The organism is Mesorhizobium sp. WSM4846 (genome assembly GCF_055811415.1).
Map to the genome: position 1 here is coordinate 1 of NZ_JBVVPZ010000047.1, position 52446 is coordinate 52446.

The 52446-nt window shown below is 63.0% G+C and carries 46 protein-coding genes, 5 pseudogenes and 1 riboswitch; of the genes and pseudogenes, 34 read left to right on the forward strand and 17 right to left on the reverse strand.

All coding sequences use genetic code 11. The features are described from left to right. Positions 1-135: 135 nt before the first annotated feature. Positions 136-969 carry an AraC family transcriptional regulator gene (locus AC0L15_RS27855; RefSeq protein WP_287249807.1) on the reverse strand — a complete coding sequence of 278 codons (834 nt, stop codon included), beginning with the start codon at positions 967-969 and terminating at the stop codon, positions 136-138. A gap of 265 nt (positions 970-1234) precedes the next feature. Then, a riboswitch (cobalamin riboswitch) is annotated at positions 1235-1438 on the forward strand. Between the two features lie 87 nt (positions 1439-1525). Between AC0L15_RS27855 and AC0L15_RS27860 the strand changes: the two genes are divergently transcribed. The 4 genes from AC0L15_RS27860 to AC0L15_RS27875 all read left to right on the forward strand — a co-directional run bounded on the left by AC0L15_RS27860 (position 1526) and on the right by AC0L15_RS27875 (position 7445). Then, positions 1526-2338, forward strand: a complete 813-nt coding sequence (locus tag AC0L15_RS27860; RefSeq protein ID WP_287249805.1) for an ABC transporter ATP-binding protein — start codon at positions 1526-1528, stop codon at positions 2336-2338. Continuing rightward, positions 2335-3282, forward strand: a complete 948-nt coding sequence (locus tag AC0L15_RS27865) for an ABC transporter substrate-binding protein (protein WP_287249802.1) — start codon at positions 2335-2337, stop codon at positions 3280-3282. Before AC0L15_RS27860 ends, AC0L15_RS27865 begins: the two co-directional genes overlap by 4 nt. A 29-nt stretch (positions 3283-3311) precedes the next feature. Beyond that, positions 3312-4328, forward strand: coding sequence for a FecCD family ABC transporter permease (locus tag AC0L15_RS27870; RefSeq protein WP_287068338.1), 1017 nt, complete (start codon positions 3312-3314; stop codon positions 4326-4328). Positions 4329-4757: 429 nt separating this feature from the next. Next, positions 4758-7445 (forward strand): EAL domain-containing protein, encoded by a 2688-nt coding sequence (locus AC0L15_RS27875; protein WP_473497711.1) that lies wholly within the window; start codon positions 4758-4760, stop codon positions 7443-7445. 69 nt (positions 7446-7514) lie between these two features. On the opposite strand, the gene AC0L15_RS27880 is transcribed toward AC0L15_RS27875, so the two are convergent. Next, positions 7515-8000, reverse strand: a complete 486-nt coding sequence (locus AC0L15_RS27880; protein WP_473497713.1) for a CAP domain-containing protein — start codon at positions 7998-8000, stop codon at positions 7515-7517. Between the two features lie 227 nt (positions 8001-8227). Beyond that, positions 8228-8791 (reverse strand): TetR/AcrR family transcriptional regulator, encoded by a 564-nt coding sequence (locus tag AC0L15_RS27885; protein ID WP_287249812.1) that lies wholly within the window; start codon positions 8789-8791, stop codon positions 8228-8230. Positions 8792-8901: 110 nt separating this feature from the next. On the opposite strand from AC0L15_RS27885, the gene AC0L15_RS27890 reads away from it, so the two are divergent. Both AC0L15_RS27890 and AC0L15_RS27895 read left to right on the forward strand, forming a co-directional pair. Further along, the gene (locus tag AC0L15_RS27890; protein ID WP_287249798.1) at positions 8902-9690 is read left to right on the forward strand and encodes an SDR family NAD(P)-dependent oxidoreductase; all 789 of its coding nucleotides are present in this window, start codon (positions 8902-8904) and stop codon (positions 9688-9690) included. Positions 9691-9750: 60 nt separating this feature from the next. Then, the gene (locus AC0L15_RS27895; protein WP_473497716.1) at positions 9751-10821 is read left to right on the forward strand and encodes an alkene reductase; all 1071 of its coding nucleotides are present in this window, start codon (positions 9751-9753) and stop codon (positions 10819-10821) included. A 182-nt stretch (positions 10822-11003) separates the two neighbouring features. Here AC0L15_RS27895 and AC0L15_RS27900 read toward each other — a convergent pair whose 3' ends face one another. Together AC0L15_RS27900 and AC0L15_RS27905 are read right to left on the reverse strand one after the other, a co-directional pair. Further along, complete coding sequence (locus AC0L15_RS27900; protein ID WP_287249794.1) at positions 11004-11219, reverse strand: hypothetical protein; 216 nt, start codon at positions 11217-11219, stop codon at positions 11004-11006. Positions 11220-11293: 74 nt separating this feature from the next. Further along, a complete protein-coding gene (locus AC0L15_RS27905) occupies positions 11294-11641 on the reverse strand; it encodes a winged helix-turn-helix transcriptional regulator (RefSeq protein WP_287249792.1) in 348 nt (115 codons plus the stop codon). Between the two features lie 111 nt (positions 11642-11752). On the opposite strand from AC0L15_RS27905, the gene AC0L15_RS27910 reads away from it, so the two are divergent. After that, on the forward strand, positions 11753-12457 hold the full coding sequence (locus AC0L15_RS27910) for a glutathione S-transferase family protein (RefSeq protein ID WP_287249791.1): 705 nt from the start codon (positions 11753-11755) through the stop codon (positions 12455-12457). Positions 12458-12628: 171 nt separating this feature from the next. Beyond that, positions 12629-13456, forward strand: a complete 828-nt coding sequence (locus tag AC0L15_RS27915; RefSeq protein ID WP_287249790.1) for a DUF2189 domain-containing protein — start codon at positions 12629-12631, stop codon at positions 13454-13456. 296 nt (positions 13457-13752) lie between these two features. Here AC0L15_RS27915 and AC0L15_RS27920 read toward each other — a convergent pair whose 3' ends face one another. Beyond that, complete coding sequence (locus AC0L15_RS27920) at positions 13753-15711, reverse strand: TadE/TadG family type IV pilus assembly protein (protein ID WP_473497719.1); 1959 nt, start codon at positions 15709-15711, stop codon at positions 13753-13755. A 39-nt stretch (positions 15712-15750) separates the two neighbouring features. On the opposite strand from AC0L15_RS27920, the gene AC0L15_RS27925 reads away from it, so the two are divergent. From AC0L15_RS27925 to AC0L15_RS27940, 4 genes are all read left to right on the forward strand, one after another. Further along, a complete protein-coding gene (locus AC0L15_RS27925; protein WP_287249784.1) occupies positions 15751-15975 on the forward strand; it encodes a hypothetical protein in 225 nt (74 codons plus the stop codon). 105 nt (positions 15976-16080) lie between these two features. Beyond that, positions 16081-16941, forward strand: coding sequence for a TIGR01459 family HAD-type hydrolase (locus tag AC0L15_RS27930; protein WP_287249783.1), 861 nt, complete (start codon positions 16081-16083; stop codon positions 16939-16941). A gap of 43 nt (positions 16942-16984) precedes the next feature. Further along, complete coding sequence (locus AC0L15_RS27935; RefSeq protein WP_287249782.1) at positions 16985-17968, forward strand: bifunctional riboflavin kinase/FAD synthetase; 984 nt, start codon at positions 16985-16987, stop codon at positions 17966-17968. A gap of 232 nt (positions 17969-18200) precedes the next feature. Then, complete coding sequence (locus tag AC0L15_RS27940) at positions 18201-19013, forward strand: MipA/OmpV family protein (protein ID WP_287249781.1); 813 nt, start codon at positions 18201-18203, stop codon at positions 19011-19013. A gap of 35 nt (positions 19014-19048) precedes the next feature. On the opposite strand, the pseudogene AC0L15_RS27945 reads toward AC0L15_RS27940, so the two are convergent. Beyond that, positions 19049-19183: pseudogene (locus AC0L15_RS27945) on the reverse strand (antitoxin Xre/MbcA/ParS toxin-binding domain-containing protein); the annotation flags it as partial. Positions 19184-19377: 194 nt separating this feature from the next. After that, entirely contained in the window at positions 19378-19563 is a 186-nt protein-coding gene (locus AC0L15_RS27950; RefSeq protein WP_287249780.1) for a hypothetical protein, read from the reverse strand. 55 nt (positions 19564-19618) lie between these two features. Here AC0L15_RS27950 and ileS point away from each other — a divergent pair, with 55 nt between their 5' ends. Both ileS and AC0L15_RS27960 read left to right on the forward strand, forming a co-directional pair. Continuing rightward, on the forward strand, positions 19619-22603 hold the full coding sequence (gene ileS / locus AC0L15_RS27955; RefSeq protein WP_473497722.1) for an isoleucine--tRNA ligase: 2985 nt from the start codon (positions 19619-19621) through the stop codon (positions 22601-22603). A gap of 309 nt (positions 22604-22912) precedes the next feature. Next, on the forward strand, positions 22913-23587 hold the full coding sequence (locus tag AC0L15_RS27960) for a hypothetical protein (RefSeq protein ID WP_128248352.1): 675 nt from the start codon (positions 22913-22915) through the stop codon (positions 23585-23587). 10 nt (positions 23588-23597) lie between these two features. Here AC0L15_RS27960 and AC0L15_RS27965 read toward each other — a convergent pair whose 3' ends face one another. After that, complete coding sequence (locus AC0L15_RS27965; protein WP_128248353.1) at positions 23598-24050, reverse strand: nucleoside deaminase; 453 nt, start codon at positions 24048-24050, stop codon at positions 23598-23600. Between the two features lie 178 nt (positions 24051-24228). Between AC0L15_RS27965 and AC0L15_RS27970 the strand changes: the two genes are divergently transcribed. The 5 genes from AC0L15_RS27970 to AC0L15_RS27990 all read left to right on the forward strand — a co-directional run bounded on the left by AC0L15_RS27970 (position 24229) and on the right by AC0L15_RS27990 (position 30974). Then, positions 24229-26364 (forward strand): pseudouridine synthase, encoded by a 2136-nt coding sequence (locus tag AC0L15_RS27970; protein WP_473497725.1) that lies wholly within the window; start codon positions 24229-24231, stop codon positions 26362-26364. Next, positions 26345-26899 (forward strand): 16S rRNA (guanine(966)-N(2))-methyltransferase RsmD, encoded by a 555-nt coding sequence (gene rsmD / locus AC0L15_RS27975; protein ID WP_287249772.1) that lies wholly within the window; start codon positions 26345-26347, stop codon positions 26897-26899. The genes AC0L15_RS27970 and rsmD overlap by 20 nt, the downstream gene beginning before the upstream one ends. A gap of 289 nt (positions 26900-27188) precedes the next feature. Then, positions 27189-28553 (forward strand): M16 family metallopeptidase, encoded by a 1365-nt coding sequence (locus tag AC0L15_RS27980; protein ID WP_473497727.1) that lies wholly within the window; start codon positions 27189-27191, stop codon positions 28551-28553. Positions 28554-28818: 265 nt separating this feature from the next. Next, positions 28819-30069: a M16 family metallopeptidase gene (locus AC0L15_RS27985; RefSeq protein WP_473497729.1), complete on the forward strand. Its 1251-nt coding sequence runs from the start codon at positions 28819-28821 to the stop codon at positions 30067-30069. Between the two features lie 20 nt (positions 30070-30089). After that, complete coding sequence (locus AC0L15_RS27990) at positions 30090-30974, forward strand: patatin-like phospholipase family protein (RefSeq protein WP_287249766.1); 885 nt, start codon at positions 30090-30092, stop codon at positions 30972-30974. Between the two features lie 205 nt (positions 30975-31179). Here the strand turns inward: AC0L15_RS27990 and AC0L15_RS27995 are convergent, their stop codons facing one another. After that, positions 31180-32331: a helix-turn-helix transcriptional regulator gene (locus tag AC0L15_RS27995; RefSeq protein WP_287249763.1), complete on the reverse strand. Its 1152-nt coding sequence runs from the start codon at positions 32329-32331 to the stop codon at positions 31180-31182. Between the two features lie 359 nt (positions 32332-32690). On the opposite strand from AC0L15_RS27995, the gene AC0L15_RS28000 reads away from it, so the two are divergent. Together AC0L15_RS28000 and AC0L15_RS28005 are read left to right on the forward strand one after the other, a co-directional pair. Next, a complete protein-coding gene (locus AC0L15_RS28000) occupies positions 32691-33044 on the forward strand; it encodes a hypothetical protein (RefSeq protein ID WP_287249760.1) in 354 nt (117 codons plus the stop codon). A 90-nt stretch (positions 33045-33134) separates the two neighbouring features. Next, positions 33135-33542, forward strand: a complete 408-nt coding sequence (locus AC0L15_RS28005; RefSeq protein ID WP_287249758.1) for a c-type cytochrome — start codon at positions 33135-33137, stop codon at positions 33540-33542. 129 nt (positions 33543-33671) lie between these two features. On the opposite strand, the gene AC0L15_RS28010 is transcribed toward AC0L15_RS28005, so the two are convergent. Both AC0L15_RS28010 and AC0L15_RS28015 read right to left on the reverse strand, forming a co-directional pair. Continuing rightward, positions 33672-34820: a CapA family protein gene (locus AC0L15_RS28010; protein ID WP_473497732.1), complete on the reverse strand. Its 1149-nt coding sequence runs from the start codon at positions 34818-34820 to the stop codon at positions 33672-33674. Positions 34821-35306: 486 nt separating this feature from the next. Beyond that, on the reverse strand, positions 35307-36173 hold the full coding sequence (locus AC0L15_RS28015; protein WP_473497733.1) for an MBL fold metallo-hydrolase: 867 nt from the start codon (positions 36171-36173) through the stop codon (positions 35307-35309). 159 nt (positions 36174-36332) lie between these two features. On the opposite strand from AC0L15_RS28015, the pseudogene AC0L15_RS28020 reads away from it, so the two are divergent. The 9 genes and pseudogenes from AC0L15_RS28020 (at position 36333) to AC0L15_RS28060 (ending at position 44372) form a co-directional block, all read left to right on the forward strand. After that, positions 36333-37242 (forward strand): annotated as a pseudogene (locus AC0L15_RS28020) (LysR family transcriptional regulator). Between the two features lie 222 nt (positions 37243-37464). Beyond that, on the forward strand, positions 37465-37644 hold the full coding sequence (locus AC0L15_RS28025; RefSeq protein WP_287249751.1) for a hypothetical protein: 180 nt from the start codon (positions 37465-37467) through the stop codon (positions 37642-37644). 135 nt (positions 37645-37779) lie between these two features. After that, positions 37780-39138, forward strand: coding sequence for a phosphatase PAP2 family protein (locus tag AC0L15_RS28030; RefSeq protein ID WP_473497735.1), 1359 nt, complete (start codon positions 37780-37782; stop codon positions 39136-39138). 62 nt (positions 39139-39200) lie between these two features. After that, positions 39201-39386 (forward strand): YciI family protein, encoded by a 186-nt coding sequence (locus AC0L15_RS28035; RefSeq protein WP_036264426.1) that lies wholly within the window; start codon positions 39201-39203, stop codon positions 39384-39386. Between the two features lie 207 nt (positions 39387-39593). After that, positions 39594-40865 (forward strand): amino acid ABC transporter substrate-binding protein, encoded by a 1272-nt coding sequence (locus AC0L15_RS28040; protein WP_128188196.1) that lies wholly within the window; start codon positions 39594-39596, stop codon positions 40863-40865. 181 nt (positions 40866-41046) lie between these two features. Then, positions 41047-41919, forward strand: a complete 873-nt coding sequence (locus AC0L15_RS28045) for a branched-chain amino acid ABC transporter permease (RefSeq protein ID WP_023802282.1) — start codon at positions 41047-41049, stop codon at positions 41917-41919. A gap of 13 nt (positions 41920-41932) precedes the next feature. Then, on the forward strand, positions 41933-42919 hold the full coding sequence (locus AC0L15_RS28050; RefSeq protein ID WP_473497737.1) for a branched-chain amino acid ABC transporter permease: 987 nt from the start codon (positions 41933-41935) through the stop codon (positions 42917-42919). Positions 42920-42921: 2 nt separating this feature from the next. Beyond that, on the forward strand, positions 42922-43662 hold the full coding sequence (locus tag AC0L15_RS28055) for an ABC transporter ATP-binding protein (protein WP_473497747.1): 741 nt from the start codon (positions 42922-42924) through the stop codon (positions 43660-43662). Further along, a complete protein-coding gene (locus AC0L15_RS28060; RefSeq protein ID WP_473497739.1) occupies positions 43659-44372 on the forward strand; it encodes an ABC transporter ATP-binding protein in 714 nt (237 codons plus the stop codon). Before AC0L15_RS28055 ends, AC0L15_RS28060 begins: the two co-directional genes overlap by 4 nt. A 130-nt stretch (positions 44373-44502) precedes the next feature. Here the strand turns inward: AC0L15_RS28060 and AC0L15_RS28065 are convergent. The 3 genes and pseudogenes from AC0L15_RS28065 to AC0L15_RS28075 all read right to left on the reverse strand — a co-directional run. Next, a pseudogene (locus AC0L15_RS28065) lies at positions 44503-44689 on the reverse strand (GntR family transcriptional regulator); the annotation flags it as partial. A 172-nt stretch (positions 44690-44861) separates the two neighbouring features. Next, complete coding sequence (locus AC0L15_RS28070) at positions 44862-45248, reverse strand: dihydrofolate reductase family protein (protein ID WP_473497749.1); 387 nt, start codon at positions 45246-45248, stop codon at positions 44862-44864. 3 nt (positions 45249-45251) lie between these two features. Next, entirely contained in the window at positions 45252-45404 is a 153-nt protein-coding gene (locus tag AC0L15_RS28075) for a hypothetical protein (protein ID WP_473497741.1), read from the reverse strand. 212 nt (positions 45405-45616) lie between these two features. Here AC0L15_RS28075 and AC0L15_RS28080 point away from each other — a divergent pair. Next, positions 45617-46515 (forward strand): annotated as a pseudogene (locus AC0L15_RS28080) (HNH endonuclease). Between the two features lie 14 nt (positions 46516-46529). After that, a pseudogene (locus AC0L15_RS28085) lies at positions 46530-46725 on the forward strand (patatin-like phospholipase family protein); the annotation flags it as partial. A gap of 262 nt (positions 46726-46987) precedes the next feature. Here the strand turns inward: AC0L15_RS28085 and AC0L15_RS28090 are convergent. Further along, positions 46988-48760 carry an adenylate/guanylate cyclase domain-containing protein gene (locus tag AC0L15_RS28090; RefSeq protein WP_287177710.1) on the reverse strand — a complete coding sequence of 591 codons (1773 nt, stop codon included), beginning with the start codon at positions 48758-48760 and terminating at the stop codon, positions 46988-46990. 343 nt (positions 48761-49103) lie between these two features. Here AC0L15_RS28090 and AC0L15_RS28095 point away from each other — a divergent pair, with 343 nt between their 5' ends. Then, positions 49104-49736, forward strand: coding sequence for a tyrosine-type recombinase/integrase (locus AC0L15_RS28095; protein ID WP_287177714.1), 633 nt, complete (start codon positions 49104-49106; stop codon positions 49734-49736). Between the two features lie 234 nt (positions 49737-49970). Here AC0L15_RS28095 and AC0L15_RS28100 read toward each other — a convergent pair whose 3' ends face one another. Further along, the gene (locus tag AC0L15_RS28100; RefSeq protein WP_473497743.1) at positions 49971-50408 is read right to left on the reverse strand and encodes a hypothetical protein; all 438 of its coding nucleotides are present in this window, start codon (positions 50406-50408) and stop codon (positions 49971-49973) included. A gap of 183 nt (positions 50409-50591) precedes the next feature. On the opposite strand from AC0L15_RS28100, the gene AC0L15_RS28105 reads away from it, so the two are divergent. After that, on the forward strand, positions 50592-52118 hold the full coding sequence (locus tag AC0L15_RS28105) for a winged helix-turn-helix domain-containing tetratricopeptide repeat protein (protein WP_473497745.1): 1527 nt from the start codon (positions 50592-50594) through the stop codon (positions 52116-52118). Positions 52119-52446 lie beyond the last annotated feature (328 nt).

Sequence of the window (52446 nt, forward strand, 5' to 3'; positions counted from 1 at the left end):
CCCCCCCCCCCCACGACAGGGGGAAAACTGTAACCCATGTATCCGGTTCAAAGTGTTACCCATCCATCAACTGGACAAGATAAGGCGGAGCGCCGCGACACTAGTCTCCAACACAAGTTGAAAACTGGGCCATTCTCACCCTTTGACCGGTATCCAGATTTCCAGCCCGCCATTGCCGCTGCGCGGATCGAATTCGGGACCGTAGCGCTCGAATTCGGGCGCGTCGGCAATCTTGTGCCCGGAGGCCGGCAGCCATTTGTTCCAGATCGTGTTGACCGTGCGGCGGATGGTCGAGATGTGGTCACGATGGGCGAACACGGCGTATTCCTGCTCCGGCACGCGTACGCGCGAAAACTCCTTCGGCAGGTCCGAAAAATCGGACACCTCGACGCCGGCGATATAGTCGAAATTGCCTGCATCGTCGCCGTTGACGCAGACGCCATAGGCGACGTCGCCGACCTCGCCTGGAATGTTGCCGATATAGGGGCCGAACCGCTGCCACTGCATCGGGATGCCGGCGCTGGTTTCGCAGCTGTAGCGCTCGCCGAGACCGGCGATGAGGAACGGCCGGCTGGTTTCGAAACGCGGCGGCTCGAGATTGGTGAGGAAGGACTGGTCCATCAGAATCGGCTCCACGAGATCGAGGTTTTTGAGTGAGCCTTGCGCGCGCACCAGTTCCGGCGTGGTGCCGAACTGGTCGCGGAAGGCGCGGGTGAAAGCCTCATGCGAGGCATAGCCGGCGTCGAGCGCGACCGAGAGAATGTCCGGTGCGCCGGCGGCGAGCCTGCGCGCCGCCTCGGTCAGGCGGCGAGAACGCAGGTAGCCCATCACCGAACGGCCGGTCGCCGCACCGAAAGCCCGCGTCACGTGAAAGCGCGACACGCCGCTGCTGTTGGCGACATCGTCGAGCGAGATGGCTTCCGGCAGATGGCTTTCGACGAACCACAGCGCTTTCTCGGTCGGGTTCATATGGCTCCTTGCTGTGGGACTGCGCATTGGCCAGGTCATGGTATCGCTTCCTGGTGGAGGCAGTTTGATCGAAATTGCGCACCGCGCAATGCGACGGTGGTCGGCAAGTCGAAGGCGTTGGGCGAAGGGCTTGACGGGAGCAGGCGTTGTCTTTTAAGTAGTAACGTTATTACATTACGAGATTCGGTATGCTCGTTCTGACAAGACCATTGCTCGCGGGGCACTCCGAACCCCGGAAACTTATTGCGCTGGGATTGGCGGAAAACTAGGGTGGCTGACTGATGGTCCCCAAGCCGAAAGGCGAGGGTGAAAAGGGAACACGGTGAGATCTTCGGATCGAGGCCGTGGCTGCCCCCGCAACTGTAAGCGGCGAGCAAAATCCGAAAATGCCACTGGCCGGCAAGGCTGGGAAGGCAGGATGGCGTAAGGACCCGCGAGCCAGGAGACCTGCCATCGCACGAGTTGACCGGACGGGGTGTGCCGGGAGGAGACGTGGACATCGGTCTTGTCGGCCGGTCCAGCTTCCTTCCGTCGCCATTGAGAAAGTGACGGTAAGTTGGACGCCTGCCAGCCTCTTCTTGAAGCGCGTGAACTGAGCGCCACGGCGAATGGCCAGCGCCTGGTCAGTGCGGTCAGCCTTTCGGTCGCGGCGGGAGACCGCCTCGCTATCATCGGTCCCAACGGCGCCGGCAAGACGACGCTGCTGCGCATGCTATGCGGCACGCTGCGTCCGAGCGCGGGAGATGTGAGATTTTCCGGACGCCGGCTGGAGACGTTTCCGGCCGCCGAGCGGGCGCTGCACATGGCAGTCGTCGGCCAGACCGATCAGCCCGATCCGCGGCTTGCCGTGATCGACTACGTCGGACTTGGGCGGGTCCCGCATGCCTGCTGGCGACGCAGGAGCGAGCAACGCGACGTCGTCGTCGAAGCGCTTCGCAGAACCGGCCTGCTGCCGCTGCTCGGCCGCACGATCGGCTCGGTGTCGGGTGGTGAGCGGCAACGCGCCCAGCTGGCGCGCGCCATCGCCCAGGAGCCAAAAATCCTGTTCCTCGATGAACCGACCAATCATCTCGATCCGCGCGCCCGCAGCGAACTTCTCGAACTCGTATCGCAGCTTGGCATGACCGTCGTGGCGGTGCTGCATGATCTGTCGCTGGTCACGCCATTTGCCACCAGGGTCGCGGTGATGAACGAGGCCCGCCTGCAGGCACTCGCCGGTCCGCGCGAGGCGCTGACCAAGCAGTTGATCCGCGAGATTTTCGGCGTCGACGTGCTTCGGCTGCGCCATCCGACCGAAGACCGCGAACTCACGGTGTTCGAAGTCCCGAACCGTGCCTCTTCTGATCTAACCAAGGAGCAACATCCGTGAAACGCCTCGCACTGTCTTTTGCCTCTCTGCTGCTTGCCCAGACAGCCTTCGCTTTCCCGGTAACAGTCGACAGCTGCGGCACGCCGCTGACGTTCGACGCCGCGCCAAAGCGTGCCGTCATCCAGGATATGAACATGGCCGAGATGGCCTTCGCGCTGGGGCTGCAACCGTCGATCGTCGGCCTGACCGGCATCACCGGATGGTACAAGGCCGGTCCGGAATTCAAGGCCAAGCAGGGCGCGATCCCGGAACTCGCGCCGAAATACCCGGCGCTCGAAAACCTGGTCGCGGTCGAGCCCGATTTCTTCTTCGCCGGCTGGTATTACGGCATGAAGCCGGGCGGCGAGGTAACGCCAGATACGCTGGCGCCGCACGGCGTCAAGACGCTGGTGCTGACGGAAAGCTGCGTCCATCTCGACAACAACCGCCCCGCCGCCTCGATGGACCTGCTCTACGGCGACATCGAAAAGCTGGGCAGGATTTTCGGCAAGCAAGCCAGGGCGGAAAAACTCGTTTCAGGCTGGAAAGCGCAACTCGCCGATATCACGGCAAAGGTCGGCGACCGCGAGCGGACGCGGGTGTTTCTCTACGACTCCGGCGAAGACAAACCCTTCACATCAGGCAAGTTCGCGATCCCCAGCGCCATGATCGCCGCTGCCGGCGGCGACAACATCATGGCCGACATGCAGACGAGCTGGGGCAACACGGACTGGGAAACGGTCGCTTCCCGCAATCCGCAGTTCCTGATCCTGCTCGACTACCAGGACGGCGGTGGTTACAGGAAACTGCTCGACTTCCTCAAAGTCCATCCGGCAATGAAGGAGACCGATGCGGTCAGGAACGAGCGCTTCGTCGCGCTGCGCTATGCCGAGCTGACGCCCGGACCTGCTAACATCGAGGCGATCGGCAAGATCGCCAGCGCGATGCACCCGGAAGCCTTCTGAGCTTGCGCCACAGGGCGTTCGAATTGGCCATGGCAGCAGGAGCGGCAGCAATCGCCGCTCTTGCTCTGCTGTCGATCGCCTATGGATCGACAGTCATAGCGTTGAGCGACGTGATTGCTGCGCTCGGACATGCGGCCGGGCTGGACGGAGACCTCGTGCCCGGCTCAGTCGGCAATATCCCGGTCGCCAAGATCCCGGTTGCCAAGATTGTCGTCGATCTCAGGCTGCCGCGCACCATCATGGCGATCTGTGTCGGCGCAGGGCTGGGCGTCATCGGCGCGCTGCTGCAGACGGTAACCCGAAACGATCTCGCCGATCCATTCCTGTTCGGGCTGTCCTCCGGTGCCGCGGCCGGCGCTGTTTCCGTCATCACCATTTTTGGCGACCGTTTCGGCATCTGGACGTTGCCGGTTGCCGCCTTCACCGGCGGCATTTTGGCCGCCGGCATCGTGCTTTTGCTGGTTTCGCGGGTGAGGGGGCAAGGCCCCGAACGGCTGATACTGGCCGGGCTTGCCGTCTCGTTCATGTTCATCGCCCTGACCAACTATCTCGTCTTCGCCGGAGACCAGCGCGCCGCTCACTCGGTTTTGTTCTGGACCATGGGCGGGCTCGGCCTGGCGCGATGGGACAATGTCGGGCTGGCTGCTCTTGGCGCGTGCACCATTCTTGCTTATGGCCTGTGGAACCATCGCAAGCTCGACGCCTTCCTGGCCGGCGAGAATGCTGCCGAAAGCCTCGGCGTGCCGGTTGTGCGGATGCGCAGGACGGCGTTTCTCGTCGCTGCCTTCTCCACGGCGATCCTGGTCTCGGTCGCAGGTGTCATCGGTTTCGTCGGGCTGATGATCCCGCATCTGTCCCGGCCCCTGGCCGGCCCGTTGCATCTGCGCCTGATTGCAAGCTGCGCCCTCTTCGGAGCGGTGCTGCTGCTGGCAAGCGACCTTCTGGCGCGCACGCTGCTGCCGCCGCAGGAACTGCCGATCGGCATCATCACCAGTTCGGTCGGCGCTTTCTTCGTGGTCACCATGCTCATTCGCAATCGTTCATGATGGGCTGCCATGCACACTTGCCGGCTTCTGGCACAATGCCCAGTCTTTGGACTGACCTCTGGGACCGGCGCAGCGCGCCGAACCGCCTGTCGAGATTTTCACCGGCAGGATCGGCCATCATGTGCGATGGGCCTGCACGAGATTGGCTCCCCCTTCTCCCCTTGTGGGAGAAGGTGGCCGCGAAGCGGCCGGATGAGGGGTGCTCCAGCTTGGAACCGACAGCACTCCGGCCAGCACCCCTCAACCGTCTCGGCGCTGCGCGCCGATCCACCTTCTCCCACAAGGGGAGAAGGCAAGAACTGCGCCATGCCCCCGGTCGGCATCGACCCGGTTCACCTGCCATTAGTATATCTGGATCACTATGCAGTCGCTTAGAGTGCAGCGAGCTTTCCTTGCTTTGCGCCAGGCGCCGACGCGGAGGAACTGTGCTTGGTCACGAAATCATCGAGGCAAGCCGCCCAGGCGCCCGAATCGACCGAGCTTGCCACGCTGGCGAAACTGGCGGGCTCCTCGTACGAGACGCTCGAGCGCGAACTCAGGGCTACGATCGCAACACTCGAGCAGCAGGCGCTGCGATTCGAGACGGCGATCGACAACATCTCGCAAGGCATCTGCTTTTTCGACGCCGCTGAACGGCTGATCCTGTGCAACCGCCGCTATGCGGAAATTTACCGCATTGCACCCGAGCATTTGCGCCCCGGCCGGACGCTGGGCGAAATCGTCGAACGCCGCATCGCTGCCGGGACATCCGCGATGGCCAGCGACGCTTATCTCGCATTTGCCCGGGCGGTCAATTCGGGCACGACTTTGAGAAACTGGACCGCCAATCTCACCGACGGCCGGACAATTCAGATCTGCCATCAGCCGATGCCTGACGGCGGATGGGTGGCCACGCATGAGGACATAACGGAACTCACCGCCAATCGCCTGATCGTCGACGAGCGCATCTCGCTGCAAACGCTGATCGACTGGGTGCCCGACTACCTGTGGGTGAAGGACACCGAAAGCCGCTTCGTCGTCGCCAACAGGGCCATTGCTTCCGACAGCGGCAAGGCCAAAACCAGTGACATGATCGGTTTGACCGATTCCGATCTTCATGCCCCCGACCTTGCGCAGAAGTTTCGCGCCATCGAGCAAGGCGTGCTGCGCAGCGGACAGCCGATGATCGATGAGGAAGAGTTCGTTGTCGATGCGTCAGGCGCCGGCAAATGGTTTTCGTCGACGAAGGTGCCGTTGCGCAATGTTCAAAACGATATCTTCGGTCTGGTCGGCATCGCCCACGACATCACCGCCCGCAAGCAAGCGGACACCCTTCGAGACGGGCAGGCGCAGATACTGGAAATGATCGCGACGAGCGCCCCGCTCGAAGATGTGCTCGACTGCCTCATGCGCCTCGCCGAGTCTCAGTTGACGGGAATATTCGGTTCCGTCCTGTTGCTCGACAAGGATGGCAGCCACTTGCGGCACGGCGCCGCGCCGAGCTTGGCAAAGGCCTATACGAGCGCCATCGAGGGGATCGCCGTCGGCCCCAAAATGGGATCCTGCGGAACCGCCGCCTACCGGCGCGAGCCGGTCATTGTCGCGGACATCATGCACGACCCCCTTTGGCAGGATCACTGCGAATTGGCGGCGGCCCATGGCTACCGTTCGTGCTGGTCGACCCCGATCCTGTCGCATCAAGGCGCTGTGCTGGGCGCCTTTGCCATGTACTCGACGACCGTGCGCGAGCCGACCGCGGCCGAGACCCGGCTCATCGATTTCACGACGCGTATTGCCGGGATCGCCATCGAGCGCAAGCTGGCCGAAGATCGGATCCACTTCATGGCCAACCATGATGTGCTGACCGGACTGCCCAATCGCGCTCTGCTCGAGGACCGGCTTTCGCAGGCGATCCTCTACGCGCAGCGATACGATCGCTGGGTGACGGTGGTGTTCATCGATCTGGACAATTTCAAACTCGTCAATGACACGCTTGGCCACAATGCCGGGGACGAGTTGTTGAAGACCGTAGCCGGCCGTATCGTCGAGCGCGTAAGGGCGACCGATACAGTCGTGCGGCTTGGTGGCGACGAATTCGTCGTCGTTCTGTTCGATCAACCGACGAATGTCGATCTCATCTCCGAGACCCTGCAAGCAATTCGGGCGGCGATTGCAGAGCCGGTTCAGCTCGGAGCACATCGGCTGAGGGCGACGGCCAGTATCGGCATCGCCAGCTACCCCAAGGATGGGGCCAACCCCGACACGCTGCTGGCCAATGCCGATGCAGCCATGTATCGCGCCAAGGAATTCGGCCGCGACAATTTCCAGTTCTACGCTCCCGAATTCAACACCAGAGCGCATGAGAAATTCGTGCTTCAGGAGGACTTGCGTAACGCCCTGGCCCGTTCGGAATTCACGCTGTTTTATCAGCCGCAGGTCGACCTTCGGTCGGGCCTCGTCTTTGCCGTCGAAGCGCTGCTTCGCTGGAATCATCCGACGCGGGGCATGATGGCACCGAACGCCTTCATTCCGACGGCCGAGGAGACAAGTCTGATCGTGCCGATCGGCGATTGGGTCCTGCACGAGGCCTGTCGGCAGAACAAGGCATGGCAGGATGCCGGCCTGCCGCCGATGACCGTCTGCGTGAATGTGTCGACGCGGCAATTTTGGGAAAAGAACCTGATCGGCCGTGTCGCCGATGCCCTGAAAGTCAGCGGTCTGGAGGCCAGATATCTCGAGCTGGAGGTGACCGAAAGCCTGATCATGCAGGATATCGACCTGGCGGTCGCAACGATGAATCAGCTGCAAAACCTGGGCGTTCAGATCTCGATCGACGATTTCGGAACAGGCTACTCCAGCCTCAGTGCGCTCAAGACCTTTCCAGTGGCGCGGCTGAAAATCGACAAGTCGTTCATCAACGATATCGCTGCTGACGAAAACGACCAGGCTGTCGCCAGCGCCGTAATATCATTGGGTCAAAATCTGAATCTGAGGGTCATTGCCGAGGGCGTCGAGACGGACGATCAGGTGGCCTTCCTGCGCAAGAACAACTGCGATGAAATGCAGGGCTATCATTTCAGCGAACCGGTTTCGGCCCCCGACATCGAGAAAATGCTCAGTGGCGAACCCTTGGATTGATGGGTCGATCATGATCTCCTCAGCGCACGCGGCATTGCCGACGGCGCGGATTGGCCTGTGCCCGAGTTGCTATTTGCCCAGGACAAGGCTCCAGTAGCGCCGCGAGCTGTCGCGGCCGTCCCGCACATAGGCCAGGCCGAAGCGGGTGAAGCGCGGGTCGAGCATGTTGCGGCGGTGGCCGGCCGAATGCATCCAGATGTCGAACAGCTTCTGCTGATCGAAACGGCCCTCGGCGATGTTTTCGGCGGCAGCACCGGCAATGCCGTTGCCCTTGACGCGCAAAGCAAATCCCTTGCCCCAGCCGGTCGAGTGGGTCATGCGGCCGCCGCGCGCCATATAGCCGGACTGCTGCAGGGCTGCCTGTTCGAGCTGACGGTCGGGGACAAGCGGTTCGAGCCCGGCTGAGGCGCGGATGCCCGCCAGCGTGCCGACAGCGGAGGCCGAGACCCCGGCGCCTTCGCCGGTGGGCAGCACAGTGGCACAAGCGGCAAGCCCGGCCAGCGCGGCAATGCCGGCAGCTCTAAGTAGCATTCGCCTGTTTGGCGTCGGGCGCATTTCGTCAGAGCGGGGTTCTAGGGATGGTTGATTGGCGGGGTCGGTGAGCGTCATGCCTGCCTGACATAGCGGCAATAGTGGCTTTTGCCGGGCAGGCGTTCAGAAATCTCGCTCGCTGCCCCCTTAGCCGTCCGCGAACCCCGCTGATGCGCGCTGCGGCGCGATATTCTCCAAGCTTGCCGCCCAACCACGCCGGTAGCCGCATTGCTCAAGGGCGCTCCTGGCGGCTATCTCGCAGACACCTGGCTGATCCCGGTATCGATCCAGGCACGCGTCTGTTCCAGAACTTCATCCGAAAGCGCGGGATCGTCGATAGCCCGGGCGAGGATCACTGCTCCCACCATCGCTGCCCAGCATCCGATCGCTGTACGGCGTCTGTCTGCCGGATCCAACTGCGGCAGCGTCTTGCCGATATGGTCGATCTGCGACCGAAGGCCTTCGGTCATGGCCGCGCGGGCAGCCGGGGTCTGATGGCGGATATCAGCAACAAGGCCCGCTGTCGGGCAACCACCGGCGGCATTGTCGCGATGCCGGGGCGAAAGATAGGCATCTGCATAGGCGCGAAGGTCGCCCCCTCCGCTTGAGTCTGCGGCGAGGACATGGGCAAGGGTTTGGGCGATCAGGTCGTCCTTCGAGCTGAAATGGCCATAGAAACCGCCATGGGTGAACCCGGCGGTTTTCATCACCTCCGCCACGCTGACCGCGTCAAACCCCTTGTCGCGAAACAGCCGGCTGGCAACATCCAGAATTCGGCGGCGGTTCTCCGCCATCTGTTCTCGACTGACCTTCATTTCAAAATTCTCCGCCGGCGCCGTTGACATTTACATGATGGGTATCATATTTAACGGCAATCATGATGACCGTCATGAATATAGAGTCCATCAGAGAAAAGAGCAATGCCATGACCACCATTCCGTCAGTCCTCATAACCGGCGCCTCCACCGGCATCGGAGCCGCCTATGCCGAGCGCTTCGCGCGCCGCGGGCACGACCTCGTGCTGGTTGCCCGTGACACGGCACGAATGGAGGCTCTGGCGGCCCGTCTGCATCAGGAAAACGGCGTGGCGATCGACATCATCCAGGCTGATCTTACGCAGCCTGCCGAGCTTGCAACGGTAGAGACGAGGCTGCGCGATGACGCCCGCATCGGGATCCTCGTCAACAATGCCGGAACGGCCATCGGCGGAAGCTTTATCGAGCAGAGCACCGATGACGTGGCGCGGCTGGTTGCGCTCAATACGACCGCGCTTCTGCGGCTTGCCAGCGCCATTGCCCCGCGTCTTGCGGCGGCCGGCGAAGGGGCGATCATCAACATCGGCTCGGTGGTCGGCCTGGCGCCGGAGTTCGGCATGACGGTCTACGGCGCAACCAAAGCCTTCGTGCTGTTTTTGTCGCAGGGACTCAGCCTCGAGCTCGCGCCGAAGGGTGTCTACGTCCAGGCCGTGCTTCCTGCCACGACGCGAACGGAGATCTGGGGACATGTCGGCGCCGACGTCAACACGCTTTCCAACGTGATGGAGGTCGACGATCTGGTGGATGCGGCGCTGGTCGGCTTCGACCGTCGCGAGCTGGTGACCATCCCGCCGCTACCCGATGCCGGGCAGTGGGACGCGCTTCAGGCCGCACGCCAGGCCATGCTTCCGAACTATCGGAACGAACATCCCGCCGAGCGGTACCGCACGGTCGCCTGAGCACCAACGATCCCGTTTCGATAGACGACCCGCCGCGGCGGGGACAAACAAAGGTGACCTATGACAAGCACAACGCTGTTTGAGCCCTATACTCTCGGCTCGCTGACCCTCTCCAATCGTATCGTCATGGCGCCGCTGACGCGCAATCGCGCTGGCCCGGGCTTCGTTCCAGGCGATCTCGCCGCGCAGTACTACGGCCAGCGCGCGTCGGCCGGCCTGCTGATTTCCGAGGCCACGCAGATCTCACAGCAGGGACAGGGCTACCAGGACACGCCCGGCATCTACGCCCAGGCGCAGATCGGCGGCTGGCGCAAGGTCACCGACGCCGTGCACGCCAAGGGCGGGCGGATTTTCCTGCAGCTCTGGCATGTCGGTCGCGTCTCGCACGTCGATCTGCAGGAGAACGGCGCCGCCCCCGTCGCGCCCTCGGCGATCCGGGCCGCGACCAAGACCTTCGTCGGCAACGGCTTTGTCGACGTTTCGGAGCCCCGCGCACTCGAGCTGGTTGAATTGCCGGGCATCGTGGAGGATTTCCGCAAAGCAGCTGCGAACGCCATCAAGGCCGGCTTCGATGGCGTCGAGATTCACGGCGCCAACGGCTATCTGCTGGACCAATTCGCCAAGGACGGCGCGAACCTCCGCACGGATGCTTATGGCGGATCGGTCGAGAACCGCGCCCGGCTGATGCTGGAGGTTGCGACTGCGGTGGTCGAGGAGATCGGCGCTGAGCGCACCGGCATCCGGATTTCGCCCATCTCGCCCGCCAACGGCGTCTCGAGCAGCGCTCCCCAGGCGCAGTTTGACTATATCGTCGATCAACTCGATGCTTTGGGCATCGTCTACATCCATGTCGTCGAGGGCGCCACGGGCGGATCGCGCGATGTCGCGCCGTTCGACTTCGGATCACTCCGCCGGCGCTTCAACAACACCTATATCGCCAATAACGGCTATGACCTCGAGCTCGCGGGGTCGCGGCTTGCCGACGGCAAGGCGGACCTGTTCGCCTTCGGGCGACCGTTCATCGCCAATCCCGATCTTGTGGAACGGCTGCAGACGCGCGCGCCGCTGGCCGTGTTCGATCAGGCGACGCTCTATGGCGGCGGCTCCGCCGGCTATCCGACTATCGCTTGATCGCCGCTTCAAGCCAGCCATGAGCCATCAGGGTGCCGCGCCCGCGCGGCCATCCCACGTCGACAGCAGCGCCGGCGCCTTCGCCGGTGGGCAGCACGGTGGCGGCAAGGCGGCCTGCCTGACATAAACGCAATCCTGGCTGGCAAATAGATCGGGCGTGGATTGTTCCAGGCCCGATCAAATCAGCGCTCGGGCAGTTCAGGCCCTCGGTATCCCCGGCAGGGGGCGACCAGCTCGTCGTCCGCCCCGTCTGCCTCCTCGAACAGACCGGCCCCGTCAGCATCCGTTTCCCGCGGCCGCGTCGAGACCAGATCCTTCAGAGAGCCACCGGCGCCGGCGATGCCGGCTTCCTTCAGGAGCGCGTCGATCAGGAACTTGTTGCCGGTGAACTTCAGCAACGGCCCGGACGGCAGATCCCACCCAAAGCAGTTGTACAACGTATAGTTGCAAGCGTCAGATTTTTCTCCACTGCTTATTCCGCCGCCACCAGCCTTGGCGCCGATGAGACCCGGCCCTCGGTATCTTCCCACCAGTCGCCCAAGGCGTCGATGAGCGGCACAAGCTTGAGACCCGCTGCCGTGAGATCATAGTCGACGCGTAGCGGATAGCCGGCATGCGCCGTTCGCCGCACGATCCCGGCTTCCTCCAGCTTGCGCAGTTCCAGCGCCAGAATGCGGTGCGACACGGTCGGGTTGTCACGCCTCAGGTCGCTGAAGCGCTTGGTCCCGTCCTTCAGATAGTAGAGCAGCAAGGTCGGCCAGCGACCGCTGAGCACACTCATGGCCTCTTCGATCGGGCAGCTTGAGACGACATCTTTCATGGCGGATCCTGGTTACAAAATAGTGCGTAATTTACATGGGACGACCAGTGTTTAGGGTCAAGCTTCGCTGCGCAGCGTGACCCCTGAACATGGAAGAGGACAAACAAACAAATGGAACCTATCCTCCTTTACGGCGTCCCGGCGGGAAGTTCGATGGGGCTCGTCGCTGCTTTTGAACGCTTCGGACAGCCCTACCGCCTGTGCCGCGTCGACATGCTCACTGAAATGAAGAACGACGCCTATGCCCGCATCAACGGCCGTCAGGAAACGCCGGTGATGATCACCGACGAAGGCAGAGTGCTCACCGAGACCATGGCGATTGCCGCTTGGCTCGAAGCCCGCGACACGCAACGTCGCATCAGCTTCGACCCGCGCTCGCCGGAAGCCGACCGGATGCATCAGCTGATGGCTTTCGTGAATACCGGGTTCACCGCCGCTTTCATCCCGCTCTGGGCCGCCTATGAAATGGAATCGGCCGAACCGGCGCTGCTGGCGACCTTGCGTGACTTTGGCCGCCAGGCCGTTGCCGAACGCCACGACCGGCTTGAGGCGATGATCGGCGACACCGACTTTCTGGTCGGCGACCGCCTGACGCTGGCCGACACCACGCTGATCGGCGTGGCACGTTGGGCGGAGTTCCACCAGGCGGTCGATGGGGCCGCCTATCCCAGGCTGGCAGCGCTGCGCAGCCGGATCGAAAGCGATCCCGACGTGCGATACGCGCAGGCCATCGAGGACGGCGAAACGCCGGCGGGTTCGGGTGCCTGCCTTGGCCACGTTCCGCTGGCCGAGGTGATTGAACGATCTGGTGTCTAGCACACGCCAGCGGCGCGGCACGAACACGGCCTCTGCCGTGCCGCGCTTGCTCAATCCCACCCGATTCGCGACAAGCACATCGAATTCGGCTATCATGGCATCGCTCTTGAAGTGGCAGCTACGGGCGGCCATCCTGGCAGTGGCCGCCCCCTTGAATACGGGAGAATGGGTATGGCCAGCTTTCATGTCATGTCGGACGCGCGTGGGATGCACGTGCAGCCCAGGGTGCGCCGCATCACCACGGCGGACCTGATCGATGTGCTGCGGCTCGGCGTCGAGGATTTTTGGGCAAAGCCATCGCATTACGTCTTCCTGTGCCTGATCTATCCGGTGGTCGGATTGATCCTGGCGCAGTGGACGACATCCGGCGCCTACGCCATCCAGCTGCTTTACCCGCTGATGTCCGGCTTCGCCCTGCTTGGACCGTTCGCCGCGATCGGCCTCTACGAGATCAGCCGCCGCCGCGAGCTCGGCATGGACACGTCCTGGTGGCACGCGCTCGAGGTGCGCCACTCGCCGGCGCTGCCGGCGATCGCGGTCATCGGCATCATGCTGGTGGCACTGTTCCTGCTCTGGCTGTTCACCGCGCAATCGATCTACTCCAGCCTGTTCGGCGCTCAGCCGCCTGCCTCGATCGGTGGCTTTGTGCGCGAGGTGCTGACAACGCCCAAAGGCTGGACGCTGATCCTGCTCGGCAATGCGGCCGGCTTCGTCTTCGCCGCGATCGTGCTGGCGACGACCGTCGTCGCTTTTCCGCTGCTGCTCGACCGTGATGTCGGCGCGGTCTCGGCGATCGAGACCTCGGCACGGGCCGTGATGACAAACCCGCTGCAGATGGCGCTGTGGGGCCTGATGGTCGCCGTGCTGCTGGTCATCGGCTCGATCCCGCTGTTTGCCGGGCTCGCCGTCGTCATGCCCGTGCTTGGCCATGCGACGTGGCATCTCTATCGCAGGCTGGTCGAACCGGAGCGGGCGCAGCCGGACCGGCGGCCGATGTAGGCTGGAGCGGCGTTAACAGCCGAAGAATGCAGCGGCCCAAACAAAGCTGTTCGGTCGCTATCCTTCCGCGCCCCCCTCTGGCCTGCCCCCTTGCCACAACTTGGCATCTCCCCACGAGGGGGAGATCGGCAGCTTCTGCGCCTCGCCTCTTCTGCGGCGTTGGAGATTGGCGAAAGCCGTGCCGACATCCGATCTCCCCCCTTGTGGGGGAGATGTCCGGCAGGACAGAGGGGGGCGCTGTTCCGCCAGCCTGTCATTTCCGGGCGCTTGCGCCCCTTCAGCCGACCCCACCCCCTTCAGCCGACGATGCGCAGGTTCGACAATTCGTTGGCGATTTCCCTGAAATTGTCCGACAGCGTCGCCCCGGTCGCGTTCCAGAACAGCTTGGCCGGCTTGGTCGGATCGGTGGGATCCTTGCGGAAGCGCGAGTCCGAGGAGCAGGCCTTCAGCGCGTCGAGTGCTTTCTTGTCACCGGCATCGGTGGTCGACAGGTCGAGCGCAACGGTCATGACGAGAACGTTCGATTTCTTCGCGTTGCCGCAAAGGGTCTGCATCTGCTCGTCCAGCGCGGCGGTGTAGTTGGCGCCCGTGTAGGTCGTCTTGCCGATGTCGGTGCTTGTGTTCATGAACAGCCGCGTCACGCTTCCAGACCCCGGATATGTCAGGCCGGTGTAACCGTAAGCGGCATAGGTCGACCTGTTATTGGCGTAGCCGCTGTCGCTGACGGCGCTGTAGGTATTGGCGCCGTCGGTCAGCACCATGACCACTTTGTCGTTGCCTCTTTCAGTGTTAGGCCGGCCCGCAGTGAAAGGTTCGTTGCTCGACACCGTCCGCCAGCCCCAGGCAAGGCCTTCCGGCACGTTGGTGTTGCCGTTCGGCGCCATGGCGTCGATGGCGTTGTCGATCTCCTCTTTCTGGGCAAGCTGAGTCACGTCTTTGAGCGGCGTGATCGGGTTGGTCGTGCAGGACGAATTTGGGCCGTCGCCCGAGGCAGCCGACTTCGAGCCGTAAGGCTTGACCAGGAAATATTTGCGCATGTCCGACTGCCGCTGCGAAGCGGTTGGGCTGTCGGTGTAAGGCCAGTCGGCCCACCAGTTGTTGCCGTAACCATAGTTCAGATAGATCACGTCGTTAGCGCCGTCGCGGTTGAAATCGAGCCAGAGCGTGCCGGCCTCGTCGGGCGCAAACATCGGCACGAACAGCGTGGCAGGTGTGGCGGTATCAGGCGTCGTGTCGTTGTTATACGGGTGCGGCCTCGCCTCCACGCAACCCTGCCAACTCGCATAGCGGCTGGTGGTGTAGATATATTCCGGGGTGGTCCAGTGGCCGCTGCTGCAGTTACCTTTCTTGTTATAGGTGTCGCAGATATACTGTTTCGTGTTAGGCACTTCTTCGCGGCCGGACTCGACGGTGATGTCGGCGTAGAGGCTGAAGCGGGTCAGTGGCTGATCCTCGGTGTCGCCCCAGCCGGTGCCGCGTTTGTACCAGACGCCGTTGAGCTTCTCGGCGTATCTGTCCGGATCGTTGGCGGCGGTCATCTTCGTCCAGTCGAAATCCTCATGCTGGATCGGGGAGATGCCATCCTGGTCCATCCAGCTGTCCTGGTCATGGGTGGGACCGACATTGACCGAAGCAGCGAACGGCACCAGGGAGAACTGCACCGGTTTGCTGACCTGCTTCATCTGCTGTGCCTGCAGCGCCAGCGTATCGACAAGCTGTTTGGCGGCAGTCTTCAGCAGGTCTATTCGCCTCGCGCCGGTGCCGGAACCGAGTTCGTTCATCGAGCCGGAATTGTCGAGCACCAGAGCGACTTCCAGCGTGTTCTTGAGACGGATTTCCGAGCAATCCGTGAAAGTTGTAGCGCCGCTGGTGGTCCCGCCGCCCAACAGCATGGCGGCGGCCGGCAGAAAATAGGGGTGATAGGTAAGGGCGCTGCAGAGCTTCAACGTGCCGCCACCCGCATTGCTGTTGGGCAGGGTGACCGTAAGCGACGTGTTGGCCGGATCGACGGGGCCGAGATTGGTTTCGAAGAAGGTCTTGGCGTAGGCCTTGGCGGCGTCGTCGGTTGCGCCGGAGACGACCTGCTGAGCGGTGGCGAGGCCGGCGGCGTCCAACGCGTTCAACGTGGCATGCTTCTGGCGCAGCAGTCCCGAGTAATCGACGCTGAGCGCCACTCCGCCCATAAGCGGCACCATCGTGATGACCGTCATCAGCGTATAATTGCCACGCCGGTCCCTACCGAATTTTCGGATCATTGCCTTCTGCACCCCGCCAGAACCCCTATTCGGCGAAAGATGCCATCAATCCTGAAACTTCCGATTGCTGAAAAACATCCAAGACCGGCATGCTTTTTCAAGCTCGTTAACCACGCCGCACTGCCGGCATTGCTGCGCGCGGTTGGACCGCCCGCCGAAGCCTTCGGAATGGGGGAAGCCTCGGCAAGAGCGGCTTGCGCGCTTGCCTTCGTCATTGCCAAGCCAATCCTGAAACCAGGGCATCCTGAACCATGGCAATCCTGAAAAATATGAAAGCTGGTGACAGGGTCAAGAGCTTCGGCTAATGCGAACCTGCCACGGCGGACCGTCGGCGGCGACGCTCGCAAACCATCATGATTTGGAAACGATATGGCGGACTCGCCCGATATCATCGGCTCGCTCGCGGATTTGTCGGGAGGCTATTGTGCCATCCTGTGCGATGTCTGGGGTGTGGTCCACAATGGCGAGCGGCACTTTCCGGCCGCGGCTCTGGCGCTGGCCACCGCACGCGAGGCGAAGATACCTGTTGTGCTGATCACCAATTCGCCGCGCCGCAGCGCCGATGTGGTGGCGCAGATGAATGCGATCGGCGTTCCCTCTGCCGCCTATGACCGTGTCGTCACCTCCGGTGACGTGACCCGCGACCTGATCATGGAGGGGCCGCGAAAGATCTTCCACATTGGCGCCGATCGCGATTTCACGCTCTATGACGGGCTTGATGTCGAGCTGGTCGAGGAGTTCGAGGCGTCCGGCGTGGTCTGCACCGGGCTGTTCGACGACGAGGTCGAGAAGCCGGAGGACTACGCCGATCTTCTGCGGCGGCTGCGCGCCAGGAACCTGCCCTTCATCTGCGCCAATCCCGATATCGTGGTCGAGCGCGGCGAGCGGATGATCTGGTGCGCCGGGGCCCTGGCCCGCGACTATGCCCAGCTCGGCGGGCGCACGCTGATCGCCGGAAAACCTTATGCCCCGGTCTATGGCGTCGCGATGAAGGAGATCGCCGACCTGCTCGGTCGCCCGGTCGAGCGCTCGGACGTGCTGGCTATCGGCGACGGCATGATGACCGACATCAAGGGTGCTGCCGACAATGGCTTCGACGTGCTCTACGTGTCGGGCGGCATCCATGCTCGCGACTACGGCGATCCGCTACAACCGGATCCGGCCAGGCTGATCGCCTTTCTGGAAAGGCATGGCTACCGGCCGATCGCGGTCATTCCGAGATTGCAGTAGGCTCGCTCGATGACGGAAGCCTCGAAATGACGCAAGCCCCGAAATGAAGGAAGCCTTCGAACGCGTTTCCGCAGTCTCGCCGCTGCCGGCCGATTTGCGGGGTGGCGTGGTGGCGATCGGCAATTTCGACGGCGTCCACCGCGGCCACCAGGCCGTGCTCGAGCGCGCGCTGGCCGAGGCACGCCGGCGCGGCGCGCCAGCGCTGGTGCTGACCTTCGAGCCGCATCCGAGAAAGGTGTTCCGGCCCGAGATACCGCTGTTCGTGCTGACACCGCCACCGATGAAGGCACGGCTGCTGTCGCATCTGGGCTTTGCCGCACTCGTCGAGCAGCCGTTCACTCGCGCCTTCGCCGCACTGTCGGCGGAAGCGTTCGTGACCGATGTGCTCGACAGGAACCTCGGCATCATTCACGCCGTGACCGGCTTCGACTTCCACTTCGGCAAGGACAGGCAAGGCGGTCCGGCCTATCTGATGGCGGCCGGGGAACGCCACGGCTTCGGCGTCACCCTGGTTGACGCGTTTCGCGACGAAGGCGCCGAGGTGGTGTCGTCGAGCCGAATCCGGGCGCTGCTGTGCGAAGGCGCGGTGGCCGAGGCCGGCGGCCTGCTCGGCTACCGCTTCACGGTCGAGAGCGAGGTGATCGGCGGCCAGCAGCTTGGCCGGACCCTAGGCTTTCCAACCGCCAATATGCGGCTTTCGCCGGAAGCCACTCTGAAGGAAGGGATTTACGCCGTCCGCTTCCGCCGCGCCGACGGCACGCTTCATGATGGTGTTGCCAGCTTCGGCCGCCGCCCGACCGTCGACGACAACGGCGCGCCGCTTCTGGAAACCTTCGTCTTCGACTTCTCCGGCGATCTCTACGGCGAGATATGCTCGGTGTCCTTCTTCGGTTTCCTGCGCGCCGAGGTGAAGTTCGACGGGCTCGACGCGCTGGTCGCGCAGATGAAACGCGACGTGGCCGAGGCGAGGGCGCTGCTTGCCGGCGTCAGCCCGCTGTCCGAGCTCGACGCGGCCATTGCTTTTTGAGCGAATTCGCCAGGCCGATCGCAGCGTCGCCTGACATTTGTCGTCACTTGGCATCTTGCCAATTTGGCGGGTATCGCCGAAGGTCATGCCCGTCCAGCGAGCAGCTTGCGCCGGATGCACGCCAAAAAAGTGAGTCAGCGTGTCTGGTTTAAATCAAAGTTTACTGAACCGGCGCCATGGCTCTTGGCAGGCAGGTTGTTCCCGCCGGTGTTTTCGTGCGTATGGAGTGACGATGCGTTCTATCAAGGTATTTCAGGTGGTCTTGGCCACCTTCGTGCTGGGTGCGCCCGGTGCCGCCGAAGCCGCCGATGGCGCCTTGGGGTGGCTGTCCGGCGACTGGTATCTGACAGTCGGCGCCACCGGCCTGGTCGCTCCCGATTTCGAAGGCAGCAAGAACTATATACTCAGCGCCCAGCCGATCATCTCGCTCGGCAAGGCCGGTCCTGCGGCCCGCTTCACCTCGCGCAACGACAACATCTCGCTGGGGTTGATCGACGAAGGCGGCTTCCGCGCCGGCCTGGCCGGAAAAATCCTGTTTTCGCGCGATGGCGACGACGCCGACGAGCTGAGAGGCCTCGACCCGGTGCGCTGGGGCGGCGAGGCCGGCGGCTTCTTCGAATTCTATCCTTTGGACTGGTTGCGCGCCCGCGCCGAATTGCGGCACGGCATTCGCGCCCATAACGGCTTCGTCGCCGACATCGCCGCCGACGCATTCTATGATGTGACGCCGGAGGTCAGGATTTCGGGCGGGCCGCGCGTTTCGTTCGCCTCGTCGGACTATTTCGACGCCTATTACGGCGTCGACGCCGAGGAAGCCTTAGCGTCGGGCCTCAGCCAGTACCGACCGGACGGTGGCGTGAAGTCGGCGGGCCTCGGCGGCGCGGTGACCTGGAAGGTGACCGAGCCGATGACGGCCAGCCTGTTCGGCGAATATTCGCGGCTGATGGGCCCGGCGGCCGATTCCAGCCTGGTCGAGGAGCGCGGCTCAAGGGATCAGTTCACGATTGGCGTCTCGACGACCTATCGCTTCGATTTCTCGATGTGATGTCGCAGGTTGTGTATTGCGCGCAGCCACATGGCTCAGGCGATTATGCCGTAGGCGATGCGGTTGAGTTCGTCTTCCACAAGCGTGGCACCTGCTTCCGATTGCAGGAGATCGATGGGCACTTGGTTGAGCACCCGACTTGGCTTGCGCAGCCACCGCTGCGCCTTTTCATGGTTGCCGAAACGCGATCCGCCATCGCTGAAATGCGTTCAAGTCGCAGCGCGGCCGGACTCAGTAGTTGTCAGTGTCACATTTCGTTCCTTCCGGTGCGCTAAACTGTGAAATGCAAACCGTAGATGTTGGTCTTCCAACACCATCTGACGATAAGCGTAGGCGCAATTGGTACACGCCCCTAGGGTAAGCATCAGAGTTCGGGCTTTTCAATGCGGCCGGCCTCGTCTAAAAGCCCGGTCATGACGCAGTCTCCTCGCGTGCCCGCGATTGCGATACGAATTACAAGCCCGGTGCTCCGGGCGGCCTGAGCGCCGCCGGAGCCGCCGGGAATTTTGCGCGCGGCCTCTCGCGCTTTTTCCAGATCATGATAGTTCAACGCCCGGGCTCTTTTGCCGGGCAATGCATATGGCAGACCAATGACCGATACGCCGATGACCGACACTGTTGAAACGATCGACTATTCCAAGACGCTTTATCTGCCGCAGACGGATTTTCCGATGCGCGCCGGCTTGCCCGAGAAGGAGCCGCTGCTGGTCAAGCGCTGGCAGGACATGGAGCTTTACCGCAAGCTGCGCGAAAACGCCGCCGGCCGCGAAAAATACGTGCTGCACGACGGCCCGCCCTACGCCAACGGCAGCATCCATATCGGACATGCGCTGAACAAGATCCTCAAGGACGTCATCACCCGCTCGTTCCAGATGCGCGGCTACGACTCGAACTACGTGCCCGGCTGGGATTGCCACGGCCTGCCGATCGAATGGAAGATCGAGGAGCAATACCGCGCCAAGGGCAAGAACAAGGACGAGGTGCCGGTCAACGAGTTCCGCAAGGAATGCCGCGAGTTCGCCGCACACTGGATCAAGGTGCAGGGCGGCGAGTTCCAGAGGCTCGGCGTCGTCGGCGACTTCGACAATCCCTATACGACGATGGCGTTCCATGCCGAGGCGCGCATCGCCGGCGAGCTGTTGAAATTCGCCATGTCGGGCCAACTGTATCGCGGCTCCAAGCCGGTGATGTGGAGCGTTGTCGAGCGCACCGCGCTGGCCGAGGCCGAGGTCGAGTACCAGGACTACGAGAGCGATACGATCTGGGCGAAGTTTCCGGTCGTCAGCCTCGCTCGTCAGGTCACCAACGTCGAAGATGGGCAGCCAGCCTTGGATCCGAGGCTGACGCAGACGTCACTGGACTTGCTGGAGGCCGATGTCGTTATCTGGACGACCACGCCATGGACCATCCCCGGCAACCGTGCCGTCAACTATTCGCCACGCATCAATTATGGCCTCTACGAGGTCACTGCGGCCGAGAATGCTTTCGGCCCGCAGCCTGGCGAAAGGCTGGTCTTTGCCGAAGCGCTGGCGGAAGAGGCTGCGACCAAAGCCAAGGTGACGATGGACCGCCTCCGTAGCATTTCGGCCGAAGAGCTTGGAAGCCTTACGCTTTCTCATCCCTTCAAAGGTTTGAATGGCGGCTATGAATTCGACGTCCCAATGCTCGCCGGCGAGCATGTCACCGACGAAGCCGGTACCGGTTTCGTCCACACGGCGCCGGGCCATGGCCGCGAGGATTTTGACGCCTGGATGGATGCAGCTTCGGATCTTCGCCAGCGCGGCATCGACACAGCGATCCCGTTCACCGTCGACGATGCCGGCTTCTTCACCAAGGATGCGCCAGGCTTCGGCGCGGACCGCGAGGGCGGTGCGGCGCGCGTCATCGACGACAACGGCAAGAAGGGCAATGCCAACCAGGCGGTCATCGACGAGCTGATCAAGCGCAATGCGCTGTTCGCGCGCGGGCGGCTGAAGCATTCCTATCCGCATTCGTGGCGGTCGAAGAAGCCGATCATCTTCCGCAACACGCCGCAATGGTTCGTCTTTATGGACAAGGAGCTCGGCGACGGCACGACGCTGCGCAGCCGTGCCCTGAAGGCGATCGACGACACCCGCTTCGTGCCGGCCGCCGGCCAGAACCGCATCCGCGCCATGATCGAGGAGCGCCCCGATTGGGTGCTGTCGCGCCAGCGCGCATGGGGCGTGCCGATCGCCGTCTTCGCCGATGCCGACGGCAACGTCCTGAACGACGAGGCGGTCAACCAGCGCATCATCGACGCCTTCGAAAAGGAAGGCGCGGACGCCTGGTTTGCGGCCGGCGCCAAGGAGCGTTTCCTCGGCAATCACGATGCCTCGAAATGGCAGCAGGTGATGGACATCCTCGACGTCTGGTTCGATTCCGGCTCGACCCATGTCTTCACCCTGGAGGATCGTCCGGATCTGAAATGGCCGGCCGACGTCTATCTCGAAGGTTCCGACCAGCATCGCGGCTGGTTCCACTCCTCGCTGCTCGAAAGCTGCGGCACCAGGGGCAGGGCGCCTTACGACACCGTCGTCACCCATGGGTTCACCATGGACGAGGAGGGGCGGAAAATGTCGAAGTCGCTCGGCAATACCGTCGTGCCGCAAGACGTCATCAAACAGTCGGGCGCCGATATCCTGCGGCTATGGGTGGTGACCACAGACTACTGGGAAGACCAGCGGCTCGGCAAGAACGTGCTGCAGACCAACATCGACGCCTACCGCAAGCTGCGCAACACCATCCGCTGGATGCTGGGCACGCTTGCCCATGACGATGGCGAGGACGTGCCGCTGGACAAGATGCCGGAGCTGGAGCGGCTGATGCTGCACCGGCTTTCCGAACTCGATGAAGTCGTGCGGGCGGGCTACGACGCCTTCGAGCTCAAGCGCATCACCCGCACGCTGCTCGACTTCATGGTGGTCGAGCTGTCGGCCTTCTATTTCGACATCCGCAAGGACGCGCTCTACTGCGAGGCGCCGTCCAGCGTGAAGCGCAAGGCGTCCGTGCAGGTGGTGCGCCATCTGTTCGACTGCCTGGTGAAATGGCTGGCGCCGATGCTGCCCTTCACCATGGAGGAGGCCTGGCTCGACCGTCATCCGGACGCCGTCTCGGTGCATCTCGACCAGTTTCCGCCAATCCCGGCCGACTGGAAGAACGAGGCGCTGGCGGAAAAATGGCGCAAGGTGCGGCAGGTTCGCCGCGTCATCACCGGCGCGCTGGAGATTGCGCGCGCCCAGAAGGTCATCGGCTCGTCGCTGGAAGCGGTGCCGGTCGTCACGCTCGATGATGCGGCGCTCGAAGCGGCGATATCAGATGTCGACATGGCCGAAATGGCGATCACCAGCGATCTGGTCATTGCGCATGGCAACGCGCCTTCTGGCGCCTTCACGCTGGACGACGTCAAGGGCGTCGCCGTGGTGGTCGAGAAGGCCGAGGACCGGGGTCTGCTCAAATGCGCGCGCTCATGGCGCTACACGGCCGATGTCGGGCAGGACAAGGAATTCCCCGACGTTTCGGCGCGGGACGCAGCGGTGCTGCATGAATTGAAGGCGCTTGGTCGACTTTAATGCATGTCGCCCAAAAGTGTGTAGCGGTTTTGGGACAACGACATGCACGGCTAGGATGCATGTCGCCCAAAAGTGTGTAGCGGTTTTGGGACAACGACATGCACGGCCAGGTCGCCATATCGGTGCACAAATGCCACTGCGGGCGGCTGATCGGCCTCCGCTCGTTGCCCTTAACGAGTGGTTGAGATAAACACGCGAAACTCCGGACGACAAATTGTCGCCGGATTTCCGTCGGAAGAGCATAGACGATGGGGACCGGACCTTTGGCCGGTGGCGATCGAGAGGCTGTCTAGAGTGGGACTTTTTGGCATGACCGAAAGAACTTGCGCGCGCGTTGCGCTGCTGGCGCCGCTTGTCGTATCCGGCTTGGCCCTGTCCGGCTGCATGGGCTCGCCGACCTACGGGACCGACAAGACCGCCTCCGCCCAGCTTGCCGGCGATCTCACCAGCGCTTTTTCAGTCATGCCGAAGAACAAGCAACGGATCGACTACAAGCCGCGCCCCGAACTGGTGAAGCCGGCGCCGGGACAGAAGCAACTGCCGCCGCCGCAGGACAGCGCCACGGCAAGCGCCGATTGGCCGGAATCGCCCGAGCAGCGCCGCGCTCGCCTGCGCGCCGAGGCCACGCTCAATCAGGACGATCCGTCCTATCAGGCGCAGATCGTCGATGACATCCAGACAGATCCGGTCGCGATCAAGTCTGCGATGGCGCAGTCGGCTTCCAGTCATCCGCCGGCCTGGACGCCAGCGGATTCGGACAAGGGCCGCGCCGCCGAGGTCAAGCGCCGCCTCGCCGAACAAAAGCAGGGTGACCCCAACACCCGCAAATATCTGAGCGAGCCGCCGGTGCAATATCGCGCCGCTGCCGCCACCGCGCCGGTCGACGACCTCGGCGAGGACGAATACAAGAAAGCACGCCGCCTCAAGCGGGAAGCGGCCGCCAAGAACAAGAGCGGCGGCATGTTCGATTGGCTGCCTTGGTAGGTTGCAGGTGCTACGGTTCGCGTCGCTCCCTGAAAAAATCCTTCAGAAGCAGCGCCGCTTCGCGCTCGGCCATGCCTGCATAAATGTCTGGCGCGTGGTGGCAGGTCGGTGAGGCGAAGAAGCGCACGCCGTTGACCACAGCGCCGCCCTTCTCGTCGGCGGCGCCGAAATAAAGCCGGCGCAGCCTGGCGAAGGAAATGGCGCCGGCGCACATGGCGCAGGGCTCCAGCGTCACATAGAGATCGTAGCCGGTGAGACGCTCGCTCGACAGCTTGCGGCAGGCCTCGCGGATCGCCAGCATCTCGGCATGGGCCGTAGGATCTGCAAGCTCGCGAGTGCGGTTGCCGGCACTGGCAACGATGGTATCGCCGCTAGCGATGACCGCGCCGACCGGCACTTCGCCGCGCATGGCGGCGGCTTCAGCCTCGTTCAGCGCCAGTGCCATGAAATCCGGCCGCTTCAAGCGGTTTCCATCCCTTATTATCTCCTCGCTACTCCGGCGTGATCCTGTTAACTAGCGCATGACCCTGAAAACTGGAATCGGTTTTCGGAAGGGATCATGCATCAAATCAAAGTCCTACAGCGTCCTTTGCGCGTCCGTACGGACGCGCGGCGCTGTAGTGCAAACGAGCAAAGACCACATGGACGACAAAAACAAGAAATTCCCGCGCCAAAAGGGTCCGGGCAAGACCGGCCCGAAACCGTCGGGCCCGCGTGGTCGTGATGCCGCTGCTGGCAAAGGCGGCAAGCCATCCTTCGGCGCGAAAAAACCTCACGCGCCGCGCGGTGACCGCCCAATGGCGGCTGACGGCGAGCGGCCGAAGCGCGACTTCAAGAGTGGCGATAGGCCGTTCAGCAAAGGACCACGGCCCGACGGCAAGCCCTATGAAAAGCGCGAGGGGCCGCGCAAGCCATACGCCCCGCGCGGCGACCGCCCGATGGCGGCTGACGGCGAGCGGCCGAAGCGTGACTTCAAAAGCGGCGACCGGCCGATCAGCAAGGGGCCGCGCCCTGACGGCAAGCCCTATGAGAAGCGTGAGGGGCCGCGCAAGCCATACGCCCCGCGTGGCGACCGGCCGATGGCGGCTGACGGCGAGCGGCCGAAGCGCGACTTCAAGAGTGGCGAGCGGCCGTTCAGCAAGGGGCCGCGCCCTGAAGGCAAGCCCTATGAAAAGCGCGAGGGGCCTCGAAAACCCTATGCGCCGCGCGGCGACCGGCCGGCGGCTGCCGAAGGCGAGCGCAGCGAAAGGCGCTTCGACCGTCCCAAGGGAGACTTCAGCGATCGCCCAAAACGCGACTTCGGCGATCGGCCCAAGCGCGATTTTGCCGGTGATCGGCCCCAAGGGGCATCGGGCGGCTTCAAGCCGCGCCCGCGTCCCGCCGAAGCGACGGAAGAGGCTGGTGAGCGCATTGCCAAGCGGCTGGCCCGCGCCGGTCTTGCCTCGCGTCGCGATGCCGAGGAACTGATCGCGGCCGGCCGCGTCAAGGTTAATGGAAGGGTGCTGTCCTCGCCGGCCTTCAATGTGATGCCTGGCGACATCATCCATCTCGACGGCATGGAGATCCCGCCGATCGAGCGCACCCGGCTGTTCCTGTTCCACAAGCCGGCCGGCGTCGTTACCACCAATCGTGATCCCGAGGGCCGCAAGACCGTCTTCGACGTGCTGCCGGCCGACCTGCCGCGGCTGATGACCATCGGCCGGCTCGACATCAACACCGAAGGCCTGCTGCTGCTCACCAATGACGGCGGGCTGGCGCGCGTGCTCGAACTGCCGGCGACCGGCTGGCTCAGGCGCTACCGCGTGCGCGTCCACGGCAAGGTCGAGGAAAGTGCGCTCGCCGGCTTGCGCGAAGGCATCGCCGTCGACGGCGTCTTCTATGGCGCCATCGAGGCGACGCTCGACCGTGAGCAAGGCACTAACGCCTGGCTGACGCTTGGCCTGCGCGAAGGCAAGAACCGCGAGGTCAGGAACATACTGGGCTCGCTTGGTCTCGACGTGACGCGACTGATCCGCATTTCCTACGGACCGTTCCAGCTCGACGACCTGCCCGAGGGCCATGTGCTGGAGATCAAGGGCCGGGTGCTGCGCGACCAGCTCGGCGAACGCCTGGTCGAGGAGTCCGGCGCCAATTTCGACGCTGACATCACCAAGCCGTTTTCCAACAGGCCGGTGCGGCGCGAAGCGGTGCGGGAAGAGGAACCTGAGCGGCCGAAATTCACCCGCGATGGCGAACGCCGTCCGATCGGCGAAGGCGGATTGATCAAGAACCGCAAGCGCCGCGAAGGCAGCCGCGACGAGGCGTTGGGCAAGCTGTCGACAAGTCCCGGCAGAAGCTTCGGGCCGGAAAAGAGCTTTGGTGAGCGCGGCCCTAGATCAGAACGCAGCGGGCCCGAACGCGGCGGCTTTGCCGATCGCGGCGCCAAATCTGAACGTAGCGGGCCGGGCGGCTTCGGCGGCAAACCGGGCGGCGGGAAAAAGTCCGAACGCGAGCAGCGCCCGATCGAGCCGCCGGGCCAGCGCAAGGCCAATGTCTGGATGGCGCCGGGTGCGCGGCCGATCGGCAAGGGCAGGGCGGACGCCGATGCCGCCAAGGCGGCCGAAGCCAAGGAACGCAAGGCCTCGTTCAAGCCGTCTTATGGCAAGCCCGCCAAACCCGGAGGCGCAAAGCCGTTCGGCAAGCCGCGTGGTGCCGAGGGTGGCGGTGCCAAAGGCGGCGACCGGCCGCGCAGCGGCCCCAAGGGATCCAGGGGAGGCAATGCGGATCGTCGGCGGTGAGTTTCGCGGGCGTCCGCTGGCAACGCCCCGCTCAAGCGCCATCCGCCCGACCACCGACCGCACCCGCGAGGCTGTCTTCAACGTGCTGGCGCATCGTTTCCCCGATAGGCTGGTCGGCGCGCGGGTGCTCGACCTGTTCGCCGGCACCGGCGCGTTCGGCCTCGAGGCGCTGTCGCGCGGCGCGTCTTATGGCGTCTTCATCGAAGAATCGGCGGAAGGGCGCGGCCTGATCCGCACCAATGTCGAGGCCTTCGGCCTCACCGGGCGTACCAAGATATTCCGTCGGGACGCTACGGCGCTGGGCGAGGCGGGCACGATGGCCGCGTTCGGCCTGGTGTTCGCCGATCCGCCCTATGGCAAGGGCCTGGGTGAGCCTGCCTTGCGCTCGGCCAAGGCCGGCGGCTGGCTCGTCCCCGGCGCGCTCTGCGTGGTCGAGGAGGCGGCAGCGGCGCCGTTCGAGGCAGGGCCGGGCTTTTCGGTTGTGGACGAGCGCAGCTATGGCGAGACCGTCATCCGCTTTATCGAGGTTGGATGAGTCGCGTCTTCCCTTCTCCCCTTGTGGGAGAAGGTGGCCGAGCTCTGCTCGGTCGGATGAGGGGTGTTGGAAGGATCTCTACCTTGAAGAGGCAAGTGCTTAAAATCGCTAGATATTTTTATGCCGCACTCCGTCCAGCACCCCTCATCCGTCTCGGCGCTGCGCGCCGATCCACCTTCTCCCACAAGGGGAGAAGGTTGGCGCAGCGCCTTCAAAATGACGAACAAATCAATTTGCCTGTGGCAACACCCCCGCCTATCGTCCCACCCCATGACAACCGGAGTCGTTGATGACATCTCAGGCTGACTGGCTGCGCGGAACGCTTTTTGCGCTGGCTGTCGTGATGACCGGCCCGGTTCTGGCCGACAACAAGCCGGACGACGGCAAGGTGACGAATTTCCTGCTCGACAACGGCATGGAGGTCGTTGTCATCCCCGATCGCCGCGCACCGATCGTCACTCATATGGTGTGGTACAAGATCGGCAGCGCCGATGAGCCGCCGGGCAAGTCCGGCATCGCCCATTTCTTCGAGCATCTGATGTTCAAGGCGACGACCAACCATGCGGCCGGCGCGTTCGACCGCGCCGTCTCCGCCATCGGCGGTTCGAACAACGCTTTCACCTCCTATGACTACACCGCCTTTTACGAGACGGTGGTGCCGCAGGCGCTCGAGCAGATGATGGATTTCGAGGCCGATCGCATGCGCAACCTCATCCTCAACGACGATGTCATCGCCACCGAGCGCGACGTCATCCTCGAGGAACGCCGCTCGCGCGTCGACAGCAATCCGCAGGCAGTGCTCGGCGAGGAGGTCGACGCCACGCTCTGGCAGAACCAGCCCTATCGCATTCCGGTGATCGGCTGGATGCAGGAGATGGAGAAGCTGAACCGCGCCGACGCCAAGGCTTTCTACGACAAATATTATACGCCCAACAACGCCGTGCTGGTGGTGGCCGGCGATGTCGAGCCGCAGGTGGTCAAGGCGCTGGCCGAAAAGACCTATGGCAAGATCGCGCGCGGTCCAGACCTGCCGCCGCGCATCCGTCCGGTCGAACCCGAGCAGAACACCAGGCGCACGGTGACGCTGACTGACGCGCGTGTCAGTGTGCCCAACTTTTCGACGCAATGGGTGGTTCCCTCCTATCACACTGCGAAGCCAGGCGAAGCGGAAGCGCTGGACCTGCTGGCGGAGATCCTCGGCGGCGGTAGCCGCAGCCGGCTCTACCAGCAGCTTGTCGTCAAGCAAGGCATCGCCGCCGAGGCCGGCACCTTCTTCCAGGGCACCATGCTCGATGCCACCAACTTCACCGTCTATGGGGCGCCGCGCGGCGACGCCAAGCTGGCCGATGTCCAGGCGGCGGTCGAGGTCGAGGTCGCCCGCATCGCCAAGGACGGGGTCACATCAGGCGAGCTGGAGAAGGCCAAGGATCGTTACGTGCGCTCGATGATCTTCGCCCGCGACAAGCAGGATTCGATGGCCAACATCTACGGCGCGACGCTCGCCACCGGCGGCAGCGTCAGGGACGTCGAGGAATGGCCGGGCCGCATTCGCAAGGTCACCGCCGACGAAGTCAGGGACGTTGCCGCGCGCTATCTCAATCTCAACCATTCGACATCAGGCTATCTCTTGCCGCAGACACAGGCGGGGAATTGATCTGATGAGGAACCAGCATAGCCGCGACTTCCCTTCTCCCCTTGTGGGAGAAGGTGGCCTCGCGAAGCGAGGTCGGATGAGGAGTGTTCCAGCTTGGCACCGACATCGTTCCGGCCAGCACCCCTCAACCGTCTTGGCGCTGCGCGCCAATCCACCTTCTCCCACAAGGGGAGAAGGGAGAGCCGCGCGTGTTGCCACCCCTTTAGTTACGCTGCTCCTCTCCCTCGTCTTCCTCGTCCTGCCGGCGCTTTCCGCTCGTGCGGCCATGAGCATCCAGGAGGTGACGTCGTCAAAGGGCATTACCGCCTGGCTGGTGGAGGACTATTCCGTGCCGCTGGTCGCCATCCGCTTCGTCTTCGACGGCGGCACGACGCAGGATCCCGCCGGGAAGGAAGGGCTTGCCAATCTGATGAGCGGCCTGTTCGACGAGGGCGCCGGCAATCTTGACAGCGAGGCTTTCCAGATAAAGCTGGACGACGTCGGCGCCGAGATGAGCTTCGAAGCGGCGCGCGACGGCACCTACGGCTCGATGCGCATGCTGGCCGAGCAGCGCGACGCGGCGTTCGACCTGTTGCGGCTGGCGGTTACAGAGCCGCGTTTCGACCAGGCGCCAATCGACCGCATCCGCGCGCAAGTGCTGTCCGGCATCATCGCCAACGAGCTTGACCCCGATACGCTCGCCCAGCGCAAATGGCTGGAGGCACTATACGGCACCCACCCCTATGCGCGACCCGACCAGGGCACCAGGCAAAGCATCGCCACGATTAAGCCGGCCGATCTCATCGCCTTTCACAAGGCGAACTTCGCCCGTGATGGCCTGCATGTGGCGGTGGTCGGCGCCATCGATGCCGAGACGTTGAAGAGAAAGCTCGATATTGTCTTCGGCGGCCTGCCGGAACATCAGGCGCTCGCGCCCGTCGCCGATGTCGATCCGAAACTGAACCAGCAGCTCGAGGTCAATTACGACCAGCCCCAGACGTCGCTGCAACTCGCTTATCCCGGCGTCAAGCGGAGTGCGCCGGATTTCTTCGCCGCGGTGCTGATGAACGAGATCCTCGGCGGCAGCGCCTTCACCTCGCGGCTGTTCGACGAGGTGCGCGAAAAACGCGGCCTGGCCTACAGCGCCAGCTCCGACCTGGTCGACCACCAGCACGCCAACGCCCTGGCCATCACTACGGCGACCCGCGCGGACCGGGCGGCCGAGACTTTGGCTGTCGTGCGCGAGGTGGTGAAGCGCATGGCCCAGGAAGGGCCGACCGAAGCGGAACTGGCGGCGACCAAGAAATACTTGATCGGCGCCTACGCCATCAACAATCTGAACTCCTCCGGCGCCATCGCCGCGACGCTGCTCGAGCTGCAGCTCGACAAGCTCGGCAGCGACTATATGCAGCGCCGCGCCGCCCTCATCGACGCGGTAACGCTGGATCAGGTCAAGGCGGCGGCGAAAAAGCTGCTTTCCGCCGAGCCGGCCATCATGGTCGTCGGGCCGAAGCACGGCGAGGCCAAGGAGGAATGAGCCCAAATGGGGGGCAGGGGATGAGCCCGAGCTTCGGCATCGCCTTCGGCGGCGGCGGCGCGCGCGGGCTGGCGCATATCCATGTCATCGAGGTGCTGGACGAGCTGGGTATAAGGCCGGTCGCCATATCAGGCTCATCGATCGGCGCCATCATGGGCGCCGGCATGGCTTCGGGCATGGCCGGCAGCGACATTCACGACTACATGCGCTCGATCCTTGGCCGCCGCGCCGAGGTGGCGGCGCGCATGTGGCGGGCGCGGCCAGGCACCTTTGCCGAGGCGCTGCAGGGCGGGCTGGGTGTCACCCAGTTCAATGTCGAGCGCATCCTCAAGGCATTCATGCCCGACGCCATACCCGAAAGCTTCGCCGATCTGAAAATACCGTTGAAGGTGACGGCAACGGATTTCTTCGGCCATAAGCTCGCCGTGCTGCGCGACGGCGACCTGCATTCAGCGCTTGCCGCCTCTGCGGCTATTCCCGCGGTATTCCGACCGGTGATGCGCGACGGCAGGCTGCTGATCGACGGCGGCATCTACAATCCGGTGCCGTTCGACCTCATCGAGGACGACGCCGACATCATCATCGCCGTCGACGTCGTCGGCGCGCCGGCCAAAGGCGGGCGCAAATACCCGACCTCCGTCGACCTGATGTTCGGCGCCACGCAATTGATGATGCAGTCGATCATCGCCGCCAAGCTGAGGCAATGCCAGCCGGACATACTGGTCAGGCCGGCGGTGTCGAAATACCGCGTGCTCGATTTCATGAAGATCGACGCCTTGATGGCCGAAACGGCTGATATCAAAGACGAGCTGAAGCGAGAGATCGAGAAGGCGGTGGAGGCGCGGGCCAAGGTCGACACGAGCAAGCGCCCCAAGCAGATTGGGGGCGTGGCGCGAAAAGTTTGACGCCTGGTGGCCTGAGCGCAGGCGCTGAACATTTGAAACATCTGCACTGCGACAGGCACCCAGAAGACTTTCCGCGGTATTCCGCCGGACCTGAACCGTTTGGCTGATCGCTTCCCGGTCGAGCACTGGACCCGGCCAAGCCGGAACTGATCAAGACGATCCGCGGCCTTGGAAACCTGTATCCAAGGCGGTGAACGAGTGCGGCTCAGGGACCGGGCTGCCCCGCGGGTGGAACGATCTGCATGATTAGGCGCATGAGATCGGCTTGGCGGGAGACGCCGGTCTTCTGGAAGATATTGTCGAGATGCGTCTTGGCGGTCGCGTTGGCAATGTGAAGGCTAGCGGCGGTCTCGGCCAAGGTGTGCCCGGCCACAAGGCTGGCGAGCACGCGGGTTTCGGCCAGCGTAAGCCCAAAGGCTCTCGCCAGCATTCCAGCGGCGTCATGCTCGTCCGGTGCATTGCCGATGAACACCGCGGCTACCGCCGCGGGTTCCATGCCGGCGCGCAGGTCGCCGCCGGCCATCGGCAGCACGCGGGCGAAGACCGGCGGCAGGCCGGATTCGCTAAGGAGTACGGCAAGTCCTGTCTTGCCGATGCAGGCCTCATCCTGAGCCGCAAGCATGATGGCGCTGTGAAGCTCCTTGGAAGCCAACGGGATCTTTGCTTGCAGAATGCCCCGGACATCCTGGATCGGGCCGCCGCTGCGCAGCATGTGCTTGGCCGAGCGGTTGGCGTGTAGGACGGCGCCACGTTCATTGGTGAGGACCACGGCGCATGTGAGCGCATCGAGCGCCTCGGCCATTCCTGCGCGCTCGACAGTGCCGATGTCCAGCATGTTGCTGATTATCACTGAACGGCGCACATGCGGCAGCAACAGTCTGCCAAGCTTGATTTCGCGCTCGGTGATAATGCCTTGCCGCTTGTGTCGGGCAACGGCGAAGCCGGCAAGGCGGGTAGGGGTGTGGATCAGGAAGAACGACATGACGTCGACCAGGCCTTGCGGCTTCAGGCATTCCTGAAAATACCGGGAGGTCTCCAGGTAGGTTTGAGGGATATGGCGTGAGACCACATGCGGCATATCGAGCGAAGGCCATGTCGAGAGATCCTCGAGCAGCCGGGCGTGGATCTCGGGGATATATTTCGCCTGTTGCTCCAGCCAGTATGGCTCTATTCCGACGGTCCTGTAGATCAGCAGCCGGTCGTTGGCGAGGTCGTCAAGCTGCAGGACCGCAGTCTGGGCGTCGAGCGCATCCCTGATTCCGGCAAGCGCGTGCTCCCATCGCTCCGGGTCGAGTGCGCAATCGTAGATCGAGCCGATCAGCTTCGACAGCTCATAATGCGACAATGCCTTCGCCATCGACGGCCCCTCGCATGTCGACAGCGCGTCCGATGCAGGCGGAAAGCCGCGCCCTCTCACAGGTGCTCTCGCTTCTCCAACTTTAGCGATCGCTTAAATTCCGATTATCTCCCCCAAACAGGGGATGCGCAAGCACCCGGGCGGTGAAATACTCGCGCCCCAGAAGATAAGGTCACACTTAACTGTGACAACCAGTGGGGTTCAGCGCGTTCCTGGCTAGCGGACCTTCGCCACTGTGATTCAGCCGGGGGGACTAATCAAGAATTCTGCCTGCGTGCGCCGACTATCACGGCGCGCGACCGCCTATTGCTGAAACTTAAGCCGGGTTCGACCCGGAAAATTCGGGATGGAGCAGCATTATGTACAGATACATTGCAGCACTTTGCATGGCGGCGATGCCCGCGCATGCCGGCGAGCTTGGGGCCATGAAGGCTGAAAGCATCGATCTCGCCGGCTTCCTTGGTGTCGTCTATTATACGCCTCAGGAGGACGGCTATCGGGTGGTCACCACAATCGCGCAGGGCGAAGCTGGCTTGCCCGTGCGTTTCGTGGCAACACTGACCGAGAACCAGATAGTCGCGGTCTCCGTGCCGGGCAAGCTGGGAGAGTCGGACCAGATCATCGAGATATCGCGCGTCGGCGGCAAGCTCGTCGTCAGCCCGCATCCGATAGACGGGATCGTGGTTTCTTCTCCGAAGGCCGCCGTTGATTGATGACCGCCGTCGAATGATCCAAGGTCGAGTGATCCGGGGGCATGCGCGTTGCGGCGCTGCTGGATGAGCCTGCAACGTGGGCGACAGACGATGTCCCTGTGGCTCGTCCTCCCGTCTGTCGTCATCTTTACCGTTGGCGCCGGCTTCGGCGCGCCTTCGCAAGCTGAACTGGCCACAGGTAAGTTCTACGAAATTGTCGGCGGCAAGGTCGATGCGCGAACCTATAACGGCTTCCGTCGCTACCATGGCAGCTGCAATCACTGCCATGGCCCCGACGGCATGGGCTCGACCTTCGCCTCGGCCCTTGTCGACCGACTGCCCGACCTCGAGGTCTTCCGGCGCAATGTTCGCGACGGCGTGCGCAGCGGCGCTTCGGTGATGAAGGGCTTCGCCGACGATCCCAACGTCGCTCCTTACATCGACGACATCTACGCCTATTTGCAGGCCCGCGCCGACGGTGCGCTTGGCCGGGGTCGGCCTGAGAGGCTTGAAAATTAATGCATGTCGCGCAAAAGTGTGCAGCGGTTTTGCGATAACGACATGCATAGAACAACAACCTAAAGCGCGTCGCTTGAGCCGGTCGAACGCGACGCGCTTTAGTGCCATTGCCTGCCGACCGCAGGCGCTTCACCAAAGGACAGCGAGACGGTCGTCGCCGAGCGCCACATGCGTGCCGAAAAATGAGCACTCGCGCTCAAGCATGGCTGCGAGCCAGGCGGCATCTTCGCGCAGGGCGCGGTTTAGCCGGAATCGGGCGAGTTGGAACGGCACCAGCTCGAGCGAAACAAGCGTACCGTCCGGTATGGCGAGCCGCGGCAGGTACATCAGCGCAAGCTCACCACGAAAGCTTTCGTTGCCGGTGATTCCCTCGTAGTCGGTGAGGAAGTCGCCGCATCCGTAGAGGATCAGCCGGCCGTGATGGATTTCGATCGGCTTGGGATGGTGGGAGGAGTGCCCATGCACGACATCGAAACCTGCAACATCGATGAGAGCATGGGCAAGCGCGCGTTCTTCCGCCGGGACTTGGTAGCCCCAGTTGCCGCCCCAGTGGATCGAGGCCACCGCGAGGTCGCCAGGCTGTTTTATGGCCTGCACGGATCGGGCGATCTGCTTGAGCGAACGGGCCGAGACATCCGCCAGCAAATTGACGCCTGGCTTATAAGCTCCGGCTGCCCATGAAGCTGGAACGCCGCTCGACTCCAGCGCGAAGCCGAAGACCAGCACGCGGCCCCCGCCGGCCAGCTCGATGACGGCAGGCGCCGCCGCCTCGTCCGCGTCAAGCCCGGCCCCGGCAGAGGCGAGGCCGGCAAGCCGCAGCGTATCGAGGGTCTCGACGAGACCAGGCGCATCCCAGTCGAGCACATGGTTGTTGGCGAGCACGCAGCAGTCTATCCGTGCCGCCGCCAGGCAGCCGATGTTTGCCGGGTTCATCTTGTAATTGATCCCCTTCGGCGCCAGGGACAGGCTGGTGGTGATGCTGGTCTCGAGATTGACGATCCGTGCATCGGGCGCTTCACGATCCAATTCGCTAAGCGCATCGCCCCAGACATACGCCTCGTCGACCTTTCTCGGGATCGGGCCATTGACGCGTTCGGCAAGCTCGACATAGGTCGTCGCCGATTTGACAAAGCGCTCGCCAAGGTGCGGATCGCCGGGACTGGCGAGGACCTGGTCGATGCCGCGCCCGAGCATCACGTCGCCGCACAGGAACAGCTTTGCGCTGCTTCGGACGGACCGTTCAGATCCTGCGGCGGCGTTGTTCGCGATCTGCGGCATCGCTCTCGAATCTCCTGCGTGCCAACACCCGGTGACCCCAAGGGGTTCCCAGCCAATTTGCGCGGATCGCATCGCGCGCCGCGAGATCAACCTGTTCGTCGACCACAGCCAGATCGTGCAGCTCAAGGCGCATCGCTCCGGCATCTGGGGAACCAAGAGCACCTGGGGGCGGGGGCAAAATGTTGGTGAGGGGGCTGAGCGACCGCGAATGGCAATCACCCCAGGTTTGCGCTGCCCCTCATCGCCCTGCCGGGCACTTCTCCCAGTATAGCCGAGGCTTTCGCTCTACGATGTACCCCCACCCCTAACCCTCCCCACAAGGGGGAGGGAGACTTCTGCTGGCGCTGACCTCGGCAAATTGCCTGTCTTTCCAAAGGGAAGTGAGGGCGCGCGGCGCGTTCCCTCCCCCTTGTGGGGAGGGTTAGGGTGGGGGTCCATCTTGCAAGAATCCCTGTTGGAGCGCGGCTTCATTCCAGCTTGACGCTCTCAGCCCCACTTCATCTCGCTGGTGGCGACCTTGGAGCCGATGTCGAGCGCGACGCCCATGCCGAGGCCGGGGAAGCGGGCCTCGATGGCGCCCTTGAGCGCGGCCGCGTCCTTGGCCTTGGCCAGTTCTTCCTCGAAGGCGATGAGATAGGTTTTGGTGTGCTCGACGCCCGAAAGGTCGGTGGCGGCCTGCGCCGTCATGTGGCCGGGCACGACGATTTCAGGCTTGGCGGCAGCGATCTTTTCGAGATTGGCGAGCCAGGCGGCGCGTTGTTTCCTGGTCGGCGTGTCGGCGGTCCAGACATGCACGCCGGAAAAAATCATCACCCCGCCGAACACCGCATTCAGCGAGGGCACCGAGAGATAGCGCCGGTTGGCGAGGCCTTCCGCGTCGACGATCTCGACCGTCTCGCCATCGACGGTGAGCGTCTTGCCGTCGGATATCTCGGGGATGACGACATCGGCGAGCACCTGCGGGCCATTCTCCTTGAGCTGGGGCCCCCAGACGGCGATTTTCTTGTCGACGCTGCTATTGATGGCGGCCACCGTCTCGGCAGCGGCGATCACCCGCGCCTGCGGAAAAACCTGCTTGATCGGCTTGAGGCCGAAATAATAGTCCGGGTCCGACTGGCTGACGTAGATGGTGGTCAGCGTCTTGCCCGTCGCCTTGATCGCCTCGGCCACGGCGCGGCCGTCGGAATAGGTGAAGCCGCCGTCGATCAGCAGTGCCTCGGAGGCGCCGGTGATCAGCACCGGGGCGCGAAAGAAGCCGTTTTCGCCGGCCGCATGGCCAAGCCCGTCGGGAGCGAAGACGGCAGCGGCGCCGGCGGCGAGGGTGGTTTTCATGATGGCTCTCCGTGTGAACATGACTGTCTCCTGGGGCTTGAGAATGCCGAATTCGGGCGAGCGCATCTCCCGCGCAGCCTCGGTCTCAGGAAGATGGCAAAAGCGGAATGCGTATTGAAGGCCAACAAAATAGACGTAATGTATGTCGTTGCCTGACAATGAGCCAGCGATGAGCCACGCATGAACCTGAACCGGCTGGCCTATTTCGCCGCGGTGGTCGACGCCGGCTCCTTCACGCGGGCTGCCGAGCGGCTGGGCATCACCAAGGCGGTCGTCAGTCAGCAGGTGGCGCGGCTGGAGCGCGACTTGGGAATGACGCTGCTGATTCGCACGACGCGGCGCGTCGATCCGACCGAGGCCGGCCGGACATTCCATGCGCGCTGCCTAAAAATCCTGCAGCAGGCCGAGGACGCTTTCGACGAGCTCGCGCAGGCTGCGGCCGAGCCGACCGGCACGCTGCGCATCGCGGCGCCCAACGACTACGGCACCTCGGCGGTGGTGCCGGTAGTCGCCGCCTTCAGCGCTCGCTATCCCACCTGCCGGGTGGAGCTGACGCTGGGCGACGACACTATCGACCTGGCGTCCGGTGGAATGGACGTGGCGATCCGCGTCGGCTGGCTGGCCGATTCCAGCCTGCAGGCACGACGCATCGGCACATTTAGGCAATTTATGGTCTGCGGCGCCGAGTTCGCCGGGCGCTTCCAGGCCGGCGAACCGCAAGACCTAGCCGGGCTGCCCTTCGTCGCCAACATGGCGCTGCGCGAGCCGCTGCTGTGGCAATTTTCGCGCGGCGACGACGAGCGAACCGTGCGCATGCAGGCAACGATCGCCATCGACGCAACGCCGGCAGTGCTGGCGGCCGTGCGCACTGGCGCCGGCCTGTCGGTGCTGCCGGATTTTTTGGTGCGGGATGAGCTGGCCGCAGGGCGGCTCGTCCACATCCTGCCCGAGTGGCAGCTGCCCTCCGGAGGCATCTACACAGTCTACCCAGGCCGCGCGGTTCCGCCCGCCCAAAGTGACGAGGTTTGTCGAGATGCTGGTCACGGCTGAGCAGGAGACGGGGCCAGGCGGGCAGGGGCGCCGAGGCTGAAGCTGCCGATCTCCCTCCTTGTGGGGGTTGAGGAGTGGTCCGCGCAGCGGACGGAAAGTCAATTGCTTGGCTTTCCGAACGACGAAAGCCGGCAGGCCAGAGGGGGTCGTCTAACGTAATGCGCCAACCTCCACTGTCGCAAGAGAGGAGGCCGCGCCCGGTCGAACCGCCCCCCTCTGCCCTGCCGGGCATCTCCCCCTCAAGGGCCCTCAAGGGGGGAGATTGGCTGTCATCGGCGCCTTCGCCAATCACCAGCGTTGCACGATGAGCGCCAAGGCTCGACTGCCGATCTCCCTCTTGTTGGAGGAGATGGCCATCGCGGGCAAACAAGCACCGACCGCCCACCACCGCTTCGCGCTTCTCGTGCCGGTTGGAATTGGCGCCGGGCGGCAGGTCGACTGAGAACGACGCTGCCGGGCTCTAGCTTTTATCCTTTCACCCGGCAGCGTCTCGGAGTATAATTAGTATTCGCTAAAATAAATGTTTGAAAACGGAAAACCTTCCGTCTTTGGGCGGGGGAACCTATGGGAGGCTCGCATGCTTAGCGGTTTCGGCAAGGCCTGCGCGGTAATCCTTTTTTCAGGGAACTGCGCTTTCGCCCAATCGGATTTGATAGAACCAGAGGCTGGAACGTGGAAGACGTGGGTAATCACGTCTGGCGAGGACTTCCGAGTCCCGCCGCCGCCTGACGCCTCCGCCGCAGCAGCCGAATTGGCACAGATGCGGGAACTCTTGGCGCAAAAGGATCCGGCTGCCGCCGACAAAATCACATTCTGGGACGCCGGCTCGCCTGGGTACCGATGGATCGATCTGGTCAACAATCGCCTTCTCGAAAACCAGCAGATTCCAAATGCGCACCGCGTCTACTCCTATTTGACGATGGCGATGTACGACGCCACCATTGCTGCCTGGGACGTGAAATACTTCTACAATCGGCCGCGCCCGAGCGAGGCGGATGCGACACTGGCGACTGCGCTGCCGCTGCCGCGGAGTCCCTCCTATCCATCCGAGCATGCCGCAGCCGCCGGAGCTGCCGCGACCGTTCTTTCTTATTTCTTTCCCGAAGAGACATCGTCGTTCAAGGCAATGGCCGAAGAAGCGGCACAGTCGCGTGTCCTTGCCGGTGTCCAGTTCCCAAGCGATTCCTCCGCCGGCCTGGAGTTGGGGCGCAGGGTCGCAGAGCAGGTGATTGCGCGGGCAAAGGCCGATGGCTCCGATGCAGCGTGGAGCGGCACTGTTCCGACCGGGCCGTGCATGTGGGTCGGGAACAAACCCGCCAATGTAACCATGCCAAACTGGAAGCCGATCGTGCTGGCGGCACCCGATGAATTCAGGCCGCCGGCGCCGCCCGACTGCCAGTCCCCGGCCGTAAAGGCCGAGATGGATGCAATCCGACAGTTTGAACGAAAATTCCCTAACAGCTACAAAGCGTTCTACTGGCAAAGCCCATCCGGCCTGTTCACCGACTGGTATGACTATGCCAGCAAGTGGATGTTCGAGGACAAGACGGATACGAACCCGCCGCGTGCCGCGCGGGCTTACGCGATGCTCGCAACGGTCTATTACGACGCCTTTATTGCAAGCAACGACGGGAAGTACGCCTATTGGTATCTGCGGCCCAACATGCTTGACGCGAGCATCACTCCCCTGCTCGCGGTGCCAGCTCATCCCAGTTATCCGTCGAACCACTCCACGCTCTCGACTGCCCGATGCGAGGTCCTGGCGTACCTGTTTCCCGGCCATGCGGAGTTCATCCGCGCGGTTGGCAAAGAGGCGGGTGATTCCCGCGTCTGGGCAGGCATCCACTATGAAATGGACAACCGGGCCGGCGCCGCGCTCGGTAAAGCGGTCGCGGGGAAATTTATCGAGCGGGCAAAAACCGACGGGGCGGACTAGCGGAAGGAAGGAGGCCCTCTTTTGATGCCATGGGTGCTATTCGCAAATGGTCGAGACGGCAGTTGGCCGAGACCCGCGAGTTGGTCGCCGGCTTCTGGCTCTGGGAATTTAAGGACCTGGACGAGGCGGTCGCGTGGGTGAAGCGCCGCCCCAATCCCATGCCGGGACCGAGCAAGATCGAAATTCGGCCGCTGTACGGATGGCCGATTTGCAATCACTCTGACGCCGGAGGTCACGGAAATCCATGACCGGACGCGCGAAAAGCTCAGCCGCATTGGAAAGGGAGGACCGAACATGGCTTCTGTCGCGCGGGTCGCCACATAGACGACCAGCACGAAGTGCTGTGGTGCGCTGCAAGTATGGATTTTCAGAGAGCTGCAGCGAGCGTTTCCAGTAGATTTGTGCGGTGTGCGGACATATCCTGCAACTTTAGGAACGAATGCGGGAGGACCGTCATGCCAAAGAAGGACGTAAGCTTTTCTCGACGCACATTTCTCGGCGGCAGCGCCCTGGCGCTTGCCAGCGGCACGATTTCGATGCCGTTCGTGCGGACCGCGCGCGCCCAGGCGGCGACTTTCAAGGCCGGCGTCATCACGTCTCTGTCGGGCGAGAATATTTCGGGCGGCAATTTGACCAAGAACGGTTACGATCTCTGGGCCGAAGCGGCCAACGAGAAGGGCGGCGTCGAGGTCGGCGGCGAGCGTTTCATGGTCGAGATGTTCTATGGCGACGACCAGAGCAATCCGGCCACCGGCGCTGACGCCGCAGAACGGCTGATCGTGCAGAACGAGGTCGATTTCCTGCTCGGCCCCTACACCAGTGGCTCGACAATCGCCGTTCAGCCGATCTGCCAGAAATATCAGGTGCCGATGATTTCGGGCTCGGCCGAGTCACCCAATGTCTGGTTGGCCAAGCCCGAATTCAATTTCGGCATCATCCCTTCCGTCGACACGACATCCGGCCAGTCGCTGGGCGTGCTGGCGGCGCTGTCAAACCCGAAGGCGAAGACGATCGCGGTGATCGGCGTCAACGAACCCTTTTCGAAGGAGACCGGCGAAGGCTTCCAGCGCGGCGCCAAGGAAGCGGGGCTCGAAGTCGTCGCCTACGAGCTCGTTCCGGCTTCCGGCGATCTCACCCCCGTAATGTCTAAGATCGCCGCCCTCAACCCTGACATTGTCGCGGTGGGCGGGCATGAAGAGCCGCTGATAAATGTGATTAAGACGTCGAAATCGCTGAATTATCGGCCGAAGGCCTTGATCATGCATTACGGCGTGACCAATCCGGCCTTCGCCGAAGCGCTCGGCGCCGATGCGAACGGCACCTCAGGTGTCGCCGTATGGCTGCCTACGGTGCCCTACAAGGACGACCTGTTCGGCACCGCACAGGACTATGTCGCGCGGGCCCAGGCAAAGTTCGGCCATGAGCCCGACTACACGGAAGCCGCCTGCTCGGCCAGCGGCCTCGTCTTCGCCGACGCCGCCAAGCGACTGGGCAAGAAGCCTTCGCTCACCCCCGAGGACCGCGTCGCCCTCAAGGACGCCATCGCCGACACCGACATCACGACTTTCTACGGACCGATCAAGTTCGAGAAGGAAGGCGACCACTATCACGACAACATCCAGCCGGTGCCAGTCATGATCCAGATCCAGGATGGAAAGACCGTCGCTGTCGGCCCGAAGGAAGCGGCCGCGGCCGAGTTCATCTACCCGTTGCCGGCCTGGAAATAATCGCGATTTGAGGCCGGGCGGAGGCGCTATTCGCCGTCGCCTGCTACGCCAGCGGGCACCATGATGACGGCCGGCTCTTCCAAAGGCCAGGACGTAGGTTGGGCTTTATACTGCGGGCGTCTATTCACACTCGCGCCAAAAGCATGTTGCGGACTTTTTGGACTGACGGACAGGTTTGCCATTGGATCTTTTTCTTCAAACTCTGCTCAACGGCCTGCTGATAGGCGGCGTCATCGCCACGTTTTCGATCGCCTTCCAACTGACCTTCGGCGTGCTCCATGTCATCGACTTCGCGGTCGGGGCATGGGTCGTTCTCGGCGGCTACTTCGCCTATTACATGGCGGCTTTCCTCGGCATAGACGGGTTCCTCGCCATGCCGATGGCCTTCGTCCTGTTCGGCGCGATCGGCTATCTCATGGGGCCGATGATCTACAATGTCCGAAACAGCCGCACGGCGCGACCCGAACTGATGGCGCTTGCGCTGACCTTCGGCATCTTCACCTTGCTGCGCGGCGGAATGCTGACCGTCTGGGGTTTCAATACGCATAGCGTGCCGACGGCGCTTAGCGGTCACAGCATCATGATCGGCCCGGTCACGGTGCCCCTGATCCGGGTGGCGGCGGCGGCGTTTGCGTTACTCATCGCCGGCGGGCTGTTTTTCTTTCTCTTTCGCACGCGCTACGGGCTGGCGATCCGGGCGACGGCCGAAAATCGCCAGAACGCCGCCTTGATGGGGGTCAACATCCGGCGTCTCAGCGCCAATGTTTACGGGCTCTACGCCGGGATCACGGCGATGTCGGGCGTTCTGATGGGAGGCATCTATTCGGTCAATCCGGAGATCGGCCTGCGCTATACGCTGTTCGCCTTCTTCGTCGCCGTGCTGGCAGGGCTGGGCTCGCTGGGCGGCGCGCTTGTGGCGGCCCTGCTTCTGGGCGTCATCGAAGCCTTTGTCGCGACTTATGGCGGAGCCAGCTACTCGCATCTCGCGATCTTCGCAACGCTCTTCCTTGTCCTGTTGATTTCCCCGCGCGGCATCCTGCGGCGCGGACTGTGAGATGGCCCAGACCATGAAAAATCGTTGGGCCGGCCCGCTTCTCCTCGTCGTCATCTTCGTCGTGCTGGCGTTGCTGCCGGTGCTGGTCAACACTTACTGGCTGCGCATCGCCACCGGCGCGCTGATGTGGGCGGGGCTCGCCTGTTCCTGGAACATGCTAGGCGGCTATGCCGGCTACATCAATTTCGGCCATTCGGCCTTCTTCGGCATCGGCGCCTACGCCACCGCCATCCTGATGGGCGCGGATTTCGCTGTGCCGTTCCTCGCCACCATTCCCATCGGCATGATCGTCACAGCCCTGTTTGCGGTCGTCATCGGCGCGCCGACATTGCGGCTGCGCGGCGCTTATTTCGCCATCGCCACCTGGGCCTTCGCCGAAGTGCTCATGCAGTTCGCCACCGTCGTCGATTTCACTGGCGGAACCGGCGGTATCGGCCTGCCTCCCTTCCTCAACGAGCGCTTCTTCTACTTCGCCATGTTCGCGGCCGCCGTCCTGACCTATTTCCTCACCTGGTCGCTGTTCGAGCGCTCCCGCTTCGGCTTGAAGGTCAAGGCCTTACGGGATCACGAACCGGCGGCCGAAGCCATGGGCATCAACACTTCGCTGGTCAAGTTGCAGACCTTCATGCTCAGCGCCGTCGTCGCCTCCGTGTTCGGCAGTATTTTCGCCTACTGGGTGACCTTCATCAATCCAAAGAGCGTGTTCGGCGGCGACATCACCGACCAGATGGTCGTCATGGTCCTGCTCGGCGGGCTCGGCAGCCTGTGGGGGCCGGCCATCGGCGGCGTCGCGCTGTTCTTCGTCAACCGGCTTATCTGGATGTACTATGGCGATACCGCCTTCTATATCGCCATCCTCGGCGCCGCCATCATCCTGGTGGTGCTGTTCCTGCCCAACGGCATCGTCGGCCTGTTTGCGCGGCGAAGCGGGAAATCAGGCAGCGTGCTCGACACGGTGCTCGGACGCCTGCTCGGCTCCCGCCAGGGAGGACGCTCGTGAGCATGACGGCGCAAGCGCCCGCGCCAAGCGACCAGCCCATCCTCTTCGTTCGCGACGTGCACAAGCATTTCGGCGGCATCCAGGCAGCCGCCGGCGTCGACCTGGAGGTCGGATGCGGCGAGATCGCCGGCCTCATCGGCCCCAACGGCTCGGGCAAATCGACCCTGTTCAACCTCGTGGCCGGCATGGAGACGCCCGATCGCGGGCAGATCCTGTTCGACGGCCATGAGATCGGTGGCAAAAAGGCCTATACGATAGCCCGCCTCGGCCTCGCGCGCACCTTTCAGATCCCGGCGTTGTTCGAGAACATGACAGTCAGTGGGAACCTTCTGGCCGCGGCTGCTGAGGGTCATTGGCATGGCGCGCACCAGCGGGCGGACGAGACGCTGGCGCTGTTGCATCTCGAACCGGTCGCCAACAACCGCGCGTCCGACTTGTCCGGCGGCCAGCAGAAACTGCTCGAATTCGGCCGCGTAATCATGCGTCAGGCGTCCCTCATCCTGCTCGACGAGGTGACGGCCGGCGTCCACCCCAACATCCGCAAGATCATCCTGGAAGCGATCGCCAGGCTGCGCGAGCAGGGAACCAGCTTCTTCGTCATCGAGCATGACATGGAAATGGTGCGCAATGTCTGCGACCGCATCATCGTCATGGATTCAGGGCGGGTGGTGACCAGCGGCGCGTTCGAGGACATTGTGCAAAATTCCGAAGTCATGCAGACCTATCTAGGGCGTCCGCAATGAGCACGTTGGTCGCAGACAGCGTCGTTGCGGGCTACGGCAAGCAGGAGATCGTCCATGGCGTCTCCCTTGTCGCGGAAGCCGGCAAGATCACCTGCATCTTCGGCCCCAATGGCTGCGGCAAGTCGACCTTGCTGAAAGCGATCGCCGGCGCGCTGCCGGTATGGAGCGGCACAATCGGGCTTGGCGGCGAAACGATCGGCAATTTGCCGGTTCATGAAGTCGTGCGCCAGGGCCTGGTGCTGATGCCGCAGGGCGGCGGCGTGTTTCCACGGCTGACGATGATGGAAAATCTGCGCATGGGCGGCTACGCCATTGCCGACCGGAAGCTGGTGGACAGGCGCATCGAGGCTCTGGTCGACCAATATCCATCGCTGGCGCGGCGGCGCAAGACCACGGCCGGAGCCCTTTCAGGCGGCGAACAGGCGATGCTGGCGCTGGCGCGCGCGCTGGTGTCGGAACCGCGTTTCATTCTGCTCGACGAACCGTCCGCCGGCCTTTCGCCGGCCATGGTGAGCGAGACGCTGGAGCGCATCAAGGTGCTGACCGCGCGTGGCATCGGCATTCTCATGGTCGAGCAGAATATTCGCGAGGCCATGCCGATCGCCGACCGGCTCTATATCCTGGCCGCCGGAGAAAAGCGCTTCGAAGGCACGCCCGGAGATGTCCGCAACGACCGACAGATCATGGACATCTATATGGGCGGCGCCTGATGCCGCTTGGCACTTTATAGGTACTGCAAGCTGTGTCGTGAATTGTCCAACCGAGCCGCTGTCACAGTCTCGCGGTAGCCTACCGAGGCTGTGGCAGGCCCTGATGGCGCGCGCGAGCGCGACGGCGGCGGCCCCTGCCGTGGCGGATGTCCAGGAAAGCCGAGCATGGCAAGCGAGCGCAGCGCCTCTCGCAGTAGCGGTCGCGACACGCCTAGCCGCAGCGAAAGCTCGCGCTCGCCGGGCTTCAGCGAGCCGTCCAGTAGCGCGTCGTAGGCTGAAGCTGCCGATCTCCCCCTTATGGGGGAGATGGCCGGCAGGCCAGAGGGGGCTCTGTCCCGCCAACCTAAATCGCAACTGCGCCGTTACGGCAGCTAAAACTCAAATGCTTGCGTTCTTTCGCGCCCCCTCTGCCCTGCCGGGCATCTCCCCCACGAGTTCCCCACGAGTTCCCCACGAGTGGGGAGATTGGCCGACATCGGCGCTCGCTCATCACGACTTCGCAACCACAGCCGCATACTCGAGCGCCACCACGCCGTTGCTGAATTGCGTGGCCGAGATCAGCTCGAGCGGCACCTGCTCGCCGGACGGGAACAGCGGCTTGCCCTGGCCGACGGCGCCGGGGTAGCTGAGCAACCTGACGCGGTCGACCAGGTTATGGCGCAGCAATTCCTGCGCGACGCTGAGGCTGCCATGCACATAGATGTTGCCGCCGCTGCCTTGCTTCAGTTGCCTGACCGCTTGCGGCAATGCGCCCTTCAGCAGCTCGGCCGGTTTCCAGTCGAGCGCCTTCAAGCTCGTCGACGCGACATATTTCGGCAGCGCGTTGAACCGGTCGGCGAAATCTCCGGTTTCCTTGGGCCATGAGCCGGCAAAAATCTCCTAGGTCGTGCGCCCCAAAAGCATGGCGCCGCTGTCGGCAAGCTCATCCTCCTTGAACCTTTGCATTTCATCGTTCCAGGTCACGCCAGGCAGCCTCTCGACCTCGGCGATGCCATCGACGCTGATGAATTCGGTGACGATGAGTTTTCGCATGGCGCTCTCCTTCTGTCGGAGGACGGACCGCACAGGCCTTTCGCGACACGTTCCGTGAAAATAGCGCGGTCGCTTGTTAGGGGCTTTCCCTATGCGCCTCCAAAGGACCGATACCATGGGGAAAAGCTTCTCCGACCTGGACTAAGTTCCCAAGATCGGATTGGTGTTACATCTGAGGCAGATATTCCCAAAGAACGCATTGCAGGAAGCTCATGGGATTCGGGGTCTTCATTCACCGCCTAGATTCGATCTACAACGACCGCCCCGCAGAGCAATACCAGTTTCCTCGCCCGTATCTACGTCGTGTCGAAGCATGCGTCGGTGACTGGATCATTTACTACGAGCCTAGCAAGGTAACCGATACCCGTGGCTATTACGCGGTAGCCAAAGTCCAACAGGTCATTCCCGATCCTGTGACGCCTGATATGTATCTCGCTCTGATTAAGCCCGGAACCTATCTCGATTTCGTCAATCCTGTCCCGTTCAACGGAACTGACGGTCTCGTTGAACGAGGCTTGCTCAACGACCAAGAGCGAATTTCCGGTCGCGCCCAATCGGCCGTCCGGCCGATCAGTCCAAGCGACTTCAACCGCATTATCGATTTGGGCCTGGAGACGAATGAGTGTTGCTACCGCGCGTTGATGAGACCGGTACATCTGCTGGCTTTCAGGATGAGCAGGCGCCATTCGAATTCGAGCAGAGCCGTGATCGCGTAAGCTACATCGGATCGCGAATTGTGCGGGATCGCATTTTTCGTCGCATCGTCTTGCGCGCCTATGATGAGCGGTGCGCGATCACGGGACTGAAGTTGATCAATGGCGGCGGCCGGGCCGAAGTTTCCGCCGCCCATATTCGACCGGTCGAAGCGAACGGCCCGGATGTCATCAACAATGGGATCGCACTGTCTGGTACAGCACACTGGATGTTCGATCGCGGATTGATCAGCCTATCCGATGACTTGGAAATTCTGATCTCGCGACAGGTCAACGACCTCGACAGTGTGCAGGCATTCATAAACAAGGCCCGTCGCGCGCTTCCGCCTCGCCGACAGTTTGAACGCCCGCATGCTCATTTCCTGCAATGGCACCGCGACCACTGCTTCAAGCAGTGAGGCGCGTCGCCGGACACCCGACCTCAGTCGACCCGATGTTCGGCGCCGCGCAACTGATGATGCGGTCGATCATTGCCAACAAGGTGAGGCAGTGTCAGCTCGATCATCTTGATCCGCCCGGCGGTGTCGAAATACCGCTTGCTCCATTTCATGAAGATCGATGCCTTGCTGGCCGAAACGGCTGACATTATGGACGAGCTAAAGCGGGAAGGTGGTCGGTGCAGGGGTGCGCCTCGCGAAGGGGAGAGTTGGAACTGTCGCTTTTGCCCCGTTCGAGACCTTCATTCTCGGCGTTGCGAATGGCAGCAACGCGCCTCATATCAGCCGTTGAGGATTCCTTTGCTACTGCCTGAAAGCAGACGTTAGCGGCGACCACACTGGACGTCGCGGTTGCGCCAACACCGGCCATTGCTTCACCTTCGCGTGAGTGGCTGTAGAAGTTCCAAGATTGAACACTCGCCTGGTCTGGTAATTACACCAAGCCAGCCTTGCGAAGCCCGTCCACCACTAGCTCGAAATCGGAAGGGTTCTTGTAAGGCAGCACCTTGCGCCGGTATTCCAGTGAATAATCAGGATTGATACGAAACACTTCCTGCCACTGCACCCGTGCCTCGTCGAAGCGGCCTAAGTGGCCGTAGCTCGCAGCCAAAAGCACGCGTGAGACATCAGTGCCGGGGTTACGAACAAGACGCCGCTTGAGAGAAGCGGCGGCATCCTCGTACCGGCCCAACTGGAACATCGCTTGTGCCTGGAAGTGCAGGAACATGTCCGGATAGTACGGGTTCAGGGCCATTGCCCGATCGAAGCACGCAAGCGCCTCCTCGGACCTCCCTGAATAGTGGAGCGTATTACCGAGGCTTTCGTGCCCCTCAGCAAGATTTGGAGCGAGGGAGATCGTACGCTCAGCCTCGCGGATGGCCATGTCGTGCCGTCGCAAATGCAGATTGATGATGCCCAGCGCCCAATGCGCGTAAGGATTTCGATCATCGAGCGCCACTGCACGTGTCGCAAACTCTTCCGCTTGTTCCACTGACATCGACAGGGACGTGCTCCATCGGTTTATGTAGTCCAGCCCGTGTGCGAGGGCCAAGAACGCGTGGGCCGAGGCGAATTTCGGGTCCAGTTCGATGGCGCGTTGCAAGAGTTCCCGAGCCTGGTTGTTTTGCTCTCTCGTGTACCGCCACAGTTGCTCTCGGCCACGAAGGAAGCAGTCATATGCTTCCAGGTTGTCGGTTTGCTCGGTTACGAGCCGCTGTTGATCGACCTCCGTCAAGTTGAGCGCGAGCGCGCCGACAATGTGCTGTGTCACGTCGTCCTGCACGGCAAAGATGTCGGTCAGGTCCCGATCGAAACGCTCGGCCCACAGATGCCCGCCCGTGGTTGCGTCGATGAGCTGCGCGGTGATCCGTACCCTGTTGCCGGACTTGCGGACGCTGCCTTCCAGCACGTAGCGCACGCCAAGGTTCCGACCCACCTCCTGTACGTTCACGTTCTTACCCTTGAATGTGAAGGACGAATTGCGAGCGATGACGAACAGCTGCGACAGCTTTGAGAGAGCCGTGATCGTGTCCTCGGAGATCCCGTCGGCGAAATACTCCTGCTCGGCATCGCCGCTCATATTTGCGAAGGGCAAGACGGCGATCGACAACTTCGGCGGCAGTGCCGTCACCGGCCGGCTTGTCACGAATTCGGAGGTCGTGGTTGCCTTTGCCGGCGCGGCGGCGCCGACCTGGAGCGAATAGACCCGGATCGGATCGGCGATGTTCTTGAGCTGCGTGCTGCCGAGATCGCTGACTGAGAGATCGAGCCTCGCCTTAACCTGGCGATAGGCATCCTCGGACAGGCAGATGGCGCCCGGTGCCGCGATCCCCTCCAAACGCGAGGCGATGTTGACACCGTCGCCCATCAGGTCGCCGTCGCTTTCCTCGACTACGTCCCCCAGATGGATGCCAATCCGGAATTCGATGCGGCGGCCCGGTGGCACGCCGGCATTGCGCTCGACCATGGCGTTCTGCACCTCGATGGCGCAGCGCACGGCGTCAACCACACTGCGGAACTCGACCAGCGCTCCATCGCCTGTGCGCTTGATCACACGCCCGTTGTGCACGGCGATAGTCGGATCAATCAGGTCGCTGCGCAGTGCCCGCAGCCTCGCCAAGGTACGATCTTCGTCGGCGCTGGCGAGTCGGCTGTACCCGACCACGTCGGCGGCCAGAATAGCGGCCAGCTTCCGGTTCCCGGTCATCGGACCATCTCCTTGTCTTCACGATAGCAGGAAGACACGGGGAAAGAGGAAACTTTCGATTCTGCTCAAAGCGAATTGGTTGAAATCGATACTGGCTATTGTTCGCCGTCAACGCAGCCGACGTGCATACCTGGGCAATGACTGCTCTTCCGGACATTCGACACTGTCGCGCCGAAAGGCCACGTGGGGTCAGGTCATGACGATGCTCGCGCTGAGCTGAATGTCGCTTTTCTGTATCTGACATCAGCAGCTGCCAGTCCGCTGCCGGCCCAAAAACCGCAACAGACGGTAGGTGCAAGGCGGGGAAAATCTCCCTGGCCGATGTCGGCCAAGGAGAATGATCATGGGTATGTCACAATATGATCCGGGTTCGCAGGAACGTCGAGCTTGGAATGCTGGCCGCAAGGTCGGAGCCAAACGAGCGTTGAAGCCACGTCAGGTGTGGGCCGTTCGCTTCTTCCTCGATCAGCACCGTCGCGTCCGTGACCGAGCACTTTTCGATCTGGCGATCGATAGCAAGCTGAGGGGCTGCGATATCGTAAAGATTAAGATCGGCGAATTGGTCAGCGGCAGCCAAATCCGGACCCGGGCGATCGTCGTTCAGCAAAAGACGGGTCGGCCGGTCCAATTCGAGTTGATGGATGATGCGCGTGCCAGCCTTCTGGCATGGCTTGATCGGCGCGGCGGCGCGATCGACGAATACGCCTTTCCGAGCCGCATCGATCACGCCGATCATCTGAGCACACGGCAATATGCGCGACTGGTCGATGAGTGGGTGACTGGCATCGGCCTGCGCCGGGAGGAATACGGCACGCACTCGCTACGGCGGACCAAGGCGTCCATCATTTACAAAGCCACCGGCAACCTACGAGCGGTGCAAATCCTACTCGGCCACACCAAGATCGAGAACACGGTGCGCTATCTTGGCGTCGACGTCGAGGATGCACTCATTTTGGCGGAAGGGACAGAAATTTGACCACCTCGGCTCCTTGCGACCAACGAGGAGCCGGACAGGTACGCGCCAATATCGGCCATAGAGATCGACTTCGCAACATCCTCAAAGCAGACGTTGCCGGGATCACGCAGGAGGTCATGGATTGCGCCGCCCGGGCCGCTACCTGTCGACCGTGCGCTAGGGCGTCATGCGGCGGCAAATCGCAAGGCTCCTTCGCGATCCGTTTCAAATCCGGCTGATGCCTGACACAGGTGCTCAGACGCGCTGCTCGGTCACGGCGTCCGGAAGGCGGTCGCGGAGGATGAAGAAGACACGAGCTGGCGGCGATACCGGACGGACGCGACCTCCTACGATCACGCCGACGAGTTCACCCTCGTATTTGACCAGGGGAAACTCGGCCGGGATTTCCCCGATGATCCGCGGTCGTTCGACGATGTAGTGCAGCAGATCCACGTAGGTGCAGACGATTTCCTCGTCGTTGGTCAGTTCGGCGGCCGCGCCCGGCGCAACGTTCCGGCTCATATGGCTGAGCGCCTCGTCGAGCTGCCCCTCCGTGTTACAGAACAGTCCACGAAGCTGGTGTGTCTGCTCACCCGCCGCGGTCGAGCTGGGGAGCACCGAACCGCAAATGGCGGCTACCATGAGCGTCACGCAGCGATCGCGGAGCGACCGGACAAGATCGGTGGCAGACATCGTTTTTCCTCTCCTGCGCGGTCGTGCTTCGTTGCGACCATCGCACCACGCTTCGTCCGAGTAACGAGCGAGTTCCGATGGTTTGCCGAAATTGCGCCGGCCAGAGCCCTGAAAGAATGGAGAGCCGTCGGCGAAGACCTGGTGTATGCTCGGCGACGGGATCCGTCACACGTGAGGATCGTCATGGTCAGTTCGCCAGCAACTGCCACCCTTGTCCTCAACGACAAGGTTGTCGTCGACCTTGAAGGCGAGACGCTCCGTCTTGGCAACGGCGACGCAATCGCCCTCAGGCCGCAGGCCTTTGCGGTCCTTCGCCACCTCGTCCAGAACGCGAACAGGCTGGTCAGCAAGGCCGAGCTGCTTGAAGCCGTCTGGGGAGGCGCCGCCGTTACCGACGACAGTCTCGTTCAATGCATCCACGAGATCCGGCGAGCGCTCGGCGACGAACAGCATGCGGTCCTGGCCACCGTCTCGCGGCGGGGCTACCGCCTGTCGCTGGAGCGTGGCGACGAGAGTGCGCTCGGCGGCCCTTCGATCGCCGTGCTGCCGTTCGCCACCATGAGTGGCGACGAGCCCCATGACTACTTCGCCGATGGCCTGGTCGAGGACATCATTACCAACCTCTCGAAGATCCCGGGCCTGTTCGTCATCGCACGCAATTCCTCCTTCGGCTTCAGGGGCAGGGAAACCGATGCGCGCACCATCGCCGCCGAACTCCGCGTTCGCTACCTGCTGCAGGGCAGCTTGCGGCAGTCCGGGGGGAGACTGAGGATCAATGCCCAGCTTGTCGACGGCGCATCGGCCACTCATGTCTGGGCCGACAGGTTCGAGGGCGCGGCAACGGACGTGTTTGATCTCCAGGATCGATTGACCGAGCAGATCGTGGGCTCGATCGAACCGAGTGTCCGCCGTGCGGAGATCGAGCGCGCGCGCCGCAAGCGGCCCGAAAGTCTGGATGCGTACGATCTCTACCTTCGGGCCCTGCCGCACGCGCATGCGAACACGCCCGTCGAGACGGACAAGGCCCTGCAACTGCTGGCGCGCTCGATCGAGCTTCAGCCGGACTATGTCGCTGCGCATGGCTATGCCGCATGGTGTTACGAGCAGCGCTATCTCCGCAACGGGTTGGATCCCGCAGACAAGACGGCCGCACTCAACCACGCCGACATTGCGTTAGGCATCACCAGCGACGACCCGCAGGCGATGAGCATCGGCGCGTTCGTCCGCGCCAACCTCACCCGGGAGTACGACGCCGCCCTCGAGGTGCTCGACCGGGCCCTCGCATTGAACCACAATTCGGCCTTGGCCTTTGGCTTCAGCGCTTTGGTCAGTGCCCACAGCGAGCGACACCAGCGGGCGGTGGAACATGCGCACAAGGCGCTGCGGCTGAGCCCGATCGACGATCCGCTGAGCTACCATCCCTACTGCGCCCTCGCCCTGACTCACCTCTTTGCCGGCACCTTCGCCGACGCGGCCAGATACGCCGCTCTGGCGGTTCGGGCCAATCCGGGCTTCAGCATCCCGTACGCCTATCTGGCGGCCAGCCACGTCGGCCTTGGCAATGTCGAAGAAGCGCACTCTGCGGCACGACGACTGATCGAGGTGGCGCCGAATTTCTCGGTCGGCGGCTACGTGCGAACTAACCTGTTTCGGCCGTACTTGATGGATGCGCTGGCAGCGGCCTTGCGAACGGCAGGGCTTCCCGAATGAGGCCAGCTGGCGCGGACCGAACCGCGCGTCAGGTGCTGCGCTGTCACAAGCCGCCGGTCCCCTCCCAGCCTCCTCTCTCAGGCACATTCTCGGCGGTGCGTTCCTCAAAATCGAAGACGTGTCTACCTCCGCATCGCCCGGCATCGGCGCGCCTATCCCTGGACCGTCGCTCAGGATCAGCCGATGACGACCTCTCGCCGACCCGTTGTCCGCTTCCGCCGATCCGAACCTCGGAGCCGCCATTCCGCTTCCGGCCCCAAAAAGCCGCCAGGCGGCAACGCACTTTGAGATGAACTCTGCCGCTTCCCGTTAGCCGAAGTTGCAAGCG

Coding starts and splice junctions, on each gene's coding strand:
- AC0L15_RS27930 (WP_287249783.1), top strand. CDS start 16,081: ATGGCGGACTCGCCCGATATCATCGGCTCGCTCGCGGATTTGTCGGGA.
- AC0L15_RS27990 (WP_287249766.1), top strand. CDS start 30,090: ATGAGCCCGAGCTTCGGCATCGCCTTCGGCGGCGGCGGCGCGCGCGGG.
- AC0L15_RS28060 (WP_473497739.1), top strand. CDS start 43,659: ATGAGCACGTTGGTCGCAGACAGCGTCGTTGCGGGCTACGGCAAGCAG.
- AC0L15_RS27895 (WP_473497716.1), top strand. CDS start 9,751: ATGACAAGCACAACGCTGTTTGAGCCCTATACTCTCGGCTCGCTGACC.
- AC0L15_RS27925 (WP_287249784.1), top strand. CDS start 15,751: ATGCCATCAATCCTGAAACTTCCGATTGCTGAAAAACATCCAAGACCG.
- rsmD (WP_287249772.1), top strand. CDS start 26,345: ATGCGGATCGTCGGCGGTGAGTTTCGCGGGCGTCCGCTGGCAACGCCC.
- AC0L15_RS28100 (WP_473497743.1), bottom strand. CDS start 50,408: ATGTCTGCCACCGATCTTGTCCGGTCGCTCCGCGATCGCTGCGTGACG.
- AC0L15_RS27905 (WP_287249792.1), bottom strand. CDS start 11,641: ATGAAAGATGTCGTCTCAAGCTGCCCGATCGAAGAGGCCATGAGTGTG.
- AC0L15_RS27880 (WP_473497713.1), bottom strand. CDS start 8,000: ATGCGCCCGACGCCAAACAGGCGAATGCTACTTAGAGCTGCCGGCATT.
- AC0L15_RS28095 (WP_287177714.1), top strand. CDS start 49,104: ATGGGTATGTCACAATATGATCCGGGTTCGCAGGAACGTCGAGCTTGG.
- AC0L15_RS27910 (WP_287249791.1), top strand. CDS start 11,753: ATGGAACCTATCCTCCTTTACGGCGTCCCGGCGGGAAGTTCGATGGGG.
- AC0L15_RS27960 (WP_128248352.1), top strand. CDS start 22,913: ATGACCGAAAGAACTTGCGCGCGCGTTGCGCTGCTGGCGCCGCTTGTC.
- AC0L15_RS28015 (WP_473497733.1), bottom strand. CDS start 36,173: ATGTTCACACGGAGAGCCATCATGAAAACCACCCTCGCCGCCGGCGCC.
- AC0L15_RS27920 (WP_473497719.1), bottom strand. CDS start 15,711: ATGATCCGAAAATTCGGTAGGGACCGGCGTGGCAATTATACGCTGATG.
- AC0L15_RS27870 (WP_287068338.1), top strand. CDS start 3,312: ATGGCAGCAGGAGCGGCAGCAATCGCCGCTCTTGCTCTGCTGTCGATC.
- AC0L15_RS28105 (WP_473497745.1), top strand. CDS start 50,592: ATGGTCAGTTCGCCAGCAACTGCCACCCTTGTCCTCAACGACAAGGTT.
- AC0L15_RS27940 (WP_287249781.1), top strand. CDS start 18,201: ATGCGTTCTATCAAGGTATTTCAGGTGGTCTTGGCCACCTTCGTGCTG.
- AC0L15_RS27885 (WP_287249812.1), bottom strand. CDS start 8,791: ATGAAGGTCAGTCGAGAACAGATGGCGGAGAACCGCCGCCGAATTCTG.
- AC0L15_RS27985 (WP_473497729.1), top strand. CDS start 28,819: ATGAGCATCCAGGAGGTGACGTCGTCAAAGGGCATTACCGCCTGGCTG.
- AC0L15_RS28075 (WP_473497741.1), bottom strand. CDS start 45,404: ATGCGAAAACTCATCGTCACCGAATTCATCAGCGTCGATGGCATCGCC.
- AC0L15_RS27935 (WP_287249782.1), top strand. CDS start 16,985: ATGAAGGAAGCCTTCGAACGCGTTTCCGCAGTCTCGCCGCTGCCGGCC.
- AC0L15_RS27980 (WP_473497727.1), top strand. CDS start 27,189: ATGACATCTCAGGCTGACTGGCTGCGCGGAACGCTTTTTGCGCTGGCT.
- AC0L15_RS28030 (WP_473497735.1), top strand. CDS start 37,780: ATGCTTAGCGGTTTCGGCAAGGCCTGCGCGGTAATCCTTTTTTCAGGG.
- AC0L15_RS28005 (WP_287249758.1), top strand. CDS start 33,135: ATGTCCCTGTGGCTCGTCCTCCCGTCTGTCGTCATCTTTACCGTTGGC.
- AC0L15_RS28040 (WP_128188196.1), top strand. CDS start 39,594: ATGCCAAAGAAGGACGTAAGCTTTTCTCGACGCACATTTCTCGGCGGC.
- AC0L15_RS28050 (WP_473497737.1), top strand. CDS start 41,933: ATGAAAAATCGTTGGGCCGGCCCGCTTCTCCTCGTCGTCATCTTCGTC.
- AC0L15_RS27915 (WP_287249790.1), top strand. CDS start 12,629: ATGGCCAGCTTTCATGTCATGTCGGACGCGCGTGGGATGCACGTGCAG.
- AC0L15_RS27970 (WP_473497725.1), top strand. CDS start 24,229: ATGGACGACAAAAACAAGAAATTCCCGCGCCAAAAGGGTCCGGGCAAG.
- AC0L15_RS28055 (WP_473497747.1), top strand. CDS start 42,922: ATGACGGCGCAAGCGCCCGCGCCAAGCGACCAGCCCATCCTCTTCGTT.
- AC0L15_RS28090 (WP_287177710.1), bottom strand. CDS start 48,760: ATGACCGGGAACCGGAAGCTGGCCGCTATTCTGGCCGCCGACGTGGTC.
- AC0L15_RS27995 (WP_287249763.1), bottom strand. CDS start 32,331: ATGGCGAAGGCATTGTCGCATTATGAGCTGTCGAAGCTGATCGGCTCG.
- AC0L15_RS27855 (WP_287249807.1), bottom strand. CDS start 969: ATGAACCCGACCGAGAAAGCGCTGTGGTTCGTCGAAAGCCATCTGCCG.
- AC0L15_RS28010 (WP_473497732.1), bottom strand. CDS start 34,820: ATGCCGCAGATCGCGAACAACGCCGCCGCAGGATCTGAACGGTCCGTC.
- ileS (WP_473497722.1), top strand. CDS start 19,619: ATGACCGACACTGTTGAAACGATCGACTATTCCAAGACGCTTTATCTG.
- AC0L15_RS27890 (WP_287249798.1), top strand. CDS start 8,902: ATGACCACCATTCCGTCAGTCCTCATAACCGGCGCCTCCACCGGCATC.
- AC0L15_RS28000 (WP_287249760.1), top strand. CDS start 32,691: ATGTACAGATACATTGCAGCACTTTGCATGGCGGCGATGCCCGCGCAT.